Source organism: Pseudomonas sp. D4002 (genome assembly GCF_013385665.1).
GTDB lineage: Bacteria > Pseudomonadota > Gammaproteobacteria > Pseudomonadales > Pseudomonadaceae > Aquipseudomonas.
On record NZ_JACAPN010000009.1, the window covers coordinates 170,281 to 226,441 of the forward strand.

At 61.2% G+C, this 56,161-nt stretch carries 53 protein-coding genes (2 of these 53 running past the window's edge); 30 read left to right on the forward strand and 23 right to left on the reverse strand.

Annotation, left to right across the window (positions count from 1 at the left end):
* From HX824_RS03325 to HX824_RS03340, 4 genes are all read right to left on the reverse strand, one after another.
* Nucleotides 1-70 carry the 5' end (the start) of a DUF1653 domain-containing protein gene (locus HX824_RS03325; RefSeq protein WP_008437597.1) on the reverse strand. The gene continues 167 nt to the left of window position 1, outside the view, so the window shows 70 of its 237 coding nt (coding positions 1-70); it begins with the start codon at nt 68-70; its stop codon lies beyond the left edge, outside the window.
* Between the two features lie 98 nt (nt 71-168).
* A complete protein-coding gene (fadA, locus tag HX824_RS03330) occupies nt 169-1,344 on the reverse strand; it encodes an acetyl-CoA C-acyltransferase FadA (protein ID WP_003218978.1) in 1,176 nt (391 codons plus the stop codon).
* Nucleotides 1,345-1,373: 29 nt separating this feature from the next.
* Nucleotides 1,374-3,521, reverse strand: coding sequence for a fatty acid oxidation complex subunit alpha FadB (fadB, locus tag HX824_RS03335; protein WP_003218979.1), 2,148 nt, complete (start codon nt 3,519-3,521; stop codon nt 1,374-1,376).
* Nucleotides 3,522-3,973: 452 nt separating this feature from the next.
* On the reverse strand, nt 3,974-4,411 hold the full coding sequence (locus HX824_RS03340) for a hypothetical protein (protein ID WP_003218981.1): 438 nt from the start codon (nt 4,409-4,411) through the stop codon (nt 3,974-3,976).
* 103 nt (nt 4,412-4,514) lie between these two features.
* Between HX824_RS03340 and HX824_RS03345 the strand changes: the two genes are divergently transcribed.
* Nucleotides 4,515-4,952 (forward strand): universal stress protein, encoded by a 438-nt coding sequence (locus HX824_RS03345; protein WP_003218985.1) that lies wholly within the window; start codon nt 4,515-4,517, stop codon nt 4,950-4,952.
* Nucleotides 4,953-5,150: 198 nt separating this feature from the next.
* On the opposite strand, the gene HX824_RS03350 is transcribed toward HX824_RS03345, so the two are convergent.
* Nucleotides 5,151-7,070: an ATP-binding cassette domain-containing protein gene (locus HX824_RS03350; RefSeq protein ID WP_003218986.1), complete on the reverse strand. Its 1,920-nt coding sequence runs from the start codon at nt 7,068-7,070 to the stop codon at nt 5,151-5,153.
* Nucleotides 7,071-7,282: 212 nt separating this feature from the next.
* Between HX824_RS03350 and HX824_RS03355 the strand changes: the two genes are divergently transcribed.
* Nucleotides 7,283-9,211, forward strand: coding sequence for a transglycosylase SLT domain-containing protein (locus HX824_RS03355; protein WP_008437594.1), 1,929 nt, complete (start codon nt 7,283-7,285; stop codon nt 9,209-9,211).
* A 63-nt stretch (nt 9,212-9,274) separates the two neighbouring features.
* On the opposite strand, the gene HX824_RS03360 is transcribed toward HX824_RS03355, so the two are convergent.
* On the reverse strand, nt 9,275-11,083 hold the full coding sequence (locus HX824_RS03360; protein ID WP_177054129.1) for an ABC transporter transmembrane domain-containing protein: 1,809 nt from the start codon (nt 11,081-11,083) through the stop codon (nt 9,275-9,277).
* A 216-nt stretch (nt 11,084-11,299) separates the two neighbouring features.
* On the opposite strand from HX824_RS03360, the gene HX824_RS03365 reads away from it, so the two are divergent.
* Nucleotides 11,300-11,473, forward strand: a complete 174-nt coding sequence (locus HX824_RS03365) for a PA1571 family protein (RefSeq protein WP_003218992.1) — start codon at nt 11,300-11,302, stop codon at nt 11,471-11,473.
* A gap of 51 nt (nt 11,474-11,524) precedes the next feature.
* Here the strand turns inward: HX824_RS03365 and pdxB are convergent, their stop codons facing one another.
* Entirely contained in the window at nt 11,525-12,667 is a 1,143-nt protein-coding gene (pdxB, locus tag HX824_RS03370) for a 4-phosphoerythronate dehydrogenase PdxB (protein ID WP_177054130.1), read from the reverse strand.
* Between the two features lie 308 nt (nt 12,668-12,975).
* On the opposite strand from pdxB, the gene HX824_RS03375 reads away from it, so the two are divergent.
* Nucleotides 12,976-14,364 (forward strand): MATE family efflux transporter, encoded by a 1,389-nt coding sequence (locus tag HX824_RS03375; protein WP_177054131.1) that lies wholly within the window; start codon nt 12,976-12,978, stop codon nt 14,362-14,364.
* On the opposite strand, the gene tusA is transcribed toward HX824_RS03375, so the two are convergent.
* The gene (gene tusA / locus HX824_RS03380) at nt 14,361-14,612 is read right to left on the reverse strand and encodes a sulfurtransferase TusA (RefSeq protein WP_003218998.1); all 252 of its coding nucleotides are present in this window, start codon (nt 14,610-14,612) and stop codon (nt 14,361-14,363) included. The genes HX824_RS03375 and tusA overlap by 4 nt on opposite strands.
* A gap of 108 nt (nt 14,613-14,720) precedes the next feature.
* Nucleotides 14,721-15,794: a 23S rRNA (cytidine(2498)-2'-O)-methyltransferase RlmM gene (rlmM, locus tag HX824_RS03385; RefSeq protein WP_003219000.1), complete on the reverse strand. Its 1,074-nt coding sequence runs from the start codon at nt 15,792-15,794 to the stop codon at nt 14,721-14,723.
* A 191-nt stretch (nt 15,795-15,985) separates the two neighbouring features.
* Between rlmM and acnA the strand changes: the two genes are divergently transcribed.
* From acnA to HX824_RS03400, 3 genes are all read left to right on the forward strand, one after another.
* Nucleotides 15,986-18,727, forward strand: a complete 2,742-nt coding sequence (acnA, locus tag HX824_RS03390) for an aconitate hydratase AcnA (RefSeq protein ID WP_008437584.1) — start codon at nt 15,986-15,988, stop codon at nt 18,725-18,727.
* Nucleotides 18,728-18,838: 111 nt separating this feature from the next.
* Nucleotides 18,839-19,630: a CPBP family intramembrane glutamic endopeptidase gene (locus HX824_RS03395; RefSeq protein ID WP_177054132.1), complete on the forward strand. Its 792-nt coding sequence runs from the start codon at nt 18,839-18,841 to the stop codon at nt 19,628-19,630.
* 85 nt (nt 19,631-19,715) lie between these two features.
* Nucleotides 19,716-21,281 carry a PAS domain-containing methyl-accepting chemotaxis protein gene (locus HX824_RS03400; RefSeq protein WP_003219005.1) on the forward strand — a complete coding sequence of 522 codons (1,566 nt, stop codon included), beginning with the start codon at nt 19,716-19,718 and terminating at the stop codon, nt 21,279-21,281.
* Between the two features lie 81 nt (nt 21,282-21,362).
* Here HX824_RS03400 and HX824_RS03405 read toward each other — a convergent pair whose 3' ends face one another.
* Nucleotides 21,363-22,052 (reverse strand): alpha/beta family hydrolase, encoded by a 690-nt coding sequence (locus HX824_RS03405; RefSeq protein WP_177054133.1) that lies wholly within the window; start codon nt 22,050-22,052, stop codon nt 21,363-21,365.
* Nucleotides 22,053-22,131: 79 nt separating this feature from the next.
* Here HX824_RS03405 and ccoN (HX824_RS03410) point away from each other — a divergent pair, with 79 nt between their 5' ends.
* From ccoN (HX824_RS03410) to ccoP (HX824_RS03445), 8 genes are all read left to right on the forward strand, one after another.
* Nucleotides 22,132-23,556, forward strand: coding sequence for a cytochrome-c oxidase, cbb3-type subunit I (gene ccoN / locus HX824_RS03410; RefSeq protein WP_003219009.1), 1,425 nt, complete (start codon nt 22,132-22,134; stop codon nt 23,554-23,556).
* A gap of 10 nt (nt 23,557-23,566) precedes the next feature.
* On the forward strand, nt 23,567-24,175 hold the full coding sequence (ccoO, locus tag HX824_RS03415; protein WP_003219010.1) for a cytochrome-c oxidase, cbb3-type subunit II: 609 nt from the start codon (nt 23,567-23,569) through the stop codon (nt 24,173-24,175).
* A gap of 3 nt (nt 24,176-24,178) precedes the next feature.
* Complete coding sequence (locus tag HX824_RS03420; RefSeq protein ID WP_008437576.1) at nt 24,179-24,385, forward strand: cbb3-type cytochrome c oxidase subunit 3; 207 nt, start codon at nt 24,179-24,181, stop codon at nt 24,383-24,385.
* Nucleotides 24,382-25,329, forward strand: coding sequence for a cytochrome-c oxidase, cbb3-type subunit III (gene ccoP, locus HX824_RS03425; protein WP_003219014.1), 948 nt, complete (start codon nt 24,382-24,384; stop codon nt 25,327-25,329). Before HX824_RS03420 ends, ccoP (HX824_RS03425) begins: the two co-directional genes overlap by 4 nt.
* Nucleotides 25,330-25,801: 472 nt before the next feature.
* A complete protein-coding gene (ccoN, locus tag HX824_RS03430) occupies nt 25,802-27,244 on the forward strand; it encodes a cytochrome-c oxidase, cbb3-type subunit I (RefSeq protein WP_003219015.1) in 1,443 nt (480 codons plus the stop codon).
* The gene (ccoO, locus tag HX824_RS03435) at nt 27,244-27,852 is read left to right on the forward strand and encodes a cytochrome-c oxidase, cbb3-type subunit II (protein ID WP_003193167.1); all 609 of its coding nucleotides are present in this window, start codon (nt 27,244-27,246) and stop codon (nt 27,850-27,852) included. Before ccoN (HX824_RS03430) ends, ccoO (HX824_RS03435) begins: the two co-directional genes overlap by 1 nt.
* 5 nt (nt 27,853-27,857) lie before the next feature.
* Nucleotides 27,858-28,043, forward strand: a complete 186-nt coding sequence (locus HX824_RS03440) for a CcoQ/FixQ family Cbb3-type cytochrome c oxidase assembly chaperone (protein WP_008437575.1) — start codon at nt 27,858-27,860, stop codon at nt 28,041-28,043.
* The gene (ccoP, locus tag HX824_RS03445; protein ID WP_177054134.1) at nt 28,040-29,017 is read left to right on the forward strand and encodes a cytochrome-c oxidase, cbb3-type subunit III; all 978 of its coding nucleotides are present in this window, start codon (nt 28,040-28,042) and stop codon (nt 29,015-29,017) included. Before HX824_RS03440 ends, ccoP (HX824_RS03445) begins: the two co-directional genes overlap by 4 nt.
* A gap of 111 nt (nt 29,018-29,128) precedes the next feature.
* Here the strand turns inward: ccoP (HX824_RS03445) and HX824_RS03450 are convergent, their stop codons facing one another.
* Nucleotides 29,129-29,791: a hypothetical protein gene (locus HX824_RS03450; RefSeq protein WP_177054135.1), complete on the reverse strand. Its 663-nt coding sequence runs from the start codon at nt 29,789-29,791 to the stop codon at nt 29,129-29,131.
* Between the two features lie 634 nt (nt 29,792-30,425).
* On the opposite strand from HX824_RS03450, the gene HX824_RS03455 reads away from it, so the two are divergent.
* From HX824_RS03455 to hemN, 8 genes are all read left to right on the forward strand, one after another.
* Nucleotides 30,426-30,680: a type II toxin-antitoxin system Phd/YefM family antitoxin gene (locus HX824_RS03455; RefSeq protein WP_003219024.1), complete on the forward strand. Its 255-nt coding sequence runs from the start codon at nt 30,426-30,428 to the stop codon at nt 30,678-30,680.
* A complete protein-coding gene (locus HX824_RS03460) occupies nt 30,680-31,090 on the forward strand; it encodes a type II toxin-antitoxin system VapC family toxin (protein ID WP_087694843.1) in 411 nt (136 codons plus the stop codon). The genes HX824_RS03455 and HX824_RS03460 overlap by 1 nt, the downstream gene beginning before the upstream one ends.
* 207 nt (nt 31,091-31,297) lie before the next feature.
* The gene (gene ccoG / locus HX824_RS03465) at nt 31,298-32,713 is read left to right on the forward strand and encodes a cytochrome c oxidase accessory protein CcoG (RefSeq protein WP_003219028.1); all 1,416 of its coding nucleotides are present in this window, start codon (nt 31,298-31,300) and stop codon (nt 32,711-32,713) included.
* Between the two features lie 14 nt (nt 32,714-32,727).
* On the forward strand, nt 32,728-33,267 hold the full coding sequence (locus tag HX824_RS03470; RefSeq protein ID WP_008437568.1) for a FixH family protein: 540 nt from the start codon (nt 32,728-32,730) through the stop codon (nt 33,265-33,267).
* Nucleotides 33,268-33,402: 135 nt separating this feature from the next.
* On the forward strand, nt 33,403-35,853 hold the full coding sequence (locus tag HX824_RS03475) for a heavy metal translocating P-type ATPase (protein ID WP_177054136.1): 2,451 nt from the start codon (nt 33,403-33,405) through the stop codon (nt 35,851-35,853).
* A gap of 22 nt (nt 35,854-35,875) precedes the next feature.
* Nucleotides 35,876-36,094: a cbb3-type cytochrome oxidase assembly protein CcoS gene (gene ccoS / locus HX824_RS03480; RefSeq protein WP_003219033.1), complete on the forward strand. Its 219-nt coding sequence runs from the start codon at nt 35,876-35,878 to the stop codon at nt 36,092-36,094.
* Entirely contained in the window at nt 36,087-36,770 is a 684-nt protein-coding gene (locus HX824_RS03485; RefSeq protein WP_008437566.1) for a sulfite exporter TauE/SafE family protein, read from the forward strand. Before ccoS ends, HX824_RS03485 begins: the two co-directional genes overlap by 8 nt.
* Before the next feature lie 103 nt (nt 36,771-36,873).
* On the forward strand, nt 36,874-38,256 hold the full coding sequence (gene hemN, locus HX824_RS03490) for an oxygen-independent coproporphyrinogen III oxidase (RefSeq protein WP_003219038.1): 1,383 nt from the start codon (nt 36,874-36,876) through the stop codon (nt 38,254-38,256).
* Nucleotides 38,257-38,263: 7 nt separating this feature from the next.
* Here hemN and HX824_RS03495 read toward each other — a convergent pair whose 3' ends face one another.
* On the reverse strand, nt 38,264-38,740 hold the full coding sequence (locus HX824_RS03495; RefSeq protein ID WP_102368378.1) for a hypothetical protein: 477 nt from the start codon (nt 38,738-38,740) through the stop codon (nt 38,264-38,266).
* 154 nt (nt 38,741-38,894) lie between these two features.
* Between HX824_RS03495 and fnr the strand changes: the two genes are divergently transcribed.
* Both fnr and HX824_RS03505 read left to right on the forward strand, forming a co-directional pair.
* A complete protein-coding gene (gene fnr, locus HX824_RS03500; protein ID WP_003219044.1) occupies nt 38,895-39,629 on the forward strand; it encodes a fumarate/nitrate reduction transcriptional regulator Fnr in 735 nt (244 codons plus the stop codon).
* Between the two features lie 80 nt (nt 39,630-39,709).
* On the forward strand, nt 39,710-40,258 hold the full coding sequence (locus HX824_RS03505; RefSeq protein WP_177008129.1) for an adenine phosphoribosyltransferase: 549 nt from the start codon (nt 39,710-39,712) through the stop codon (nt 40,256-40,258).
* Between the two features lie 164 nt (nt 40,259-40,422).
* Here the strand turns inward: HX824_RS03505 and HX824_RS03510 are convergent, their stop codons facing one another.
* The 5 genes from HX824_RS03510 to dnaX all read right to left on the reverse strand — a co-directional run bounded on the left by HX824_RS03510 (nt 40,423) and on the right by dnaX (nt 46,203).
* Nucleotides 40,423-41,571 carry an acyl-CoA dehydrogenase family protein gene (locus HX824_RS03510; RefSeq protein ID WP_177049214.1) on the reverse strand — a complete coding sequence of 383 codons (1,149 nt, stop codon included), beginning with the start codon at nt 41,569-41,571 and terminating at the stop codon, nt 40,423-40,425.
* Between the two features lie 200 nt (nt 41,572-41,771).
* On the reverse strand, nt 41,772-42,374 hold the full coding sequence (gene recR / locus HX824_RS03515; protein ID WP_003219049.1) for a recombination mediator RecR: 603 nt from the start codon (nt 42,372-42,374) through the stop codon (nt 41,772-41,774).
* A gap of 65 nt (nt 42,375-42,439) precedes the next feature.
* Nucleotides 42,440-43,474, reverse strand: a complete 1,035-nt coding sequence (locus HX824_RS03520) for an NADP-dependent oxidoreductase (RefSeq protein ID WP_003219050.1) — start codon at nt 43,472-43,474, stop codon at nt 42,440-42,442.
* Nucleotides 43,475-43,745: 271 nt separating this feature from the next.
* Nucleotides 43,746-44,084, reverse strand: a complete 339-nt coding sequence (locus tag HX824_RS03525) for a YbaB/EbfC family nucleoid-associated protein (RefSeq protein ID WP_003193199.1) — start codon at nt 44,082-44,084, stop codon at nt 43,746-43,748.
* A 43-nt stretch (nt 44,085-44,127) separates the two neighbouring features.
* Nucleotides 44,128-46,203 (reverse strand): DNA polymerase III subunit gamma/tau, encoded by a 2,076-nt coding sequence (gene dnaX / locus HX824_RS03530; protein ID WP_177054137.1) that lies wholly within the window; start codon nt 46,201-46,203, stop codon nt 44,128-44,130.
* A gap of 133 nt (nt 46,204-46,336) precedes the next feature.
* Here dnaX and HX824_RS03535 point away from each other — a divergent pair, with 133 nt between their 5' ends.
* Nucleotides 46,337-47,086: an ABC transporter substrate-binding protein gene (locus HX824_RS03535; RefSeq protein WP_087694838.1), complete on the forward strand. Its 750-nt coding sequence runs from the start codon at nt 46,337-46,339 to the stop codon at nt 47,084-47,086.
* A gap of 173 nt (nt 47,087-47,259) precedes the next feature.
* Here HX824_RS03535 and HX824_RS03540 read toward each other — a convergent pair whose 3' ends face one another.
* From HX824_RS03540 to HX824_RS03550, 3 genes are read right to left on the reverse strand one after another with little or no spacing between them, the layout of a single operon-like run.
* On the reverse strand, nt 47,260-48,951 hold the full coding sequence (locus HX824_RS03540; protein ID WP_177054138.1) for a bifunctional diguanylate cyclase/phosphodiesterase: 1,692 nt from the start codon (nt 48,949-48,951) through the stop codon (nt 47,260-47,262).
* An 18-nt stretch (nt 48,952-48,969) separates the two neighbouring features.
* Nucleotides 48,970-50,535 (reverse strand): PAS domain-containing methyl-accepting chemotaxis protein, encoded by a 1,566-nt coding sequence (locus tag HX824_RS03545; protein ID WP_102605046.1) that lies wholly within the window; start codon nt 50,533-50,535, stop codon nt 48,970-48,972.
* Between the two features lies 1 nt (nt 50,536).
* Complete coding sequence (locus HX824_RS03550) at nt 50,537-50,689, reverse strand: hypothetical protein (RefSeq protein ID WP_157222851.1); 153 nt, start codon at nt 50,687-50,689, stop codon at nt 50,537-50,539.
* A gap of 306 nt (nt 50,690-50,995) precedes the next feature.
* On the opposite strand from HX824_RS03550, the gene HX824_RS03555 reads away from it, so the two are divergent.
* Nucleotides 50,996-51,310 carry a helix-turn-helix domain-containing protein gene (locus HX824_RS03555; RefSeq protein ID WP_003219061.1) on the forward strand — a complete coding sequence of 105 codons (315 nt, stop codon included), beginning with the start codon at nt 50,996-50,998 and terminating at the stop codon, nt 51,308-51,310.
* A gap of 151 nt (nt 51,311-51,461) precedes the next feature.
* A complete protein-coding gene (locus HX824_RS03560) occupies nt 51,462-51,833 on the forward strand; it encodes a VOC family protein (RefSeq protein WP_003219063.1) in 372 nt (123 codons plus the stop codon).
* On the opposite strand, the gene HX824_RS03565 is transcribed toward HX824_RS03560, so the two are convergent.
* The gene (locus HX824_RS03565; RefSeq protein WP_177049220.1) at nt 51,747-52,715 is read right to left on the reverse strand and encodes a DMT family transporter; all 969 of its coding nucleotides are present in this window, start codon (nt 52,713-52,715) and stop codon (nt 51,747-51,749) included. The genes HX824_RS03560 and HX824_RS03565 overlap by 87 nt on opposite strands.
* A 97-nt stretch (nt 52,716-52,812) precedes the next feature.
* Between HX824_RS03565 and HX824_RS03570 the strand changes: the two genes are divergently transcribed.
* On the forward strand, nt 52,813-53,676 hold the full coding sequence (locus HX824_RS03570) for a LysR family transcriptional regulator (RefSeq protein ID WP_003219067.1): 864 nt from the start codon (nt 52,813-52,815) through the stop codon (nt 53,674-53,676).
* Nucleotides 53,677-53,715: 39 nt separating this feature from the next.
* On the opposite strand, the gene HX824_RS03575 is transcribed toward HX824_RS03570, so the two are convergent.
* Both HX824_RS03575 and HX824_RS03580 read right to left on the reverse strand, forming a co-directional pair.
* Nucleotides 53,716-54,330 (reverse strand): hypothetical protein, encoded by a 615-nt coding sequence (locus HX824_RS03575; protein ID WP_177054139.1) that lies wholly within the window; start codon nt 54,328-54,330, stop codon nt 53,716-53,718.
* A gap of 1 nt (nt 54,331) precedes the next feature.
* Complete coding sequence (locus tag HX824_RS03580) at nt 54,332-55,378, reverse strand: N-acetylmuramidase family protein (protein WP_177054140.1); 1,047 nt, start codon at nt 55,376-55,378, stop codon at nt 54,332-54,334.
* 284 nt (nt 55,379-55,662) lie between these two features.
* On the opposite strand from HX824_RS03580, the gene HX824_RS03585 reads away from it, so the two are divergent.
* On the forward strand, nt 55,663-56,161 hold the 5' portion of the coding sequence (locus HX824_RS03585; RefSeq protein ID WP_177054141.1) for a hypothetical protein. 35 nt of this gene lie beyond the right edge of the window; only the first 499 of its 534 coding nucleotides appear in the window; it begins with the start codon at nt 55,663-55,665; its stop codon lies beyond the right edge, outside the window.

Below are 56,161 nucleotides of genomic sequence, written 5' to 3' on the forward strand. Positions count from 1 at the left end.
GCCGCGCCACATTAAAAACGCGGTACTGCGGACCTTTATAATGCTGGTAGAGCCCTGGTTCGACTTTCATGCTCTGGCCCTCTTACAAAATTTGTTAAAAAAAAAATATAAAAAATTCCAAAAAACAAAAACCGGGGCACTGGGCCCCGGCTTCCGTCAACGAAACGTTTAGATACGTTCGAAGACGGTGGAGATGCCTTGGCCGAGGCCAATGCACATGGTTGCAACCCCAAGGTTGCCGCCATTTTGCTTCATCACGTTAAGCAACGTGCCGGAGATACGAGCGCCGGAACACCCAAACGGGTGACCCAAGGCAATCGCGCCGCCGTGCAGGTTAACCTTCTCGTTCATCTTGTCGAGCACTTTCAAATCTTTCAGCACTGGCAGGGCCTGGGCGGCGAAAGCTTCGTTGAGCTCGAAGAAGTCGATGTCGGAGATAGTCAGGCCTGCGCGCTTCAATGCTTTTTGTGTGGCCGGTACTGGACCATAGCCCATGATTGCCGGGTCCACACCTGCGACTGCCATCGAACGAATCACGGCCATCGGCTGGATACCCAGGTCCTGGGCACGCTGGGCCGACATCACGATCATGCACGAAGCACCGTCAGTGATCTGCGACGAAGTACCGGCTGTCACGGTGCCGCCCTTTGGATTGAAGGCCGGCTTCAGGGCCGCCAGGCTTTCCAGGGTGGTGTCCGGACGAATGGTTTCGTCGTAGTCGAACAGTTTCAGGAAACCGTTCTCGTCGTAGCCGTTCATCGGGATGATTTCATCCTTGAACTTGCCTTCCACGGTTGCCTTGTGGGCCAACTGGTGGGAACGCAGGCCGAATGCATCCTGGGCTTCGCGGGTAATGCCGTGCATTTTGCCGAGCATTTCAGCGGTGAGGCCCATCATGCCCGAGGCTTTCGCCGCGTACAGGGACATGTGCGGGTTCGGATCCACACCGTGCATCATGCTGACGTGGCCCATGTGCTCCACGCCGCCAACCACGAACACATCACCGTTACCGGTCATGATCGCTTGGGCAGCGGTGTGCAGCGCGCTCATGGACGAGCCACACAGGCGGCTGACGGTCTGGCCGGCAGCGGTGTGCGGGATCTGCGTCATCAAGGAAGCCATGCGGGCGATGTTCCAGCCCTGCTCCAGGGTCTGGTTGACGCAGCCCCAGATCACGTCTTCGACTTCGTTCGGGTCGACCTTGACGTTGCGTTCCAGCAATTTGCTGATCAGGTGCGCCGACATGTCTTCGGCACGGGTGTTGCGGTGCATGCCGCCCTTGGAGCGGCCCATCGGAGTACGACCGAAGTCGACAATCACGACGTCTCTTGGATTCAAGCTCATAAATATTCTCGCTCTAGTCGTCTGGGCACTTAACCGAAGAAGCTCTGGCCGTTCTTGGCCATCTCGCGCAGCTTCGCAGTCGGGTGGTACAGCGGGCCCAGATCAGCGTATTGATCAGCCAGGGCAACGAACTCGGCCACACCGATGGAATCGATGTAACGCAGCGCACCACCACGGAATGGAGGGAAACCAATACCGTAGACCAGGCCCATGTCGGCCTCGGCTGCGGTTTCAACGATGCCGTCTTCCAGGCAACGCACGGTTTCCAGGCACAGGGCGATCATCATCCAGTTGACGATGTCCTCGTCGGACACTTCACGCTGTTCGTAGATGACCGGCGCGAGTACTTCGTGAACCGATGGGTCGGCCACTTTCTTCTGCTTGCCCTTCTTGTCGGTCTCGTAGGCGTAGAAGCCCTTGCCATTCTTCTGGCCCAGGCGCTTGGCTTCGTAGAGCGCGTCGATCGCCGAGCGGCGGTCGTCTTTCATGCGGTCCGGGAAGCCTTCAGCCATTACGTCGCGACCGTGGTGGCCGGTGTCGATGCCGACCACGTCCATCAGGTACGCCGGGCCCATTGGCCAGCCGAATTTTTCCATGACCTTGTCGATGCGCACGAAGTCCACACCGGCGCTGACCAGCTTGGCGAAACCGCCGAAGTACGGAAACAGTACGCGGTTGACCAGGAAGCCCGGGCAGTCATTGACGACGATCGGGTTCTTGCCCATTTTCTTGGCGTAGGCAACGGTGGTGGCAACGGCCAGCTCGCTGGACTTCTCGCCACGGATCACTTCCACCAGCGGCATCATGTGCACCGGGTTGAAGAAGTGCATGCCGACGAAGTTTTCCGGACGCTTGAGCGCCTTGGCCAGCAAGGTGATGGAAATGGTCGAGGTGTTGGACGCCAGGATCGTGTCTTCTTTCACCTGGGCTTCAACTTCAGCCAGTACCGCCTGCTTGACCTTCGGGTTCTCGACAACCGCTTCGACCACCAGGTCGACGTGGCCGAAATCACCGTAGGACAGGGTCGGACGAATGCCGTTAAGCACTTCAGCCATTTTCGCTGCAGTCATGCGGCCTTTATCAACGCGGCCTACCAGCAGCTTCGCGGCTTCTGCCAGACCCTGCTCGATGCCGTGCTCGTTGATGTCTTTCATCAGGATCGGCGTGCCTTTGGACGCCGACTGATAGGCGATACCGCCGCCCATGATACCGGCGCCGAGTACGGCAGCCTGTTTAACGTCGCGAGCGATTTCGTCGTAGGCCTTGGCCTTTTTCTTCAGTTCCTGATCGTTCAGGAACAGACCGATCAAGCTCTGCGCGGCAGAGGTCTTGGCCAGTTTGACGAAGCCGGCAGCTTCGACTTCCAGGGCTTTGTCGCGACCGAAGTTCGCGGCCTTCTGGATGGTCTTGATCGCTTCAACCGGCGCCGGGTAGTTCGGGCCGGCCTGGCCAGCCACGAAACCCTTGGCGGTTTCGAACGACATCATCTGTTCGATGGCGTTGAGCTTGAGTTTTTCCAGCTTTGGCTGACGCTTGGCCTTGTAGTCAAATTCGCCGCTGATGGCGCCCTTGATCAGGTTCAGCGCGGCTTCGGCCAGCTTGTCGGGAGCCACCACAGCATCCACGGCGCCGACTTTCAGCGCGTCTTCAGCACGGTTTTCCTTGCCGGCGGCAATCCACTCGATGGCATTGTCGGCACCGATGATGCGCGGCAGGCGCACGGTACCGCCGAAGCCTGGGTAGATGCCCAGCTTGACTTCCGGCAGGCCGATTTTCGCGGTGGCAGACATCACGCGGAAGTCGGCGGCCAGGCACATTTCCAGACCGCCGCCCAGGGCGATGCCATTGATCGCGGCAACGGTCGGCACGTTGAGGTCTTCGAAATCGCTGAAAATCTTGTTGGCTTCGAGGTTGCCAGCCACAAGCTCGGCATCGGGCAGCTTGAAGTTGTCGACGAATTCGGTGATGTCAGCGCCGACGATGAACACGTCCTTGCCGCTGGAGACGATCACGCCCTTGACCGAAGCATCTGCTTTGATGGTGTCTACGGCCTGACGCAATTCATTCAGGGTTAGACGGTTGAACTTGTTGACGGACTCACCCTTGAGGTCGAATTTCAATTCGACGATGCCACTTTCAAGAGCCTTAACCGTGATGGCTTTACCTTCGTAAATCATCAACTGATCTCCACGATATGGAAGCTGAACAGTACACGTCGGACGCAGGATTCAGCGTAGGCACTGACGTTACCGTCGATGCTAACGCCAAGTTGCCAGGCACACCCGCCAACGCGATAGTCGGGATTCTGTACGAACGGTCTGAAAGACAAACGATCAATTCATACGCCCGTTTGATTTGGGTACGTCACCTTCAGCCAAATCCGATGAATTGTCAATCGCTCGAAAGGGCCGCAAAAACGCGACTTTTCAGTCATTTCAGAACCAGGGGCAGCCGGCATCGCCCCGCCAATGTTTAATCATTCGCGAAATCAATAATGTGAATTTTGATTTAAAGGGCTGTACAGAACCGAATATGCGGCTAGGCTAGCGGCACGTAAAACGAATTACCGGCCTGCCTGGCCAACTCCAGCCCGATGATGCTTTCGGGCTTTTTAATGCCCGCAGGAATCTCAGGCCAGCGCCTTGAGCACCGCGTCAATGTCCTGCAACACGCTCAACTCGCCCTTCTCGCCCCAGTACAGGGTGATCATTTGCTTGTCGGCTTCGACTTTGTAGACGTTCGCCGGCAGCGTCGCAAAATGTGGCAACAACTTTTCATCGACGCAGGTTTCCTGCCACTGATTGACCCAAACCCCTGGCTCCAACTGCCAGTAACTCCAGGTCACCCGCGTGGTGCCACGCCGTGGCCGGTGATACTGGGCACACGGGCTTGGCGGCTCGTGCTTGAGCCAGTGTGGCCATTCCTGGGGCGTCAGTTGCATGGCCAGGCCAATGCGCCGCGCCTCCATGCGCAAAGCCATGCGCCCGCTCGAATGGCGCGAAGGACGCAGCCACGCCAGGGGGCTTAAAACCAGCGCAAGGATTGACACCACTATCCAGACCGTCATATGTGTACTCCCGAATTTCTTGATGAGCGGATTTGACTGACGCAACCCCATCCGCTTGAAACCAGCCATACTGAACTTATCGCTTTCCCTTGGAGGACTCCTCATGCCCTACGAACATATTCTGGTCGCCGTGGACCTGACCGAAGAATGCGACCCCGTGATCAAGCGGGCCGTAGGCCTTGCAGGCGACTCGGTGAAGCTGTCCCTGGTGCATATCGTCGAACCGATGGCCATGGCCTTTGGCGGCGATGTGCCGATGGACCTTTCCCAACTGCAACAGCAGCAGTTCGACCAGGCCAAGGAACGCCTTGACCGGCTGATCAACAAGTACCCTGCCCTGAAAAAAGACCAGAGCCACCTGACCTACGGCCAGCCGCGCCAGGAAATCCACCACTTGGCCAAGGAGCAAGGTTGCGACCTGATCGTGGTCGGCAGCCACGGCCGTCACGGCCTGGCCTTGCTGCTGGGCTCCACCGCCAATGACGTGCTGCACGGCGCACCTTGCGATGTGCTGGCCGTGAAACTGGTCAAGAGCTCGTAAGACCAACGGCAATCCAATGTGGGAACGGGCTTGTGTGGGAGCGGGCTTGCTCGCGAAAGTGGTGGATCAGTCGACAAATATATGGACTGACACACCGCATTCGCGAGCAAGCCCGCTCCCACATCTGAACCGCGTTTCATACAAAAAACCCGGCGCTCATACAAATGAGCGCCGGGTTTTTTATTGCGCTTGAATCACTCAGGCATCCAGCTCGGCCCAGCGTTCAACCAGGGCTTCAAGCTCGCTGTTAAGCTGCTCGAGGGATGCAATCACCTTGGCGGTTTCTGCAGCCGGACGCAGGTAGAAACCCGCGTCAGCCATTTCAGCTTCAACGGCAGCAATCTGCTGTTCCTTGGCGTCGATATCACCCGGCAGTGCTTCCAGCTCACGTTGCAGCTTGTAGCTGAGCTTCTTCTTCGCAGCAGGTGCTTCCTGGGCTGGTGCCGGAGCAGCAGCCACTGGAGCAACCACGGCCGAGGTCAAGTCAGCCTTGCCGGACTTGCTCTCGGTCACGCCCAGCAGGCGCGGCGAGCCGCCCTGGCGCAGCCAGTCCTGATAACCACCGACGTATTCACGCACCTTGCCTTCACCTTCGAAGACCAGGGTGCTGGTGACCACGTTATCGAGGAATGCCCGGTCGTGACTGACCATCAGCACGGTGCCGTTGAAGGTCAGCAGGACCTCTTCCAGCAGTTCCAGGGTTTCCACGTCGAGGTCGTTGGTCGGTTCGTCGAGTACCAGCAGGTTGGCTGGCTTGCTGAACAACTTGGCCAGCAGCAGGCGCGCACGCTCACCACCGGACAAGGCCTTGACCGGCGTACGTGCACGCTGCGGGCTGAACAGGAAGTCGCCCAGGTAGCTCAGCACGTGGCGGCTCTGGCCGTCGATGTCGATAAAGTCGCGACCTTCGGCGACGTTGTCGATCACGGTTTTTTCCAGGTCCAACTGGTGGCGCAACTGGTCGAAGTAGGCCACGTCGATGCGCGTGCCCTCTTCCACGGTACCGCTGGTGGGTTGCAGGCCGTTGAGCATCAGCTTGAGCAAGGTGGTCTTGCCGGTACCGTTGGCGCCGAGCAGGCCGATACGGTCGCCGCGCTGCAGGACCATGGAGAAGTCCTTGATCAGGAACGGGCCGTCCGGGTGATGGAAGCTGACGTTTTCCAGCACCATCACTTGCTTGCCCGACTTGTCGGCGGTGTCCAGCTGGATATTGGCCTTGCCGGTGCGTTCACGGCGCTCGCTGCGCTCGACACGCAGGGCTTTCAGGGCACGTACGCGGCCTTCGTTACGGGTGCGGCGGGCCTTGATGCCCTGGCGGATCCAGACTTCTTCCTGGGCCAGCTTCTTATCGAACAGGGCATTGGCGGTTTCTTCCGCAGACAGCGCGGCTTCCTTGTGCACCAGGAAACTGGCGTAGTCGCCGTTCCAGTCGATCAGGCCGCCACGGTCCAGTTCGAGGATGCGGGTTGCCAGGTTCTGCAGGAAGGAACGGTCGTGCGTGATGAACAGCACGGCGCCCTGGAAATCCTTGAGGGCTTCTTCAAGCCAGGCGATTGCGCCGATGTCCAGGTGGTTGGTCGGTTCGTCGAGCAGCAACAGATCCGGTTCGGAAACCAGGGCCTGGGCCAGCAGGACGCGGCGACGCCAGCCGCCGGACAATTCGGCGAGGGTCTTGTCGGCGGGCAGTTGCAGGCGGCTCAGGGTGCTGTCGACCAATTGCTGCAAGCGCCAGCCGTCGCGGGCTTCGAGGTCTTGCTGGACGTGCATCAGCTTGTCCAGGTCGGCTTCGGTGACGCAGTTCTGCGCCAGGTGATGGTATTCGGCGAGCAGTGCGCCCACGCCGTCGAGGCCTTCGGCAACCACGTCGAACACTGTCCGTCCGTCGGCCACCGGCAATTCTTGCGGCAATTCGCCAATCTTGAGGCCCGGGGCGCGCCAGACAGAGCCGTCATCGGGCTTCTGGTCGCCTTTTACCAGCTTCATCATGCTGGACTTGCCGGTGCCGTTGCGGCCGATGATGCACACCCGCTCACCACGGGCGATCTGCCAGGACACCTTGTCCAACAACGGCATAGCGCCGAAAGCAAGGGACACATCGCTGAATTTGAGCAGGGTCATACGCTTCTCCAAAAACTGGGCGCGCATTCTACCTGACTTAGGGCTCGAGGCGGCCGGCATTTTCGCCGCTGACACGTTCTGTTGGACATTTCAGATGAACTTGAACGAAGCGACCGGCAAAGCTTTCACCGGTTGCGGGCAAAAGGCTAAGCTAGGGGCAATCAGTGTCGGCGACGTCGGCACTAGTCCAGATTCCTCTGCACGGACGTCTCATGCGCAGTCGCCTTTTCAGCTTTTTATCTTGTCTGCTTCTTTCTGCCACCGCCGTTCAATCCGCCCAGGCCGTGGACCTCACCACCCAACGTCAATATTACGATGAAGCCAAACGAGCCCTCGCCAAAGGCGACAGCGGCCCGTATTTCCAATACAGCCAGGCCCTGGCCGACTACCCGTTGACGCCGTACCTCGCCTACGACGAGCTCACGGCGCGACTGAAAACCGCCAGCAACGAGGAGATCGAACAATTCCTCGCCAAGAACGGCGACCTGCCCCAGGCCAACTGGATGAAACTGCGCTGGTTGCGCTGGCTGGCCGACCGTGGCGACTGGCAAACCTTTGAAAAGTACTACGACGCCAAACTCAATTTCGTCGAACTGGACTGCCTCCATGGCCAATTCCAGCTGACCCACAACCAAAAAGCCGAAGGTTATAAAACCACCGAGAAGCTGTGGCTGACCGGTAAATCCCAGCCTGCGGCCTGTGATGCCACCTTTGGCCAGTGGGCCGCCGACGGCCAACTGACCGAACAGAAGATATGGGACCGCGCCAAGCTGGCCGCCGAAGCCCGCAACTATCCGTTGGCCAACAGCCTGGTGAAGACCCTGCCGACCCTCGGCGCCCAGGGCCGCCTGATGGTGGACGTGGCGCAGAAGCCCGACATGCTCGGCGACCCATCGCGCTTCCTGCCGGCCAACGAAGCCATGTCCGATGCCGTAGGCCTGGGCCTGCGCCGCCTGGCACGCCAGGACCCGGACAAGGCCATGGCCCTGCTCGACGGTTATGCCAGCAGCATGCACTTCTCTCGTGACGAAAAAGTGTCGATCGCCCGGGAAATCGGCCTGACCCTGGCGCGTCGCTACGACCCGCGCGCCCTCGACGTGATGACCAAATACGATCCGGAACTGCGGGACAACACCGTTTCCGAATGGCGCCTGCGCCTGCTGTTGCGCCTGGCCCGCTGGGAAGACGCCTACCAGTTGACCCGCAAGCTGCCCCAGGACCTGGCCACCACCAACCGCTGGCGCTACTGGCAGGCCCGCAGCCTGGAACTGGCAGAGCCGAAGAACCCGCAAGCCCTGGTGATGTACAAGGGCCTGGCCAAGGAACGAGACTTTTACGGTTTCCTGGCGGCGGATCGCTCCCAGTCCCCGTACCAACTGAACAACAAGCCACTGGTGATGAGCCAGGCGCTGATGAACAAGGTACGCAACACACCGGGCGTGCGCCGCGCCCTGGAGTTCTACGCCCGTGGCCAGATCGTTGATGGCCGCCGCGAGTGGTACCACGTCAGCCGGCATTTCAACCGCGACGAAATGGTCGCCCAGGCCAAGCTGGCCTATGACATGAAGTGGTACTTCCCGGCGATCCGCACCATCAGCCAGGCGCAGTACTGGGACGACCTGGACATCCGCTTCCCGATGGCCCACCGCGACACCCTGGTGCGCGAAGCCAAGGTCCGCGGCGTGCATTCCAGCTGGGTATTTGCGATCACCCGCCAGGAAAGCGCCTTCATGGACGACGCACGCTCCGGCGTCGGCGCCACCGGCCTGATGCAACTGATGCCCGGCACCGCCAAGGAGACTGCGCGCAAGTTCAGCATCCCGCTGGCTTCGCAACAGCAGGTGCTCGACCCGGACAAGAACATCCAGCTCGGCGCCGCCTACCTGAGCCAGGTCCACGCCCAGTTCAACGGCAACCGCGTGCTCGCCACCGCCGCCTACAACGCCGGCCCGGGCCGTGTGCGTCAATGGCTGCGCGGCGCCGATCACCTGAGTTTCGATGTGTGGGTGGAAAGCATTCCGTTCGACGAAACCCGCCAGTATGTGCAGAACGTGCTGTCTTATTCGGTGATCTACGGGCAGAAGCTCAATGCACCGCAGCCGCTGGTGGATTGGCATGAGCGGTATTTTGATGATCAGTAAGTAACGCTGTCCCATAAAAAATGCCCGCATTGAGAGATGCGGGCATTTTTTGTGGGCGGTGAATCAGTGGGTGGTCGACTCACCATCACTGAACTGCAACGCCGCCAGCCGTGCATACAGCGGATTGCTGGCGATCAGTTGCTGATGCGTCCCCACCGCCACCAGCTTGCCCTGGTCCATCACGGCAATCCGGTCGGCATTCTTCACGGTGGCCAGCCGGTGGGCTATGACCAGGGTGGTGCGCCCTTCCATCAACTGCGGCAGCGCCTGCTGGATCAGGTGTTCGCTCTGGGCGTCCAGCGCGCTGGTGGCTTCGTCCAGCAACAGGATCGGTGCATCCACCAACAAGGCCCGGGCGATGGCCAGGCGTTGGCGCTGGCCGCCGGAGAGGCCCATGCCGCCGTCGCCCAGGTGGGTCTGGTAGCCGTCGGGCATTTGCAAAATGAAGTCGTGGGCGTGGGCGATGCGCGCCGCCTCCTCGACCTGGGCAAAGGTGGCCGTCGGATTGCCGTAGCGGATGTTCTCCTCAACGCTGCCGAAAAACAGCGCCGGGCTCTGGGACACCAGGGCGAAACAGCAGCGCAGGTCCAGCGGATCCAGCTCGGTCAGCGGGTGGCCTTCAAGCAGGATGCGGCCTTGCTGGGGATCGTAGAAACGCAGCAACAGATCGAACATCGTCGATTTACCCGCACCGGACGGACCGACCAGGGCCAGGGTTTCGCCGGCATTGATGCTCAGGCTCAAGCCGTCGATGGCAAAACGATCCGGACGCGACGGATAGGAGAAGCGCAAATCCTGGATTTCCAGGCGGCCACTGACCCGCTCCGGCAACTTGATCACGTTGGCTTCGGGCGCCTTGATCTCATTGCTCGACTGCAGCAATTCGCCAATCCGCTCCGCCGCACCGGCGGCGCGCTGCAACTCGCCCAACACTTCACTCAAGGTACCGACGGCACTGCCGACGATCAGGCTGTAGAACACGAACGCCGCCAGCTCACCACCGGAAATGCGCCCGCCGATCACGTCCATGCCGCCGACCCAGAGCATCACGCCCACGGCGCCCAGCACCAGCATGATCACCAGGGTAATCAGCCAGGCGCGCTGCACGATGCGTTTGCGGGCGGTGGTGAAGGCCTCTTCCACCGTCAGCGCGAAGCGCTGTTCGTCCTGGACCTGGTGGTTGTAGGCCTGCACGGTCTTGATCTGGCCGAGGGTTTCGGACACATAGCTGCCGACATCGGCGATGCGATCCTGGCTCTGGCGCGACAGGCTGCGCACCCGGCGGCCGAAGATCAGGATCGGCGCCAGCACCAGTGGCAGCGCTATCACGACGATGCTGGTGAGCTTGGGGTTGGTGACAAACAGCAGCACGATCCCGCCGATCACCATCAAGGCGTTGCGCAGGAACAGCGACAGCGAGGAGCCGATCACCGATTGCAGCAAGGTGGTGTCGGTGGTCAGCCGGGACTGGATTTCCGAGCTGCGGTTGTTTTCGTAGAAGCCCGGATGCAGGTAGATCAAGTGGTTGAACACCTGCCGCCGGATGTCCGCCACCACCCGCTCGCCGATCCACGACACCAGGTAAAACCGCGCAAAGGTGCCCACCGCCAGGCCCAGCACCAGGATCATGAACAGACCGATGGATTGGTTGAGCAGGTGCGGCGACTGGGTCATGAACCCCTGGTCCACCAGCAGGCGAATACCCTGGCCCATGGACAAGGTAATGCCGGCGGTGACGATCAGCGCCAACAAGGCGCCCAGGGCCTGCCAGCGGTAGGGAGCGACGAAGCGACTGGCCAGGCGAATCGCGCGGCGTTGACGGGCTGAGAGCATGGAGGGTTTCACCTGAAGGTTGGAGACGGGAACCTGCATAGCTACATGGGGGGAACTTGAGCGAATCACAATGAGTCAGGTTAATTATGCTCACCGAACCTAGGCCCTAGAGGCTATCGGTCTAAGGACCGGCTGGAAATTTGTATCGGTTTCTGCTGGACTGGGCATTCGATCTGCGGGCCGCGCAAGGAGTTGTAACAACGCGGTCACGCGGGGGTTTTAAAGTAGGTACACAACCTGATGAGGAGACGGGCCATGTCCTTGCAAAACAGCAGCAACGCCAAAATTCAAGTGATCCGCCAACCGCAGCAATTGCCTTGCTCGTACATCGACGCTCAGGGCCGCGAAGTGCAAATCACCGAAGAAATGATCCAGAGCGCGTGCGCCGAACTGGAACAGAAATTGGTCAAGCCTGCCAAGCGAGGCTGATTCGCCCACGCTCTCTTAAACCCGGCCTTGATGGCCGGGTTTTTTATGCCTTCAGATTGCCTGTGCGCCCAATGCTGCCACGATGCTCGACAAGGCGGCAGACTCGCCGTTGATCCGCACTTTCAAGCCGTCAATCTCACGCCGCTCGGGGTAGTGCTTGCGCAATAGGTCGAAGGCCTTGCGCTGCTCATCCACTGTGCCTACCAGGCTGCGGCGGAAATCCGCGTCATCACGGCGCGGGTCGTACACGCTGCGGCACAGGGTCGCCAGGGCCCAGGCCGGATCGGTATTGGCATTGAGGCTGACTTCGGCCAGCCACGGCTCCGGCAGCAAGTCGCTCAATTGAATCGTCGGGTCCTGACCAAGATGCCGGCAAAACGCCTGATAGATCTGCGCCGTGCCGCGCTGCTTGCCGTCCAGGCTGTAGCCGGCGATATGCGGGGTGGCCAGCACACACAGGTCGGCCAGGTCGACGTCCACCTGCGGCTCGCCTTCCCACACATCCAGCACGGCCTGCAGGTCTTCGCGCTCCAGCAGCACCTCCTTGAGGGCGGCGTTGTCCACCACCGGGCCGCGGCTGGCGTTGATCAGCCAGGCACCGGGCTTGAGCTGGTTGAGGCGCTCGCGGTCGAACAAGTGCCAGGTGGAGCCGTTACCGGATTTGTTCAGCGGCGTGTGCAGACTGATCACATCGCACTGCTCGACGATCTGCTCCAGGCTGACGTAATCACCGTCCTCGGCGATCTGCCGGGGCGGGTCGCACACCAGCACGTTCCAGCCCAACGCCTTGAGCACCTTGACCAGACGCCCGCCGACTTCACCGGCACCCACCACACCGTAGGTGCGCTGGGCCAGGTCGGCGCCTTCGATCTCGGCCAGGGTCAGCAGGCTGCCCAGCACATAGTCGACAACGCCACGGGCATTGCAGCCGGGGGCGCTGGACCACTGGATGCCGGCGCGCTGGAAGTAATCGAGGTCGAGGTGATCAGTGCCGATGGTGCAGGTGCCGACAAACCGCACCGGCGTGCCTTCGAGCAAGGCACGGGTGACGTTGGTCACTGAACGCACCAGCAGCACATCGGCCTGCTCGATCGTCGCGCGGTCAATGGACCGGCCCGGAACCCGGCGAATCTCGCCGAATCCTTCGAAGAATGCATCGAGCAGCGGGATATTTTCGTCGGCAACAATCAGCATGGCAGGCTCCTTTCGCGGATCAGCAGTGTACAGCGGTTTTCCTTGTGGCGATGGAGCTTGCTCCCGCTGGAGTGCGCAGCGCTCCCAAATGCAGCACCGTGTTTTTTCAGGTACACATCGGTTGCCCGTTATGGGGCTGCTGCGCAGCCCAGCGGGAGCAAGCTCCCTCACCACAGCAAGCGCCCTCGCCACAAAACGCTGCATTTGCGCGGGGATGTGTTTACAAATCCACAACACAGGTTTTTTCCTGACCAACACGTCAAGGCGTAGAATGCGCCGTCCTGCGCTCCCCTATCGGACATCTGTACGTGAACACTGCCACAACCACCACCGCCCTTTCTCGCCCCGCCCGCGTCAGCCTTGAAGTGCGCAACCTGCTGGCCCTGGCGCTGCCGATCATGATCGGGCAACTGGCGACCACCGCCATGGGGTTCGTCGATGCCGTGATGGCCGGGCGTGTCAGCTCCCGAGACCTGGCGGCGGTTGCCCTGGGCAACTCCATCTGGATCCCGGTGTACCTGCTGATGACCGGCACCCTGTTGGCCACCACGCCGAAAGTCGCCCAGCGCTTTGGCGCCGGCACCCACGGTGAAATCGGCCCGCTGGTGCGCCAGTCGATGTGGCTGGCACTGGTGGTGGGAATTACAGCGCTGCTGTTGCTGATCAGCGCCGAACCGATCCTGCACCTGATGAAGGTCGATCCCGAGTTGATCAAGCCCTGCATGGGCTACCTGCACGGCATCGCTTCGGGCATGCCGGCCATTGCGTTGTATTACGTGCTGCGCTGCTTCAGCGACGGGCTGGGCCGAACGCGGCCGAGCATGGTCATGGGCCTGTGCGGGCTGGCGCTGAATATTCCGCTGAACTATGTGTTTATCTACGGCCACTTCGGCGTGCCGGCCATGGGCGGCATCGGTTGCGGCTGGGCCACGGCGATCGTGATGTGGGTGATGATGCTTGGCCTGGCCGCCTGGACCCGCTGGGCACCGGTGTATCAGAGCAGCGAGCTGTTCAAGCGCTTTGACTGGCCGCAATGGTCGGTAATCAAGCGTGTGTTGAGCATTGGCTTGCCCATCGGGATCGCGGTGTTTGCCGAGTCGAGCATTTTTGCGGTGATCGCGCTGCTGATCGGCAGCCTCGGCGCCACGGTGGTGGCCGGGCACCAGATCGCGCTGAACTTCAGTTCGCTGGTGTTCATGATTCCCTATTCCCTGAGCATGGCGGTCACCGTGCGCGTGGGCCAGGCCCTGGGCCGAGGAGAACCCCGTGAGGCGCGCTTTGCCGCAGGTGTCGGAATGGGCACCGCGCTGGTGTATGCCTGCCTGTCCTGCAGCCTGATGCTGCTGTTTCGCGAACAGATCGCCACCATCTACACCCAGGACCCGCTGGTGATCCAGGTGGCGGCGATGCTGATTGTGTTTGCGGCGCTGTTTCAGTTCTCGGACGCGATCCAGGTCACGGCCGCCGGCGCACTACGTGGTTACCAGGACACTCGGGTGACCATGGTGCTGACGTTGTTTGCGTATTGGGGCGTGGGCTTGCCGGTGGGCTACGCGCTGGGGCTGACCGAGTGGCTGGGCCAGGCCCGAGGCCCGAGCGGCTTGTGGCAGGGGCTGATCGTGGGCCTGAGCTGTGCCGCGGCGATGTTGGTGATCCGCCTGGTGCGCAGCGCACGCAAGCGGATTCGCCGGGTTTAAGCCGATTTCTTGCGGATCCAGTATAGGTAGGTACCGGCCTGCTCCTGCTGGTCCACCAGTTCATGGTCGAGAAACACGCAGAACTTGGGGATGTCGCGACGGGTCGACGGATCGGTCGCGATCACCTTGAGCAAGCCACCGGGCGCCAGGTCGCGGATGTGCTGGTGCAGCATCATCACCGGTTCCGGACAGTTGAGGCCGGTGGCGTCGAGGACGGCATCGACGGGTAAATCAGGGGTCAGGCTCATGGTTTACTCCTAAACAGGCCGGCATTTTAACGGTAACGCGGGGCGCCAGGTAGCCAGCGGCGCCCTCGGTTTTTTCGCGAGCAAGCTCGCTCCTACATTGAGCAGCGTTTACCGGGCCTTTGGCTTCTTCACATCCAACCGGCGCAAATGGCAGGTCACTTCTTCACGGTCGTGGTACAGCTGCTTGCAGCCGATCTCCACCCGGATGCCACGCTCCTTGAAGCCTTCCGCGATGCGTTCAAGCAGGCGCTTCACTTCGGCATAACGCTGCTTCATCGGCAACTTCAGGTTGACCACTGCTTCGCGGCAGTGTCCCTCGCCAATCCAGGTTTCCAGCAAAGCTGCGTTGCGCGCCGGTTTCTCGACGATGTCGCACACCATCCAGTCCACCGGCTGCTTGGGGGTGTAGATGAAGCCGTCGGCCATCAAGTGCTGCACCAGCCCGGTATCCATCAGGCTTTCGGCCATCGGGCCGTTGTCGATGGCGGTCACCAGCATGCCGCGGTTGACCAGTTGCCAGGTCCAGCCGCCAGGCGCTGCGCCGAGGTCGACGCCGGTCATGTCGCTGTGCAGGCGCTCGTCCCACTGATCACGGGGGATAAAGTGGTGCCAGGCCTCTTCCAGCTTCAAGGTCGAGCGGCTTGGCGCGTCCCGCGGGAATTTGAGGCGCGGGATGCCCATCGGCCACATGGCCGAGTTGTTCGACTCGGCCAGGCCCATGAACACTTCGCGGCCGCTCTTGAAGGTCAACAGCAGGCGCGGCTTGCTGGCGTCTTCCACCAGTTTGCCGGCGGCCATCAGCGCCTTGCGCAAGTGAACTTCGAATTTCTTGCAGAAGTTCGACAGCTCCTTGCCGTCATTGGTGTCGACCATTTCCAGCCACAGGCTGCCGCACACCGGGAAATCCCGCAGGTGCGCGAGGATCACGCTGATACGGTCGGTTTCCGGCAAGTCGATGAACACCCCGCGCGCCCACTGCCTCGGGAAGATCAGCTCGGCAAAGCGTTGGCCGCGCATCAGGCGCTGGGCGCCGTCTTCTTCGGTGCAGACAAATTCGGCGCAGGCGCTGCCGGTCTTGGCCTTGGCATAGCCCGAAACGTTCAGGCGTGCGGCGTGTTCCGCGATCTCGGAACAGACTTCGCCTTCAAAACCCGGGCGGCAGTGCATAAAAAGGGTGTTCATCAACTCTCCTGGATCACGGGCTTGCTATAGCGCAATGCCTGTCATGAAAACGCGCGCATGATAGCCGAGTTCGGAACCTTGGACTTATTGATAGAGTCCAGTAATTAGCCAGCTACTTAAAACAGGGCTAATTTGTAAGCTCTGTTCGTCCCGTCAGGTCCGTAGCCGTGCGGACCATAAGGAGTCATGTAATGTCATCCCTTGATAGTCTGAGAACCCTTAAAACCTTACAGATCGACGACAAGACCTATCACTACTTCAGCCTGCCCGAAGCCGCCAAGAGCCTGGGTGATCTGGACAAGCTGCCGATGTCCCTCAAGGTGCTGCTGGAAAACCTGCTGCGCTGGGAGGACGAAAAGACCGTCACCGGCGCCGACCTCAAGGCCATTGCCGCCTGGCTCAAGGAGCGCCGCTCCGACCGCGAGATCCAGTACCGCCCCGCCCGGGTGCTGATGCAAGACTTTACCGGCGTGCCCGCCGTGGTCGACCTGGCCGCCATGCGCGCCGCCGTGGCCAAGGCCGGCGGTGACCCGCAACGCATCAACCCGCTGTCACCGGTGGACCTGGTGATCGACCACTCGGTGATGGTCGACAAGTTCGCCACCACCGGCGCCTTCCAGGAAAACGTCGACATCGAAATGCAGCGCAACGGCGAACGCTACGCCTTCCTGCGCTGGGGCCAGAGCGCCTTCGACAACTTCAGCGTAGTGCCACCGGGCACCGGCATCTGCCACCAGGTCAACCTGGAATACCTCGGCCGCACCGTGTGGACCAAGGATGAAGACGGCCGCACCTACGCCTTCCCCGACACATTGGTAGGCACCGACTCCCACACCACCATGATCAACGGCCTTGGCGTACTGGGCTGGGGCGTGGGCGGGATCGAAGCAGAAGCCGCGATGCTCGGGCAGCCGGTGTCGATGCTGATCCCGGAAGTGATCGGCTTCAAGCTCACCGGCAAGCTGAAAGAAGGCATCACCGCCACCGACCTGGTGCTGACCGTCACCCAGATGCTGCGTAAAAAGGGCGTGGTCGGCAAATTCGTCGAGTTCTATGGCGACGGCCTGGCCGACCTGCCTTTGGCCGACCGCGCGACCATCGCCAACATGGCCCCGGAGTACGGCGCCACCTGTGGCTTCTTCCCGGTGGATGAAGTAACCCTGGACTACCTGCGCCTGTCGGGCCGTCCTGCAGAAACCGTCAAACTGGTGGAGGCCTACACCAAGGCCCAGGGCCTGTGGCGCAATGCAGGTCAGGAGCCGATCTTTACCGACAGCCTGGCGCTGGACATGGCCAGCGTCGAAGCCAGCCTGGCCGGGCCTAAACGTCCGCAAGACCGTGTCTCACTGCCTAACGTCGGCCAGGCCTTCAGCGATTTCCTCGACCTGCAATTCAAACCCACCAACAAGGAAGAGGGCCGCCTGGAGAGCGAAGGCGGCGGCGGTGTTGCGGTGGGCAACGCCGACCTGATCGGTGAAGCCGACTACGACTTCGAAGGCCAGACCTATCGCCTGAAAAACGGCGCGGTGGTGATCGCGGCGATTACCTCCTGCACCAACACCTCCAACCCCAGCGTGATGATGGCGGCGGGCCTGGTGGCGAAAAAGGCGGTAGAGAAAGGATTGAAGAGCAAGCCATGGGTGAAAACGTCCCTGGCACCCGGCTCCAAGGTGGTCACCGACTACTACAAAGCGGCGGGGCTGACCCAATACCTCGACAAGCTGGGGTTCGACCTGGTGGGTTATGGCTGCACCACCTGCATCGGCAACTCCGGGCCGCTGCCCGAACCGATCGAAAAAGCCATCCAGAAAGCCGACCTCGCGGTAGCCTCGGTGCTTTCAGGCAACCGTAACTTCGAAGGCCGGGTGCACCCATTGGTGAAAACCAACTGGCTGGCCTCCCCGCCTCTCGTCGTTGCCTATGCCCTGGCCGGCACCGTGCGCATGGACATCAGCAGCGAACCACTGGGCACCGGCTCTGACGGAAAACCGGTGTACCTGCGGGACATCTGGCCCAGCAGCAAGGAAATCGCCGACGCCGTTGCGCAAGTCAGCACCCAGATGTTCCACAAGGAATACGCCGAGGTGTTTGCCGGTGATGAACAGTGGCAGGCCATTGAAGTGCCGCAGGCTGCAACCTACGTGTGGCAGAAGGACTCCACCTACATCCAGCACCCACCGTTCTTCGACGACATCGGCGGCCCGCTGCCGGTGATCGAAGACGTCAAGGGCGCCAACGTGCTGGCATTGCTGGGGGACTCGGTGACCACCGACCACATCTCTCCCGCCGGTAACATCAAGACCGACAGCCCGGCCGGCAAATACCTGCGCGAGCAAGGCGTCGAACCGCGGGACTTCAACTCCTACGGCTCGCGTCGCGGCAACCATGAAGTGATGATGCGCGGCACCTTCGCCAACATCCGCATCCGCAACGAAATGCTCGGCGGCGAGGAAGGCGGCAATACGATCTACATCCCTACCGGCGAGAAAATGCCGATCTACGACGCCGCCATGAAATACCAGGCCTCGGGCACCCCGCTGGTGGTGATCGCCGGCCAGGAATACGGCACCGGCTCAAGCCGTGACTGGGCGGCCAAGGGCACCAACCTGCTGGGGGTCAAGGCGGTGATTGCCGAGAGTTTCGAGCGGATTCACCGTTCCAACCTGGTGGGCATGGGCGTGCTGCCCCTGCAGTTCAAGCTGGACCAGAACCGCAAGGCACTCAAGCTGACAGGCAAGGAGAAGATCGACATCCTCGGGCTGACCAACGCCGAGATCGAGCCACGCATGAACCTGACGCTGGTGATCACCCGTGAGGATGGCAGCAGCGAGAAGGTCGAAGTGCTGTGCCGCATCGACACCCTCAATGAGGTCGAGTACTTCAAGGCCGGCGGGATCCTGCACTACGTGTTGCGGCAGTTGATTGCCTCGTAACTGACACGCGCTACCCAAAACACCGCCTTCCCTGGCGGTGTTTTCATTTTTACCGTCGGTGACGCTCGGTATACTGCCGCCCTCAGATTTTGACTGTCACAAGGATTCCCCATGCTTGCATTGCCATGGCTGTACCTGGCGCTTCTTTCCATCGGCTATGTACTTGCCTTGAGCTACGGGCAATTGGGGTTAATGGCGGCGCTTTCCGTCGCCATGCTGCTGTTGGCCGGGTTTGCCGTGCGGCAACAGCGAAACCCGTGGGTACGCTATCTGGGCCACGGGCTGTTTATCGTGCTGGCGCTGGGGCTGGCGATGCATTGGCTGCCGGGGTTCTACAACGGTCGCGGGATCGCCCCGCAGCGCTTTTCGGACGACGCCGTGCCTTTCTCGATGTACCTGAACCAGGACAAACCGCTGATTGGCTTCTGGCTGCTGCTGGCCTGCCCGTGGATTGTTGCGCGCCGGTCCCTGCGCCTGTCGATCTACGCCACCGCCCTGGCGTTGACACTGACGGCGATTGCCGCCCTGGGCGGCGCTGCGTTGCTGTGCGTCATCAGTTGGGCCCCGAAGTGGCCGGAGCAGGCTTGGCTGTGGGTGTTGAATAACCTGCTGCTGGTGACCCTGGTGGAGGAAGCGCTGTTCCGCGGTTATATCCAGGGCGGCCTGAGCCGACGGTTCAAGCAATTGCCCTATGGTGAAAACCTCGCATTGCTGTTGGCCGCCCTGCTGTTCGGCCTGGTACACCTGGGCGCAGGCTGGCAGTGGACCCTGCTGGCGACCATCGCAGGCCTGGGCTACGGCCTGGCGTATCGCTTTGGCGGGTTGGGCGCGGCGATCGTTACGCACTTCGGGCTGAACCTGCTGCATTTCGGGTTGTTTACCTATCCGATGCTGGCCGGCTGAGGCTGTGCCGATTGTTGCAAAAAATAAGTTAAATAAAACCCCGCGACGGTCGACAACCTGTCAAAGCCTTGCGGATTGAACAATCATGCGTAATAACCAACCCGTTACCCAGCGCGAACGTACCTTCCCCGCTCAGCAACGGTTGATCTCCACCACGGATGCCAAAGGCGTGATCACCTACTGCAACGACGCCTTCGTCGAGATCAGTGGGTTTTCCCATGACGAACTGCTGCGTGCCCCGCACAACCTGGTTCGTCATCCGGATGTGCCGGCGGCAGTGTTCGCACACATGTGGTCCACGCTCAAACAAGGCTTGCCATGGATGGGCATCGTCAAGAACCGCTGCAAGAGCGGTGATCACTATTGGGTCAACGCCTATGTGACACCGGTCTTCGACGGCAACCAGGTGATCGGCTACGAGTCGGTGCGGGTCAAGCCCACCGCCGAGCAGATCCGCCGTGCCGAAGCGCTTTACCAGCGCATCAACCAGGGCAAGCCGGCCATCCCGCGCCGCGACAAGTGGCTGCCGGTGTTGCAGGACTGGCTGCCGTTTATCCTGGTCAGCCAGTTGAGCTTCCTGATTGGCGTGTGGCTCAATTCCCACTGGGGCTTTGCCCTGGCAGCGGCGCTGTCGGTACCGCTGGGCCTGTTGGGCCTGAGCTGGCAACAACGCGGGCTCAAGCGCTTGCTGCGCCTGGCCGAACAGACCACCTCAGACCCGCTGATCGCGCAGATGTACACCGACAGCCGCGGCGCCCAGGCGCGCCTGGAAATGTCGATCCTCAGCCAGGAGGCGCGCCTGAAGACGTGTCTTACCCGTTTGCAGGACACGGCTGAACACCTCAACTCCCAGGCGGCGCAGTCCAATACCCTGGCGCATAACAGCTCCAGCGGTCTTGAACGCCAGCGCGTGGAAACCGAACAGGTGGCCACCGCGGTCAACCAGATGGCCGCGACGACTCAGGAAGTCGCCAGCCATGTGCAACGCACCGCCGATGCCACCCAGGAAGCCAATCGCCTGACCGGGCGTGGCCGTGATATCGCCGGCGAAACCCGCGAAGCGATTCAGCGCCTGTCGGTGGCCGTGGGCGAGACCGGCGTGACCGTGACCCAACTGGCCAAGGACAGTGACGAAATCGGTGGCGTGGTGGATGTGATCAAAGGCATCGCCGACCAGACCAACCTGCTGGCGCTGAACGCGGCCATCGAAGCGGCCCGTGCCGGGGAGATGGGTCGCGGCTTTGCGGTGGTGGCCGACGAAGTGCGGCAACTGGCCCAGCGCACCAGCGAGTCCACCGGGCAGATTCATGCGCTGATCGCCAAGCTGCAACAGACCGCCAGCGCGGCCGTACAAACCATGGACGCCGGGCATCGCCAGGCGGAAGAAGGTGTGGCACGGGTGATGGAAGCGGATCAGGCGCTGATCGGGATCAGCGAGGCGGTGGCGCACATCACTGATATGACGGCGCAGATTGCGGCGGCGACCGAAGAGCAGAGCTCGGTGGCGGAAGAGATCAGCCGTAACATCAGCACCATTGCGTTGCTGGCGGACCAGACGTCGGAACAGGCGTTGAATTCGGCGCAGTTGAGTGAAGAGCTGACGCATACCGCCAATACTCAGTATTCGCTGGTAGAACGCTTTAACCGGTAAACCGCTTTCGCGAGCAAGCCCGCTCCCACATTTGGAATGCATTTCAAATGTGGGAGCGGGCTTGCTCGCGAAAGGGCCCTATCAGGCGCCGAGAAACCCGGCCACCTTCACCGCCGCAGCCTCCAGATGCTGCTCATGACTGAACCCCGAAGCCTTCAACGGCTTCAAATCATGATCCCCCGCCACCAGCCACATCACCTCGATGCTCGGCGACAACACATACCCCTCCACCGCCGCCCGATTGCCCAGCGCATCCCGCTCGCCCTGCACAATCAACGTCGGCGTCTTCAGTCCGGCCAGATGCTCGGTCCGGGGTTTCTCCGGCTTGCCCACCGCATAAAACGGATAACCCAGGCACACCAGCGCATCCGCGCCCAGTTCATCCGCCAGTAAACTGGCCATCCGCCCGCCCATGGACTTGCCGCCCACCGCCAGTTTCCCAGCGACATGACGTCGCACCTCGGCATACACCTCACGCCAGCATTCCAGCAGTTTCGGGGCTGGATTGGGTGGGCGTTTGCCCCCGTCCACACGGCGCTGGGCCATGTAGGGAAACTCGAAGCGCAACACGTTCACGCCATGCCCGGCAAGGCGTGCAGCCATGTCGTTCATGAAGCCCGAGTCCATCGGCGCACCCGCGCCGTGGGCCAGGATCAACGTCGTGGGCGTACGCGCGATAGACCCTGTGGCGACATCCCACAACCAGCCGTGTTCCCGCACACACTGCGCCCATTGATCCCCGTCAATACTGGCCTTGTGCTCTTTGCCCATGCTTGCCTCGCTTTTTAGTCTGCCTATAACTCCAGCCCAAGTGCCGCATTTGCTTGGGTTGAACCGTGGATGGGGAACCATGAACACTACTTTAAGTACCGCCTATAACTACAAGGTGGTCCGCCAATTCGCCATTATGACGGTGGTGTGGGGCATCGTCGGCATGGGGCTCGGGGTTTTTCTCGCTGCCCAGTTGGTATGGCCCGAACTCAACTTCAATTTGCCCTGGACCAGTTTCGGCCGCTTGCGCCCGCTGCACACCAACGCGGTGATCTTTGCCTTTGGCGGTTGCGCGCTGTTTGCCAGCTCCTTCTACTCGGTGCAACGCACCTGCCAGACCCAATTGTTCGCGCCAAAGATCGCGCAGTTCTGCTTCTGGGGCTGGCAGCTGGTGATTGTGCTGGCCGCGATCACCTTGCCGCTGGGCTACACCAGCTCCAAGGAATACGCCGAGCTGGAATGGCCGATCGACATCCTGATCACCATCGTCTGGGTGGCCTATGCCATCGTGTTCTTCGGCACGGTGATGAAGCGCAACACCAAGCACATCTACGTCGGTAACTGGTTCTTCGGTGCGTTCATCATCACCGTGGCCATCCTGCATATCGTCAACAACCTGGAAATTCCGGTCAGCCTGACCAAGTCCTACTCGCTGTACGGCGGTGCGACGGATGCCATGGTGCAGTGGTGGTATGGGCATAACGCGGTAGGCTTTTTCCTCACCGCCGGCTTCCTGGGGATGATGTACTACTTCGTGCCGAAACAGGCCGAACGCCCGGTGTATTCCTATCGCCTGTCCATCGTGCACTTCTGGGCACTGATCACCCTGTACATCTGGGCCGGCCCGCACCACTTGCACTACACCGCGCTGCCGGACTGGGCACAGTCCCTGGGCATGGTGATGTCGCTGGTACTGCTGGCACCGAGCTGGGGCGGGATGATCAACGGGATGATGACCCTGTCGGGCGCCTGGCATAAGTTGCGCAGCGACCCGATCCTGCGATTCCTGGTGGTTTCCCTGGCCTTCTACGGCATGTCGACCTTCGAAGGGCCGATGATGGCGATCAAGACGGTCAATGCCCTCTCCCACTACACCGACTGGACCATCGGCCACGTACACGCCGGGGCGCTGGGTTGGGTAGCGATGATCTCCATCGGCGCGCTGTATCACATGATCCCGAAAATCTTCGGTCGCGAGCAGATGTACAGCCTCGGCCTGATCAACGCGCACTTCTGGCTGGCCACCATCGGCACCGTGCTCTACATCGCCTCGATGTGGGTCAACGGCATCGCCCAGGGCCTGATGTGGCGTGCGGTCAACGAAGACGGCACCTTGACCTACTCCTTCGTCGAAACCCTGGTGGCCAGCCACCCAGGCTTCATCGTGCGACTGGTGGGCGGGGCGATCTTCCTCAGCGGCATGTTCCTGATGGCTTACAACACTTGGCGCACCGTGCGTTCGGCACAACCCGCCGAAGTCGCCGCTGCGGCGCAGATGGCCTGAGGAGTCGATGATGAAACACGAAACCATTGAAAAGAACGTCGGCCTGCTGATGCTGCTGATGGTGCTCGCCGTGAGCATCGGCGGCCTGACCCAGATTGTGCCGCTGTTCTTCCAGGATGTGACCAACAAGCCGGTGGAAGGCATGAAGCCCTACACCGCGCTGCAACTGGAAGGCCGCGACATCTATATCCGCGAAGGCTGCGTACAGTGCCATTCGCAGATGATCCGCCCGTTCCGCGCCGAAACAGAGCGTTATGGCCACTACTCGGTGGCCGGTGAAAGCGTGTGGGATCACCCGTTCCTGTGGGGCTCCAAGCGTACCGGGCCGGACCTGGCCCGCGTCGGCGCGCGCTACTCGGACGACTGGCACCGCGCGCACTTGTACAACCCGCGCAACGTGGTACCGGAATCGAAGATGCCGGCGTACCCATGGCTGGTCACCGCCCCGGTCGACAGCAGCCACACCGAGACCAAGCTCAAGGTGATGCGCACCCTCGGCGTGCCGTACACCGACGACGACATCGCCGGTGCCGTGGCCTCCCTCAAGGGCAAGACCGAGATGGACGCGCTGGTTTCGTACCTGCAAGTGCTCGGCACTGCCATCAAGAGCAAGAGGTGAGCCATGGGATTTGATTTCGATGCTGGAACCATCCGCGGGCTTGGCACGCTGGTCGTGGCCATCGCCTTCATCGGCTTGTCGCTGTGGGTGTTCAACTCCCGGCGCAATTCGGAGTTCGCCGAGGCGTGCCTGCTGCCGTTTGCCGATGAACCGCTACCGCCAACCCCCGACGCTCAAGAAGAGCCTGCAACAAGGAGCAACCGGCCATGACTACCTTCTGGAGTACATGGATCTGTGTACTGACCCTCGGCAGCCTGATCGGCCTGACCTGGCTGTTGATCGGCACCCGCAAGGGCGAGACCAAGGGCAGCGTGGACCAGACCATGGGCCACGCCTTCGACGGGATCGAGGAGTACGACAACCCGCTGCCGCAATGGTGGTTCATGCTGTTCGCCGGCACCCTGGTGTTTGCCGTCGGCTACCTGATCCTCTACCCGGGCCTGGGCAACTGGAAAGGCGTATTGCCGGGCTATGAAGATGGCTGGACCCAGACCAAGGAATGGGACAAGGAGATGGCCAAGGCCGACGCCAAATTCGGGCCGATCTTCGCCAAATTCGCGGCCATGCCGGTGGAAGAAGTCGCCAAGGACCCGCAGGCGCTGAAAATGGGCGGCCGCCTGTTCGCCTCCAACTGCGCGGTGTGCCATGGCTCGGACGCCAAGGGCGCCTACGGCTTCCCGAACCTGGCAGACAACATCTGGCGCTGGGGCGGTTCGGCGGATGCAATCAAGATGACCATCATGAATGGCCGTCATGCCGCGATGCCTGCCTGGGGTGAAGTGCTGGGTGAGGACGGTGTGAAGAACGTCGCAGCCTATGTGCGTCATGAATTGGCGGGCCTGCCGCTGCCGGCTGACAGCACTGCGGATGTCGCCGCGGGCCAGGTGGCATTCAGCACCACCTGTGTCGCCTGCCACGGGCCGGAAGGCCATGGCGTGGAAGCCATGGGCGCGCCGAACCTGACGCAGCCAGGCGGCTTTATCTACGGCACCAGCCTGGCGCAGTTGCAGCAGACCATTCGCCACGGCCGCCAGGGCCAGATGCCTGCGCAGGAAGTACTGCAAGGCAATGACAAGGTGCACCTGCTGGCCGCCTATGTTTACAGCCTGTCCCACAATGCTGATGGCGCAACGCCTGACAGCCAACCCGAGTAATCCTGCACCACCCAAAAGCCGCGCCTGATTCAGGCGCGGCTTTTTTGCGACCCATTGTCGCACCCTTCCGATCGCTGACTTTCCCCTCCTGCCATTCGGGTCTACGCTTGTTTGCACAGTGGACTGGCATTGGCCGGTCGACGGCCGACTTGCACTCGATGGGTTGAAACATTTCTGCTCGATGACAGGCGCAAAGGCTGGTACCTACCGGCTGTCGTGCCACTGGCCATTCGTCACCCGAGCTGCTTGTTTACACACACTCGGTTACAAGTACCTTCGACCCGTTTAAAATCCTGTCCAAGTCGTCAGCTTTTAACCCTGAATTTTGTCCTTACGCCAAACATGGAAAGGGCGCAGAATCTGGTTTGGAACGCATTGACGCAGGTCACCTTGCGTTGCAATGGAATCTTGCTTTCTCCATACTTGCGACCGATTTTTACCCTATAAAAAAACTAAACCGTGGAACCTTAGAATGAGCACAGCAATCAGTCCGACTGCTTATAACTATAAGGTAGTCCGCCAGTTCGCCATCATGACGGTGGTCTGGGGGATCCTTGGCATGGGGCTCGGCGTTTTCATTGCCTCGCAACTGGTTTGGCCAGAGTTGAATTTTGGCCTGCCATGGACGACATTTGGACGCCTGCGCCCGTTGCACACCAACCTGGTGATTTTCGCCTTCGGTGGATGTGCACTGTTTGCCACTTCTTACTACGTCGTGCAGCGAACCTGCCAAACGCGACTGATTTCCGATGCACTGGCGGCCTTTACCTTCTGGGGTTGGCAAGCGGTCATCGTGGGCGCGATCGTCACCCTGCCGCTGGGCTACACCACCACCAAGGAATACGCCGAGCTGGAATGGCCGATCGCCATTTTGCTGGCGATTGTCTGGGTGACCTACGCAGTGGTGTTCTTCGGCACCATCGTCAAGCGCAAGACCAAGCACATCTATGTCGGCAACTGGTTCTACGGGGCGTTTATCCTGGTGACGGCGATGCTGCATATCGTCAACCATGCGTCCTTGCCGGTCAGCTTCTTCAAGTCCTACTCGGCCTACGCCGGTGCGACGGACGCAATGATCCAGTGGTGGTACGGCCACAACGCCGTAGGTTTCTTCCTCACCACCGGCTTCCTGGGGATGATGTACTACTTCGTGCCGAAACAGGCCGAGCGTCCGATCTACTCCTATCGCCTGTCCATCGTGCACTTCTGGGCCCTGATCACCCTGTACATCTGGGCCGGTCCGCACCACCTGCACTACACCGCATTGCCGGACTGGGCCCAGTCCCTGGGCATGGCGATGTCGATCATCCTGCTCGCGCCAAGCTGGGGCGGCATGATCAACGGCATGATGACCCTGTCGGGCGCCTGGCATAAATTGCGCACCGACCCGATCCTGCGGTTCCTGGTGGTCTCCCTGGCGTTCTACGGCATGTCGACCTTCGAAGGCCCGATGATGGCCATCAAGACGGTCAACTCGCTGTCCCACTACACCGACTGGACCATCGGCCACGTACACGCCGGCGCCCTCGGTTGGGTAGCGATGATTTCCATCGGCGCGCTGTACCACATGATCCCGAAACTGTTCGGCCGTGCGCAGATGCACAGCGTCAGCCTGATCAACACGCACTTCTGGCTGGCCACCATCGGTACCGTGCTCTACATCGCCTCGATGTGGGTCAACGGCATCACCCAGGGCCTGATGTGGCGTGCAATCAACGATGACGGCACCCTCACCTACTCCTTCGTCGAAGGGCTGCAAGCCAGCCATCCGGGTTACATCGTGCGCGCCCTCGGCGGTGCGATCTTTGCCAGCGGCATGCTGTTCATGGCCTACAACGTGTGGCGCACCGTGCGTGCCTCCGACCCTGTAGAAGCCGAAGCCGCTACCAAGATCGCCGTTGTGGGAGCTCACTGATGAAGCATGAAGTAGTCGAGAAGAATATCGGCCTGCTGGCCTTCTTCATGGTCATCGCCGTGAGTATCGGCGGCCTGACCCAGATCGTTCCGCTGTTTTTCCAGGACGTGACCAACAAGCCGGTGGAAGGCATGAAGCCGCGCACCGCCCTTGAACTGGAAGGCCGCGACGTCTACATCGCCAACGGTTGTGTCGGCTGCCACTCGCAGATGATCCGCCCGTTCCGTGCCGAAACCGAACGCTACGGCCACTACTCGGTCGCCGGTGAAAGCGTGTGGGACCACCCATTCCTGTGGGGTTCCAAGCGTACCGGCCCGGACCTGGCCCGGGTCGGCGGTCGTTACTCCGATGACTGGCAGCGTGCGCACTTGTACAACCCGCGCAACGTGGTGCCCGAATCGAAAATGCCGGCGTACCCGTTCCTGGTCGAAAACAAACTCGACGGCAAGGACACCGCCAAGAAGATGGAAGTCTTGCGCACCCTGGGCGTGCCCTACACCGACGAAGACATCGCCGGCGCGGCAGCGGCCGTGAAGGGCAAGACCGAAATGGACGCACTGGTGGCCTACTTGCAAGGCCTTGGCACCATCATCAAAAGCAAACGGTGATCTGGATGGATATCGGGATGATTCGAGGCCTGGGCACCGTTGTCGTGATGGTGGCCTTTATCGGCCTGGCCTTGTGGGTGTTCAGCCCCAAGCGCAAGTCGGAGTTTGAAGACGCGACGTTGCTGCCCTTCGCGGATGATCCCGAAGCCATCAAGCACGTCGTGGAAGCGTCTAGGAGTAACAAAGAATGACTACGTTCTGGAGTCTGTACGTCACAGTCCTCAGTCTGGGTACCATTTTCGCCCTGACCTGGCTGCTGCTGTCGACCCGCAAGGGCCAGCGCGCCGAGCAAACCGATGAAACCGTCGGCCACTCGTTCGACGGCATCGAGGAGTACGACAACCCGCTGCCCAAATGGTGGTTCATGCTGTTCGTCGGCACCATCATCTTCGCCCTCGGTTACCTGGCGCTGTACCCTGGCCTGGGCAACTGGAAAGGCCTGCTGCCGGGCTACAACTACCTCGACAACGACAAGCAAACCCCATTTGCCAATGGCCAGACCGGCTGGACCGGCGTGCACGAATGGGAAAAGGAAATGGCCAAGTCGGACGCCCGGTTCGGGCCGATCTTCGCCAAGTTCGCCGCCATGCCGATCGAAGAAGTGGCCAAGGACCCGCAAGCCTTGAAGATGGGTGGCCGCCTGTTCGCCTCCAACTGCTCGGTGTGCCACGGTTCCGACGCCAAGGGTGCCTACGGCTTCCCCAACCTGACCGACGCCGACTGGCGCTGGGGCGGCGACCCGGCCACCATCAAGGAAACCATCATGAAGGGCCGCCACGCGGTGATGCCGGCGTGGGCCGAAGTCATTGGCGAGCAAGGCGTGGCCGATGTGGCCGGCTTCGTGGTGACCAATCTCGATGGCCGCAAACTGCCGGAAGGCGCGAAGGCAGACGTGGCCAACGGCGAGAAACTCTTCGCCGCCAACTGCGTGGCGTGCCACGGTCCCGCCGGTAAAGGTACACCCGCCATGGGCGCGCCTGACCTGACCCACCCTGGCGCGTTCATCTACGGTTCGAGCTTCGCGCAACTGCAGCAGACCATCCGTTATGGCCGTCAAGGCCAGATGCCTGCGCAGGAGCAGTTGCAGGGCAATGACAAGGTGCACTTGCTGGCGGCCTATGTTTACAGCCTGTCCCATGGAGACAAGGCAGTTGAGGAGCAGTAAGCATTAAAACCAAAAAGCCCCGCGCAGCCAATGCTGCGCGGGGCTTTGGTAATGGGGCATTGGTGGAACTCAACTTACCCCGAGGACGAGGCGTTACCGTTCTTCATGCACTTAGTCCATTCTTTTAATAGCAGCGTTGATCGCCCCCCGATCAGCCGATTTAGACCAATCCGTCAGTCCTAACTGTGCCACTAACTCAGGACGACTCAAGATTTCCCGCGCGACCATCGCTTCATCTGGGCCGCGATCATGACGCGTCCCATCCGCGATGTTCTTCAGTGAAGCGTAAGTCACACCCTCCCTGCGATCAATTCCACCCCAACCGCGCTCCGGGTAATAGGTGTCATATTCATTCAGGAGCTTTTGCGCCAGTTCTTTATCACTCATCGTGGCCAGGGGAAACCCCATATTCTGACCCACGGTTATGATACTTTCACGATCGATTTTGCCATCGTGCTTATGCTTTCCGTACCCATCGAGTTTCTCCATGAGTACAGGATTTTCCAGCAGCGAACGGGCAAAATTCATGTCGTCACTGCTGTAGCCACTCTGCGCAGAGGCATACGCAACCTGTCGTAGAGAGTCGCGGGTGATGTAGTCTGGTTGCGCAGGGTCGGCATACTTATCAAAGTTTCTGAGTAGACGGTCGGCCACCCGATAATCATTCCAACTACTGAATTGCTCTACGCTGATGCCAGAGGATACTGGCAGCGTCGAAGCCGATGGTGGAACGGCTCCAACATTATGCGTGTCATTAGCACGTTGAATGGTCATTGGTTTCCTCGATTTGAATAACGTCAAAACAAAATAAATTTATCGGCGCGCAAGAGGCCTAGGCATAACGCTCAACAATTGCTCATCAAAGGTTTCATCGTGGTAACGCTGCGCGCTGCTACAAAACATTGCCGAACACTGATCCAGACTTGATCTCAACGTCGGCATTTCCTGCGTGGCAATAACGCGATCAGCGTTCCTACAACAAACGTTTCATTCTGTGTAAACAAAGGCTCGTTTGGGCCTAAGAACTGATATCGCAGAAGCGTCAGCTTCCTAACCAATCGTTGTAGGTTATTTAACAGCGCAAAAAGCAGGTATAAAAACGCCACCACACCGGCCCGTAGACCTCTCCTGATTTACTTACTCAACACCAGGAAGTCGCAAGGGAAACGGCAAGGTGCACTTGCTGGCGGCGTATGTTTCGGACTGTCCCATGGGAACAAGCCGCCAGACGCCGTGTGAGGAAAAGCGGTGAAAAAAAACGGCCCCGCCAGTGGAGATTGGCGGGGCCGTTTTGTTTTCAAGTCGAAAAAGTCGTCACCGCCAGCAACGCATCTACATTTGAGATTGATCAAGAAAACCGCAGGTAGTAACGTGACTACATTCGTACTCCATACGGAGGTTAGCCCCCATGACCATCACCACCATTTCCAGCCGTGAATTCAATCAAGACACAAGCGGTGCCAAAAAAGCCGCCCGCCAAGGCCCGGTTTTTATCACTGACCGGGGCAAGCCTGCCCATGTACTGCTAAGCATTGAGGACTACCAAAAACTGACAGGCCTCAATGCCGACATCGTTGACCTGTTGGTGATGCCAGAAGCGGCAGATATCGAGTTCGAAACCGAACGCGCCGTGATCACTCATCGACCCGTGGACTTCACTTGATGTATCTACTCGACACCAACGTCATCTCTGAACTGCGCAAACCCCAGGCCGATGCCAAGGTCGTCGCCTGGGCCAAAAGTGTCATCGCGCCACGGATGTATATTTCGGCCATTACCTTGAAGGAACTGGAAACAGGAGTCCTGCGAATGGAGCGGCGTGATCCCGCCCAGGGGAAGGTTTTGCGCACATGGCTCAAGCGCCATGTCATGCCGGCGTTTGATGCCAGAATCCTGCCGATTGATGCAGCAGTTGCCCTGCGCTGTGCCAGCTTGCATGTGCCAGACCAAGCCAACGAAAGTGACGCGCTGATCGCTGCAACCGCGCTGGTTCATGGGCTGACAGTGGTCACGCGCAACACTGGCGACTTTCAATCCAGCGGCGTCGCGCTGATCAATCCATGGGACGAATGACCGGTAAGGCTGCGAAAACCGTCCATACTTCACAAGTCAATTGACCCAGATCACGTACACCATCAATTGATTTCCCCCAACGCGACCAAAGGTCGCACCCGTCGAAGGGTATCAGGGGCGTATCATTAGGCCACTGCAACACCCCTATTTTGACCCCGGCCGGCACGTACTGGCCGAGGCAAATCTCCACTGCCGTGGGATGCAATGATGAGCAACCAGATTCCGGTACATGACGTTACTCCGCCTGCCAAAAATTCGAATAACACCGTCGATCTCTACGCATCGCGGGAGAAAATCTACACCCGTGCCTTCACCGGCTTGTTCCGCAATCTGCGGATGCTCGGGGGTGCCGGTTTGTTCCTGCTCTACTTCGGCACCGTGTGGCTGAACTGGGGTGGCCACCAGGCTGTCTGGTGGAACCTGCCGGAGCGTAAATTCTTCATTTTTGGCGCGACTTTCTGGCCCCAGGATTTCATCCTGCTGTCGGGCATCCTGATCGTGGCGGCGTTTGGCCTGTTCTTCATCACCGTGTATGCCGGCCGCGTCTGGTGCGGCTACACCTGCCCGCAAAGCGTGTGGACCTGGATCTTCATGTGGTGCGAAAAGGTCACCGAAGGCGACCGCAACCAGCGCATCAAGCTGGACAAGGCGCCGATGAGCGCCAACAAGTTCCTGCGCAAGTTCGGCAAGCACAGCCTGTGGCTGATCATCGGCTTCGTCACCGGCATGACCTTTGTCGGCTACTTCTCGCCGATCCGTGAACTGGTGTTCGATTTCTTCACCGGCCAGGCGGATGGCTGGTCGTATTTCTGGGTCGGCTTCTTCACCCTCGCCACCTACGGCAACGCCGGCTGGCTGCGCGAGCAGGTGTGCATCTACATGTGCCCGTATGCGCGTTTCCAGAGCGTGATGTTCGACAAGGACACGATGATCGTTTCCTACGACCCGCGCCGTGGCGAAGTCCGTGGGCCGCGCAAAAAAGGTATCGACTACAAGGCCCAGGGCTTGGGGGACTGCATCGATTGCACGATGTGCGTGCAGGTGTGCCCTACCGGCATCGACATCCGTGACGGCCTGCAGATTGAATGCATCGGCTGCGCGGCCTGCATCGACGCCTGCGACAACATCATGGACAAGATGGAATACCCGCGCGGGCTGATCAGCTACACCACCGAGCACAACCTGTCCGGGCAGAAAACCCATAAGCTGCGCCCGCGCCTGATCGGTTATGCCCTGGTGCTGCTGGCGATGATCAGCCTGTTGGTGGCCGCCTTCTTCGTGCGCTCGCTGGTGGGTTTCGACGTCAGCAAGGACCGCGTGCTGTACCGCGAAAACGCCGAGGGCCGGATCGAAAACGTCTACAGCCTGAAGATCATGAACAAGGACCAGCGCGACCACACCTACGTGCTTGACGCCGCAGGCCTGCCAGACCTCAAGCTGCAAGGCCGGCGCGAGATCAAGGTAGCGGCCGGGGAAATCTTCAGCATGCCGGTGGAGTTGTCGAGCGCACCGGAACAACTGCCGTCGAGCACCAACGAGGTGAAATTCATCCTCAGGGATGCCGATGACGACAGCGTCCACATTGAAGCCAAGAGCCGATTCATCGGCCCACAAGTCCGTTAATAGAGAGCCGAACAATGCCCGCAGCTACTGCCGCAAGCCCCTGGTACAAGCACCTCTGGCCCTGGATCATCATTGGGATCCTGACCTGCTCGGTGACGTTGACCTTGTCCATGGTGACCATCGCGGTGAACAACCCCGACAACCTGGTCAACGACAACTATTACGAGGCCGGCAAAGGCATCAACCGTTCCCTGGACCGCGAACTGCTGGCCCAGACTCTGCAACTGCGGGCCAAGGTGCACCTGGACGAGTTGACCGGCGAAGTCGAATTGCACCTGACCGGCAACAGCGGGCCCGGCACCCTGGAGCTGAACCTGATTTCGCCAACCCAGCCGGAGAAGGATCGCAAGATCATCCTGACCCGCAGCGACAGCGAGCCCGGCCGCTACATCGGCCAGGTGACCGACAAGGTCGAAGGCCGCCGCTTCGTCGAGCTGCTGGGGGTGGAAGGCGACCGGACCTGGCGTATGTTTGAAGAAGAACAGGTCAGCCATGACAAGGACTTGCTGCTGGGCGACGAACCGCTGCAGGGTGCTGAAGACCTGAAAAAATAGAGCGTCACCTGTTTGATCGTTCCCACGCTCTGCGTGGGAATGCATCCCGTGACGCTCCGCGTCACAAGAGCGGACGCGGAGCGTCCAGCGAAGCGTTCCCACGCAGAGAGTGGGAACGCTCATCGGAACTGAGCCATGACCACCCCAATCCCCTGCTACCACTGCGCCCTGCCCGTGCCGCCCGGCAGCCGGTTCACTGCCGTGATCCTCGGCGAGCCCCGCGAGCTGTGCTGCCCGGGCTGCCAGGCGGTGGCCGAGGCAATTGTCGCCGGTGGCCTGGAAAGCTATTACCAGCACCGCAGCGAAGCCTCGGCCAACCCCGAGGCGCTGCCGGTGCAACTGGTGGACGAGCTGGCGCTGTATGACCGTGCCGATGTGCAAAAGCCTTTCGTGCGCCACGACGGTGACCTGTCGCAAGCCACACTGTTGATGGAAGGCATCAGTTGCGCCGCCTGTGGCTGGCTGATCGAAAAACACCTGCGCAGCCTGCCCGCCGTGGCCGAGGCACGCCTGAACCTGTCCAACCACCGCCTGCACGTGCGCTGGGCCGACGGGCAATTGCCCCTGAGCCAACTGCTCGGCGAGTTGCGCCACATCGGCTACGCCGCCCACCCGTATCAAGCCGACCGTGCCGCTGAACAACTGGCCAGCGAAAACCGCCTGGCCCTGCGTCAACTGGGGGTGGCCGGGCTGCTGTGGTTCCAGGCGATGATGGCGACGATGGCCACCTGGCCGGAATTCAATATCGACCTGAGCCCGGAGCTGCACGTGATCCTGCGCTGGGTCGCGATGTTTCTGACAACGCCCATCGTGTTCTACAGCTGCGCGCCGTTTTTCAAGGGGGCGATGCGCGACCTGCGCACCCGCCACCTGACCATGGATGTTTCGGTGTCCCTGGCCATTGGCGGTGCCTACCTGGCCGGAATCTGGACCGCCATCACCGGCACCGGCGAACTGTATTTCGATGCAGTCGGCATGTTTGCCCTGTTCCTGCTGGCTGGGCGCTACCTGGAGCGTCGCGCCCGGGAACGTACGGCGGCAGCCACCGCGCAGTTGGTCAACCTGTTGCCAGCCTCGTGCCTGCGCATGAGTGCCGACGGGCAAAGTGAACGGATCCTGCTCAGCGAACTGGCCCTGGGCGACCGGGTACTGGTGCATCCGGGGGCGGTGCTGCCGGCAGACGGCATCATCCTCGACGGCCAGTCGAGCATCGACGAATCGCTGCTGACCGGCGAGTACCTGCCGCAACCACGCCAGGTCGGCGATGCCGTCACTGCCGGCACCCTCAACGTCGAAGGTGCGCTGACCGTCGAAGTCCGCGCCCTGGGCCACGACACGCGCCTGTCGGCCATCGTGCGCCTGCTGGAGCGGGCCCAGGCGGAGAAACCCCGGCTGGCGGAGATCGCCGACCGCGCCGCCCAATGGTTCCTGTTGTGCTCGTTGGTCGCCGCTGCGGTCATCGGCCTGGTGTGGTGGGAGCTGGATTCGTCACGGGCGTTCTGGATCGTCCTGGCGATGCTGGTTGCGACCTGCCCTTGCGCCCTCTCACTGGCAACACCCACCGCCCTGACGGCAGCCACCGGCACCCTGCACAAACTCGGGCTGCTGCTGACCCGCGGCCACGTGCTGGAAGGCCTGAACCAGATCGACACGGTGATTTTCGACAAGACCGGCACCCTTACCGAAGGTCGCCTGGCGTTGCGCGCGATCCGCCCGTTGAGCCTGCTGGGCAGCGACGAGTGCCTGAGCCTCGCGGCGGCGCTGGAGCAACGTTCGGAACATCCTATCGCCCGCGCATTCGGCCGCGCGCCGTTGGCGGCGGATGAAGTGCTCAGCACGCCGGGCCTGGGCCTGGAAGGCCGCGTCGGTGACCGCCGGTTGCGCATTGGCCAGCCGGGTTTTGTTTGCGAACTGAGCGGCTGCGCCCTCCCCGCCTCGCCGAAGGAAGCCGGCCAATGGCTGCTGCTGGGCGACACCGACGGCGCCCTGGCCTGGTTTGTCCTGGATGACCGCCTGCGCAGCGACGCGCCCGCCTTGCTCGCCGCCTGCAAGGCACGCGGCTGGCGCACGTTGCTGCTGTCGGGAGACAGCTCGCCGATGGTTGCCAGTGTCGCCGCCGAGCTGGGCATCGACGAAGCCCATGGCGGCCTGCGCCCCGATGACAAGCTGCAAATGCTGCAACAGCTGCACAAGGAAGGCCGCAAGGTGCTGATGCTCGGCGATGGCGTCAACGATGTGCCGGTGCTGGCCGCCGCCGATATCAGCGTGGCCATGGGCTCGGCCACCGACCTGGCCAAGACCAGCGCCGACGCGGTGTTGCTGTCGAACCGCCTCAACGCCCTGGTGCAAGCCTTTACCCTGGCCCGGCGCACCCGCCGGGTAATCATTGAAAACCTGCTGTGGGCCGGGCTGTACAATGGCCTGATGTTGCCGTTTGCCGCCCTCGGCTGGATCACTCCCATCTGGGCGGCGATCGGCATGTCCCTCAGTTCGTTGACCGTGGTGCTCAATGCCCTGCGCCTGACTCGCATGCCGAGCACGCCAGCCGTGAGCCCCGCCCCCGTAACCCGCCCGCTGCCGGCTTGAGCCGCGCGGGCATGGAGTGCAGATGCCAGCTCTTTACGTGATGATCCCGGCGGCGCTGTTGATCGTGGCCATCGCCATTTACATCTTCTTCTGGGCGGTGGACAGCGGCCAGTACGACGACCTCGATGGCCCGGCCCACAGCGTGCTGTTCGATGACCAGGACCCGAACCACCTGGCGGCCGTCGATGAAGCCAACGGCCCTGAACAACCGCCCAAGCCGAAAGATCCGCCCCATGCTTGAACTGGCGCCCCTGCTGGTCTCGGCAGTGATCCTCGGCCTGCTGGGCGGCGGCCATTGCCTGGGTATGTGTGGCGGCCTGATGGGCGCGCTGACCCTGGCGATTCCCAAGGAGCAACGCAGTCGGCGCTTTCGCCTGCTGCTGGCCTACAACCTGGGGCGCATCCTCAGCTACGCCACCGCCGGCTTGCTGATCGGCCTGGCCGGCTGGGCCGTGGCCAACAGTCCGGCAGCGATGTTCATGCGCATCCTCGCCGGGCTGTTGCTGATCTGCATGGGCTTGTACCTGGCCGGCTGGTGGAGCGGCCTGACCCGTATCGAAAGCCTCGGGCGCGGCCTGTGGCGGCATATCCAGCCGGTTGCCAACCGTTTGCTGCCGGTGTCCAGCCTGCCCCGGGCGTTGCTGCTGGGTGCGCTCTGGGGCTGGTTGCCGTGCGGGTTGGTCTACAGCACGTTGCTGTGGGCGGCCAGCCAGGGCAATGCGCTGGACAGTGCGGTGCTGATGCTCGCGTTCGGCCTTGGCACCTGGCCGGTACTGCTGGCCACGGGCTTAGCCGCTGATCGAGTCACCGCGTTATTGCGCAAACGCAGCGTGCGGATGGCCGGTGGCCTGCTGGTCATCCTGTTCGGCATCTGGACCTTGCCCGGGCCGCACCAGCACTGGCTGATGGGCCACTAGATCGCCATGTGGCATAGCGCCGCTCCCCGTTGATGCAAATCAAGATGGCTTCCCCACCCAGCCCCTAGACTCGGCCCACTAGCCTATCCGGGGGAACGCCCGCATGCTCGACGCCATTCGTTGGGACACTGATCTGATTCACCGCTACGACCTGGCGGGGCCACGCTATACCTCGTACCCCACCGCCGTACAATTCGACAGCCAGGTCGGCACCTTCGACCTGCTCCACGCCCTGCGCGACAGCCGCAAGGCCGTACGGCCCCTGTCGCTGTATGTGCATGTGCCGTTTTGCGCCAACATTTGCTACTACTGCGCCTGCAACAAGGTCATCACCAAGGATCGCGGCCGGGCTCACGCCTATCTGCAACGCCTGGAGCAGGAAATCCAGTTGGTGGCGTGCCACCTCGACCCCAAACAGCCGGTGGAGCAGCTGCACTTCGGCGGCGGCACCCCGACCTTTCTCAGCCATGACGAGCTGCGTCAGGTCATGGGCCGCCTGCGCCAGCACTTCAACCTGCTGGACGATGACTCCGGCGACTACGGGATTGAAATCGACCCACGGGAAGCCGACTGGGCGACCATGGGCCTGCTGCGTGAACTGGGGTTCAACCGCGTCAGTATCGGCCTGCAGGACCTGGACCCCGAAGTGCAGCGTGCGGTGAACCGCCTGCAAAGCCTGGAAGAAACCCGCGCAGTAATTGACGCAGCGCGCACCCTGCAGTTTCGTTCGATCAATATCGACCTGATCTACGGTTTGCCCAAGCAGACACCGCTGAATTTCGCCCGCACCGTGGAAGAAGTCATCAGCCTGCAACCGGACCGCCTCTCGGTGTTCAACTATGCACACCTGCCGGAACGGTTCATGCCCCAGCGACGGATCAACACCGACGACCTGCCCTCCCCGGCGGAAAAACTGCTGATGCTGCAAACCACCATCGAGCAGTTGACCCGGGCGGGCTACCGCTACATCGGCATGGACCACTTTGCCCTGCCGGACGACGAATTGGCCGTCGCCCAGGAAGAAGGCACGCTGCAACGCAACTTCCAGGGCTACACCACCCATGGGCATTGCGATTTGATCGGGCTTGGGGTGTCGGCGATCAGCCAGATCGGCGACCTGTACTGCCAGAACAGCAGCGACCTGAACCACTACCAGAACGCCCTCGCCGGCGCGCAACTGGCCACCAGCCGTGGGTTGTTATGCACCACGGATGACCGGTTGCGACGGGAAGTGATCCAGCAGCTGATCTGCACGTTCAGCCTGAATTTCGAGAAGATCGAACAGGCCTTCAACATCGATTTTCGCGGCTATTTCGACGAGCTCTGGCCGCAACTGGAGGCGATGACCGAGGACGGACTGATCGAACTCGACCCACAGGGCATCCGCGTATTGCCGGCGGGGCGCCTGCTGGTACGCTCGGTGTGCATGGTGTTCGATGCCTATCTGGAGCACCAGAATCGGCAACGATTTTCGCGGGTAATCTGAACCTGTCCTACTTCGCCAGCAGGGCCATCGCTTCCAGCTGCGACTCGGGAGACTCGTCCTTCAAGGCCTTGGTCAACTGCGATTGGGCCGTCATCAAGCCGGCCTGCAATGTCGCGATATCACTCTGCAAGGCGGCCACTCTGGCCTGCCTTGCCTGCGGGGTCTTTGAGGCGTCGGACATGGCAGCTGAGAGCTGAGCCATCTTCTCGGCGAGCTGTTTTCTCATCTCGCGAATCATTTTCAACAGCTGCTTGATGTTGTCTTTCAGGTTGCTGTCGTCAATGTCCTTGTTGGAGTTGGTGCTGGCCTTGGAGGCTTTCAGCCCCGCCCCCGAGATATCCACCACCAGTCCTTGGGGCTTGGTGTCAGTGGCCCGATTGGTCGAAGACGCTTGGTCTTTATCGTCTGCAGCGGGGTCTTTTTTCGCATCAGGCACGGTTAGCGAAGAAACAATGGCAGGGTTGGTTGCGCCAATGGAAAGCATGATCTGAGCCTCCAGCTCTAGGAGTGACAATCTTGTATCGACCTCGATACAAAATTCTTTATACCGCTGCTGCTTTTTTGTACACGCTGGCCTGATCGTCCCCCAGTGCGGTACCCTTACGTCTTATGTGTGTTTTCCCACAAGGATTTAAGAAATGTCCGAGCCAGTTAAACTGCGCGCTCATAGCCAGGCTCATTGCAAGGATTGCAGCCTGGCCCCCCTGTGCCTGCCACTTTCGTTGAATCTGGAAGACATGGAAGCGCTGGACGAGATCGTTAAACGCGGTCGCCCACTGAAAAAAGGCGAGTTCCTGTTTCGCCAGGGCGACAAGTTTGACTCCGTTTATGCAGTACGTTCTGGCGCGCTGAAAACCTTCAGCCTGAGCGATGGCGGCGAAGAACAGATCACCGGCTTCCACCTGCCGAGCGAACTGGTCGGACTGTCGGGCATGGACACTGAGATTCACCCCGTGTCGGCCCAGGCCCTGGAAACCACATCGGTGTGTGAAATCCCGTTCGAACGCCTGGATGAACTGGCCCTGCAGCTGCCGCAATTGCGTCGCCAGCTGATGCGCGTGATGAGCCGGGAAATCCGCGACGACCAACAGATGATGCTGTTGTTGTCGAAGAAAACCGCCGACGAGCGTATTGCCACTTTCCTGGTCAACCTTTCCGCACGTTTCCGCGCGCGGGGTTTCTCGGCCAACCAGTTCCGCCTGAGCATGTCGCGCAACGAAATCGGCAACTACCTGGGCCTGGCGGTGGAAACCGTGTCCCGGGTATTCACCCGCTTCCAGCAGAACGAGTTGATTGCGGCCGAAGGCAAGGAAGTGCATATCCTCGACCCGATCCAGCTCTGCGCATTGGCTGGCGGTTCGCTCGACGGTTGATCCAGACGCTTGCGGCCGAGCCAATCGGCTGGGCCGCAGGTATACTTCGAGTCCGCTTTCCTCCCCAGGACTCCTCGACGATGGTCTTCGATTCGTTCGACATCAAATCCCTGATTCGCCCAGTCATCGACTTCCCCAAGCCTGGGGTGATCTTTCGCGATATCACGCCGCTGTTCCAGTCGCCCAAGGCCTTGCGCCTGGTGGCCGACACCTTCGTACACCGCTACGTCGAAGCCGACTTCACCCACATCGGCGCGATGGATGCCCGAGGCTTCTTGATCGGTTCGATCATTGCCTATCAGTTGAACAAACCGCTGATCCTGTTCCGCAAGCAAGGCAAATTGCCGGCTGACGTGCTGGCCGAGAGTTACCAGACCGAATACGGCGAAGCCTTCCTGGAAGTGCACGCCGACAGCCTGTGTGAAGGTGATTCGGTACTGATGTTCGATGACCTGATCGCCACCGGCGGCACGCTGATCGCAGCGGCCAACCTGGCGCGGCGCATGGGCGCACGGATTTTCGAAGCGGCGGCGATCATCGATCTGCCGGAGCTGGGTGGTTCCCAGCGCCTGGAAGACATGGGCATTGCGACGTTCTGCCTGACGCAGTTTGCACTGACAGAGCAATAACCCCGGGACTCGTGTGGCGAGTGAGCTTGTGTGGCAGGGAGCTTGTGCGGCGAGGGAGCTTGCTCCCGCTGGAGTGCGCAGCGCTCCCAAAGATCTTGGGGCCGCTACGCAGCCCAGCGGGAGCAAGCTCCCTCGCCACAGCTCCCTCGCCACAAAAGCGCTTTCTACAAGCCCATCTGCTTGCTGATGATTTCGTTCATCACTTCCCGAGTCCCGCCGCCGATGGACAGGATGCGGTTGTCGCGATACAGCCGCTCCACCAGGTTGCCGCGCATGTAGCCCTGGCCGCCGAGGATCTGCACGGCATCAAAGGTCACGCGGTCGGCGGTGTCGGTGGCGAGGTTCTTGGCCATCGAGATCTCCTTGATCACACTCTTGCCCGCGGCCATCTTGGCGGCCTGGCGGTAGGTGAATTCCCGCGAGACCTCCACCGCCGTGGCCATTTCCGCCAGGCGATGCTTGAGCACCTGGAACTTGCCGATGGGTTTGCCGAAGGCCTCGCGCTGGGCCGCCCACTTCAGGCTTTCCTCCAGGGCCATCTGCGCAGTCATATTGGCCATCAGGGCCAGGGCCAGGCGCTCGCTCTGGAAGTTGCCCATGATGCAGGCGAAACCCATGTTCTCGGCGCCGATCAGATTGCCTACGGGTACGCGGCAATCATCGAAGAATAATTCGGCAGTGTCCGACGCCCACCAGCCCATTTTCTTCAGCGGTGTACCGGTGGTGAAACCAGGCGTGCCCTTTTCGATCAACAACAGGCTGATACCGCCAAACCCCGGCCCACCGGTACGCACGGCGACGGTGTAGAAGTCGGCGCGCTGGCCGCTGGTGATAAAGGTTTTGCTGCCGCTGACCCGGTAATGGTCGCCGTCGCGCACAGCACGGGTCTGCAGGCTGGCGACATCGGAGCCGCCACCGGGCTCGGTGACGGCCAGGGCGGCGATCTTCTCGCCGGATAACACCTGCGGCGCCACACGATCGCGCACCTCGGGCCGGGCCCATTTGACGATGGGCGGCAAGCCGATATCCAGCGAGCCCAACCCTGCCACTACCCCGCCGGAGCCGCAGCGCATCAGTTCTTCGCTGGCCGCGACTTTGGCGAACAGGTCACCTTCGTGGCTGCCTCCAAGGGCTTCGGGGTAACCGATGCCCAGGATCCCCGCCGCACCGGCCTTGAGGTACAGCTCCCGGGGGAAGCTTTCCGCTTCCTCCCACTGCTCGATGCCCGGCAACATCTCGCGCTCGACGAAACGACGCACGCTGTCGCGGACCAATTGGTGGCTGGGGTCGAAGTATTCCTGATAGGCAGACATCGGCAAGCTCCACGGGACGGTAGAGCGAACTTACCAAGCGCTTGCTTGGTTATCAAGCAAGAGGAAAGACTCGTGAACGCCACAAAACAAATGTGGGAGCGGGCTTGCTCGCGAATGCGGTGGTTCAGTCAATGCATCTGGCGACTGATACACCGCATTCGCGAGCAAGCCCGCTCCCACATTTTGTTCTGCGGTGTTTGTTATAGGGCGATCGGCTTACGCCCGGCAAACGAATGCGCCAGGGTCCCGCCATCCACCAGTTCCAGCTCGCCACCCAGCGGCACGCCGTGGGCGATGCGCGAGGTAATCAGGCCTTTGTTGGTCAGCAGCTGGGCGATGTAATGGGCCGTCGCTTCGCCTTCCACCGTAGGGTTGGTGGCCAGGATCACCTCGACGAACGTGCCCTGCTCCTCGATTCGCGTCACCAGTTGCGGAATACCAATCGCCTCCGGCCCCAGCCCGTCCAGCGGCGACAGGTGGCCCTTGAGCACAAAGTAGCGCCCGCGGTAACCGGTCTGCTCCACCGCGTAGACATCCATCGGCCCTTCGACCACGCACAGCAGCGTGTCGTCGCGACGCGGGTCGGCGCATTGCGGGCACAGCTCTTCCTCGGTCAGGGTGCGGCACTGGCGGCAGTGGCCAACCCCTTCCATCGCCTGGCTCAGGGCCTGGGCCAGTCGGGAGCCGCCGCTGCGATCACGCTCCAGCAGTTGCAGCGCCATGCGCTGGGCGGTTTTCTGACCCACACCCGGCAAAGTGCGCAGGGCGTCGATCAGTTGACGAATCAGGGGGCTGAAGCTCATGGGGAAAGGTCCGACAAAACAACGAGACGCGGTTTATACCCGCGCCTCGGATTAGCGTCAAATGCTCAATCTTGTGCGACCCGCACCACCAACTTGCCGAAGTTGCGCCCCTCCAGCAAACCGATAAAGGCTTCAGGTGCCTGCTCCAGGCCTTCCACCACGTCCTCGCGGAACTTGATCTTGCCATCCCGCACCCACGGCGCCATGGCACTGAGGAATTCCGGTTGGCGGTCGCCATAGTCGTCGAACACGATAAAGCCCTGGATCCGCACACGCTTGGTCAGCAAGGTACGTTGCAACGCCGGCAGCCGGTCGGGACCGCTGGGCGCTTCGTGGGCGTTATAGCCGGCGATCAGGCCACACAAGGGAATGCGCGCCTTGGCATTCAGCAGCGGCACGACCGCGTCGAATACCTTGCCGCCGACGTTTTCAAAGTAGATATCGATGCCCTTGGGGCAGGCCTGGGCAAGCTCCTCGGCAAAGTTGTCGCTCTTGTGATCGACACAGGCATCAAAGCCCAGCTCGTCCACCACATAGCGGCACTTGTCGGCGCCACCCGCCACACCGACCACCCGCAGCCCCTTGATCTTCGCCACCTGGCCCACCACCGAGCCCACCGCACCGGAAGCGGCCGCCACCACCAGGGTTTCCCCGGACTTGGGCTGGCCGATATCGGTGAGGCCCATATAGGCGGTCATGCCGGGCATACCCAGCACACCCAGGGCCATGGACGGGCTGGCCAGTCCCTTCGGTACCGGGATCAGGTTGCGCCCATCGGAGATGCTGTGGCTCTGCCAGCCGGTGGAACCGACCACCAGGTCACCCACCTCGAACTTCGGATTGCGGGACTGTTCGATGCGGCTGACAGCGCCACCGGTCATCACTTCGTCGATTTCTACCGGCGCAGCGTAGGACGGCGCATCACTCATGCGCCCGCGCATGTAGGGATCCAGGGACAGGTAAAGGGTCTTCAGCAAAACCTGGCCGTCGGCCAGTTCCGGCAGCGCGACGCGCTCCAGGCGAAAGTTTTCCGGCACCGGTGCGCCGTGGGGGCGTGAGACCAGCACAATGCGCTGGTTGAGGGTCAATGCTTCGGACATCAGCGAGGCTCCTTCTATCGGTGATTGAATTCAACGGTATAGGGTGCAGACCCCAACACAGGGTCCAGGGTTCGACAAAACTCTCGCAGTAGCAGTTGTCGAGCGCCAGCGAGGCTACGTTAGCCGCACCGCTGCTTTCATGCCAGACGTGGGACCGAGTCGCTGCCGACGCAGCCTCGCTGGCGCTCGACAGCTGCTACGGGTATGGAAAATAGCCGGACAAAAAAATGCCAGGCGCGGGGCCTGGCATTTTCGGTGCTGCGCTTGCCGATCAGAACGGCAGCTTCATGCCCGGTGGCAGTTGCATGCCAGCGGTCACGCCAGACATCTTGTCCTGGCTGTTGGCTTCGATCTTGCGCACGGCGTCGTTGACGGCCGCGGCAAACAGCGCCTCGAGCATTTCCAGGTCGTCTTCGCCGACGCCCGGCAATACGCTTGGGTCGATGCTCACGCGCTTGATGTCGTGACGACCGGTCATCACCACGCTGACCATATCGCCACCGGCTTTACCGGTGACTTCGGCGTTGGCCAGTTCTTCCTGCATCTTGGCCATCTTTTCCTGCATCTGCTGCGCCTGCTTCATCAGGCCGGCCATGCCACCTTTCATCATGGGAATCACCTCAAAAGTACGTGGATCAATTATTGGCCCCGGGTTATGACGCTTGGGGTACCGGGGCTTCTACAGGTTCAATAGTATCGTGCCGCACCACCGCGCCAAACTGCTGCATCATCTGCTGGATGAGCGGATCACCGTGGATCGACTCTTCAGCCTCGCGCTGGCGGTTGACCCGGCGACGGGACGCCGCCTGGGCCGGGGTTTCCTGCTCGGGCTTGATCAGCTCGATGCTGATGGTCAGCGTGCGCCCGTGGAACTGGTTCAGGGCATCGTTGAGCCGGCGCTGCTGGGTCGCGTTGAACAGGGCGCTGTGGGCCGGGTCCAGGTGCAGCAGCCAGTGGTCGCCATCAACGGCAATCAGGGTGCAGTTGGCGGCGATGCTGCCGGTCATGCCGGAGATCGGCAGTTTCGGGAACAGCTCCAGCCATTGCAACGCCAGGCCGGTGGCCGGCATCGCGGCAGGTTCGGGTTCAGGCTCCGGGGCAGGCTCGGCGGTGTGTTCGCTGGCCAGGTCGTCCAGGTAGCTGTAGGCCGAATCCATGTCCGGCTCGATGTAATCTTCGTCCAGCGGCGGCTCGTCGTCGAGGTCGGTGCCCGGGGTGGCGGCGTCCACTTGCGCAACGGTCGGCTCCGGCACCGGGGCCGAACCCCACTCGGGGGCGTCCGGCACCACGCTGTCCGGGGTCGGCGCGGGCATGGGTGTCAGTTCAGGCTGCTCGCTGGTGGTTTCCAGCACCGGCTCGACGGCAGGCTGCAGCTCGACCTCGACCTCGACCTCGGCTTCGGCCTCTACCGGGTCGTTCCACGGCAGATCGACTTCAGGCACGGGCGCAGGCTCAACCACCGGCTCCGGCACCACCACAGGCGCCACGGGCTCGGCGACAACCGGGGCGGCGGCCTGTGCAACCGGCGCAGGCGGCGCAACCACTGGCGCGACAACAGCCGGGCCAGCCACTGGTTTGGCGGAATCAACTGTGGCCTGGCTGATCCCCACTGGCTTTAGCGGCTGTCTCGGCGCATCCGCCGTGTCGGCGGGCCTGAAGGCCAGCATCCGCAGCAGGACCATTTCGAAGCCGCCCCGCGGATCGGGTGCCAACGGCAGGTCACGTCGCCCAATCAGGCCCATCTGGTAGTAGAACTGTACGTCTTCGGCCGGCAACGCCTGGGCCAGGGCCAACACGCGGTCGCGGTCGCCGTGGCCGTTGTCGACACCTTCGGGCAGGGCCTGGGCGATGGCGACGCGGTGCAGCACATTGAGGATTTCCGACAGCACGCCATTCCAGTCCGGGCCTTGCTCGGACAGATGGCGCACGGCTTCGAGCAACGCCTTGGCGTCGCCTTCGATCAACGCGTGCAGCACGTCGAACACCTGGCCGTGGTCCAGGGTGCCGAGCATCGCCCGCACGTCGGCGGCCAGCACCTTGCCTTCACCGAAGGCGATGGCCTGGTCGGTAAGGCTCATGGCATCACGCATCGAGCCGTCGGCGGCACGCCCCAGCAACCACAGGGCGTCGTCTTCGAACGGTACGTTCTCGACACCCAGCACGTGGGTCAAATGCTCGACCACACGCTCCGGGGTCATGTTTTTCAGGGAGAACTGCAGGCACCGCGACAAAATCGTTGCAGGAAGTTTCTGCGGGTCGGTGGTGGCCAGGATGAATTTGACGTAGGGCGGCGGCTCTTCCAGGGTCTTCAACAAGGCGTTGAAGGAGTGGCTGGACAGCATGTGCACTTCGTCGATCAGGTAGACCTTGAAGCGGCCACGGCTCGGTGCGTACTGCACGTTGTCGAGCAGCTCGCGGGTGTCTTCGACCTTGGTGCGGCTCGCGGCGTCGATCTCGATCAGGTCGACAAAACGCCCTTCGTCGATTTCCCGGCACACCGAGCAGGTACCACACGGCGTCGAGGTGATGCCGGTTTCACAGTTCAGGCACTTGGCGATGATGCGGGCAATGGTGGTCTTGCCCACCCCGCGGGTACCGGTGAACAGGTAGGCGTGGTGCAGCCGCTGGCTGTCCAAGGCATTGATCAGAGCCTTGAGCACATGGGTCTGGCCGACCATTTCGCGGAACGAGCGCGGGCGCCATTTACGTGCAAGAACCTGATAACTCATCGAAAACCGTCGCAACTGGGAAGCGGAAGCGGGTAATGCTAGCGGAGCAAGGGGGAAATTGCATCCGGCACGCTCGTCTAATCTGACTAAGCTGGTCTGACCAAGCCTATAAAAGGCTGAACCCGGAGAATTTATGCGCGCAGTCCTGGGCGCCTTGTGGATGATTGCCACGGTCAGCCTGGCGGCACCCGCACCTCTGCGATTCTCCATTTCCGACAGCTGGACCATGCCCATGGTGCAACTCGACCAGGGCCAGCCGACCCAGGGGATTTTGTATGACCTGATGTTGAGCCTGGCCACCCAGGTCGGCCGTCCTGCGAAATTCCATGTGCTGCCGCGTGCGCGTATCGACACCGCCATGGAGCGCGGGGATGTGGACGTGCGCTGCTACGTGACACCGGCGTGGCTGAACAACCTGTCGGGGGACTACACCTGGAGCATCCCGCTGCTGGTCCAGCGCAATGTGCTGGCCGCCGGGCGCGTGCCATCAACGTCGGTGGCACTGGACAGCCTTGCGCCGCAACACATCGGCACGGTACTCGGCTACAGCTACCCGACCCTGGAGGCGCGCTTCGCCAGCGGCCAGTTCAGCCGCGACGACAGCCGCAGTGAAGAGCAAGTGCTGCAAAAACTGGTGGCCGGACGCTTCAACTATGCAGTGATCAACGAATGGATCCTTGACCGCTTCAATCAGCAATTACCGCCCACACAGCGCCTGCATACGGTGGCCGTGATCGAGGAGCAACGCCTGGGCTGCTATGTGCGCAACGACCCGCAGGTGCCGGGGCAGCAGATCCTGCGCACGTTGCTGCGGATGAAAATGTCCGGGGAGATTGATGAAATCATCCAGCTGTATATCGGGAACAGCGCCCCTGCCCCTTAAGATCACCTGATTGTCCTTGTGGCCAGGGAGCTTGCTGTGGCGAGGGAGCTTGCTCCCGCTGGAGTGCGCAGCGCTCCCAAAGATCTTGGGGCCGCTACGCAGCCCAGCGGGAGCAAGCTCCCTCGCCACAGCAACCTCCCTAGCCACCGTAAGCTCCCTCGCCACAATAAACATCACTCAAGCTTTTGCCACTGCGGCGGCGGTGCAAATTCCTCGACCCAACCCGGCACGTCTTCTGCAGGCATCGGCCGGGCGATGAAATAGCCTTGGGCCACTTCGCAGCCCATGCGCATCAACAGCTGGCCGTGCTCCAGGGTTTCCAGGCCTTCGGCAATCACTTCGCGGCCAAACGCACGGGCCAGGCCGATCACGGCCTTGGTCAGCGCCAGGTCGTCCTTGTCGTGCAGGATGTCGCGCACGAACGACTTGTCGATCTTGATGGTCTGGGTCGGCAGGCGCTTGAGGTAGCTCAGGGAGGAATAGCCGGTGCCAAAATCATCCAGGGAGAACTGCACGCCCAAGGCCTGGCAGGCCTCCAGGTGCTGGGTGACACGCTGGATATTGTCGATGGCCACCGACTCGGCGATCTCCAGGTCCAGCCGGTGCGGCTCCACCTGCGGGTATTGCGCCAGCAAGTCTTGCAGGCGCTCGACAAAATCCTCGCGCTGGAAGTGCCGCGCCGCGATGTTCACGCTCACCGACCACCAATGCCCATGCACCTGCCAGCGATGCATCTGGCCCAACACCTGGGCGATCACCCATTCGCCGATATCGACAATCAGGTCGGTCTGCTCGATCAGTGGCAGGAAATCCCCCGGCTTCACCAGGCCACGCTCGGGGTGCTGCCAGCGTAACAACGCTTCGAACCCCACCACCGTGCCGCAGCGCAAGTTGACCTTGGGCTGGTAATGCAGGCACAACTGGCGCGCCGCCAGGGCCTGGCGGATCTGCTCCACGGTCTGGTGGCTGGCCTTGACCTCCTGTTCCAGGGATACATCAAACAACTGGTAGCGGTTGCGCCCGCTCTGCTTGGCCACATACATCGCCTGGTCGGCATGGCGCAGCAAGGTGTCGGCGTCCTCGTCGTCCAGGGGGAACAGCGTGACGCCGATGCTGGCGAACACATTCAGCTCCGCCCCCTGGATCGAGTACGGCTCGGAAATCGCCTTGAGGATGCGCAGCAAGGCGCCGTTCAGCTCGTCGATATCGCGCACATAACGCAGGATCAGCACAAATTCGTCACCGGCGAGCCGGGCGACCACGTCCTCGCCGCGGATGATCTCCCGCAACCGAGTGGCCACTTCCACCAACAACAGATCCCCACAGGCATGCCCATACCCGTCGTTGACCGCCTTGAAGCCGTCCAGGTCGAGCATGCACAACGCCAACGGGATGTCTTCGCTGCGGGAGAACTCCAGGGACTGGTTAAGCAACTCGGACAGATAGGCGCGGTTCGGCAAGCCGGTCAGCACATCGTGGCCGACCCGCCATTGCAGGGTGTGCAACAGCTGGCGCTTTTCGCTGACATCAAAGCGGATCGACACGTACTTCTGCACGCGCCCGGTCTTCTCATCGAGCAGCGGCACCATGGTGCTGTCCACCCAATACAACGTCCCATCCTTGGCCCGGTTGCAGATTTCCCCACGCCACACCCGGCCTTCGCTGATGGCTTGCCACATGCCCTGGAAGAACCCCGCAGGGTGCAGTCCCGAGCTCAGAATGCGGTGATTTTGCCCCAGCAACTCGTCACGCCCGTAGCCGGACATGCCGCAGAACTGGTCATTGACGTAAGTGATGCAGCCCGCCAGGTCAGTCTCGGAGAAAATGGCGGCTGCATCCACGGCCCTGCGGTATTTCTCGTCCATGAGTCAGGCTCACTGTGGCTAGCGGTTGAACCGCTCGACCAGGGCGCGCAACCCGGAAGAGATGCTTTCGAGTTCCCGGCCACGGGTGACTGCAGCGTTGGCATTGCCCGCTGTCTTTTGCACCGTGGCGGCAACGTTATTGATCTGCTGTGAAACTTCCTCGGCGACGTGGGATTGTTCCTGTGAGGCAGCAGCCATTTGCTGACTCATATCGGTAATACGCTCCACCGCGTGGCGAATGCCTTGCAGCGCCTGCTGCGCCTCAAGTACTTGCTGCACGCCCTGCTCGGCCTCGTGAATGCCCAGGCTCGCGATCTCGACCGCCTCATCGGCGCCGGCCCGCAGGTTCTGGATGATGCCCTGGATCTGCTGGGTCGACTCCCGCGTCTTGCCCGCCAGGGCGCGCACCTCGTCGGCCACCACGGCAAAGCCACGGCCCTGCTCGCCGGCGCGGGCCGCTTCAATGGCCGCGTTGAGGGCCAGCAGGTTGGTCTGGTCGGCGATTGCCTGGATCATGCTCGCGGCCACCTGGATTTGCTGGGTCTGCCCGGCCAGGTTGCCCACCGCCTGGTTGATCTGGGTGACGGTGCCGGCCAGCAACTGGATCGCCTCGCGGGACGTGCCGGCCACCTGGCTGCCCTGCTCGGCGAGGGTGTTGGCGGTGTGAGCTTCGCTGGCGGTTTGCTGCACGTGCACCGCCACTTCGGCGATGGACGCAGCCATCTCGGTCATGGCGGCGGCGGTCATGTCGGTCTCGGCGCGCTGTTCCAGCAACGCCGATTCGGTGGTGCTCGACAACACGCTGGAATGGGCGGCTGCTTCGGCCATCTGGTTGGCCAGGTCGCTGAGGCGCGTCAGGGCGGTTTTAAGTCGCGCCTCTTCGCTGATCAGGATCATTTCGAGCTGCGCGGTCGGCCCCAGCGCGTCGCTGTAGGTCATGGCGCTGATGGGGTCGGAAAAGGTATTGGGCGTGTTCTGCACAATCTGCTTGAGCTGCAGCCCCAAGCGTTGATGCCCCCAGACGCCCAGGCCGAGAAACAAGCCGACAGTCAACGCCTGGGCCCATACACCCGGAACCCATTGGAAGGCGGCGACACTGGCAACGGCAGCCGCCAGTGGCAACGCCATGGCCCGGGACACAGACGCCACACGCCGCACCGGCGAGACCGCCGCACCACCTGCCTGCAACCGCGCGTACAGCGCCTCTGCGCGGCGCACCTGTTCGCGGGTGGGCTTGACCCGAACCGACTCGTAGCCCGTCAGCCGCCCGTCTTCGAGAATCGGCGTCACATAGGCGCTGACCCAATAATAGTTGCCGTTCTTGCAGCGGTTCTTCACCACGCCCATCCAGCTCTGCCCGGCCTTGAGGTAGCTCCACATCAGCTGGAACACGGCGGGCGGCATGTCCGGGTGGCGCACCAGGTTGTGGGTGCTGCCGATCAGCTCGGCCTGGGTAAAACCGCTCATGGCGGCAAACTCGGCGTTGCAGTAGGTAATATGGCTGTTGACGTCAGTTGCGGAAATTAGCCGTTGCTGCTCCCCAAAAGTCTGTTCAACAGCAGTGACCGGCAAATTGAGACGCACGTTAAAGCTCCATGGACAGCATTCGATCGCCCTCTCGACCACCGGGTAGGCAGGACAGGCGGATTCGTATTTCCAGTCGGGCTGCGCCGTCGATCGGCTGGTTGGCCGCAAAGGTACGCAAACCCACGATTTTGCACAGCAATTCATCATCCATTCAGTGATGATCAACTAGGCTTGAATTCGGGTATCCGGCACGTGAGGCGCAATGAAGCGTGGCACTGACGAGCGACATTTCAGTCCCTGCCAGGCGTCCGTTTTATGGGCACATTTATGAGAGTAAGGAGAGAGCAATGATTTCCTGTTTCATAAACCTGCCTTCTGAAACGAGACCACCAAATACTTGTCCTAGATGCCGATTCTACGAATTACATCACATTTTGCAAGAAAAGGTGATGGTACATGCGGTTGTCTAATTTTAAGATTTATCGTTAAGTTCTTGATTCTAAATGGGAATTGAGCGATGCACATTTCAAGTTTGGGTCCAGCCATCAGACGTTACCGCAAGGTCGCAGGGCTTACTCAGGCTGAACTAGGTGAAAAAACCGGTTTTGACCCTAAAACCATCAGCCGCTTCGAAACCGGCACCTATACACCCAGCGTCGAGGCACTGTTCTTGTTCGCAGAGGCGCTGGGAGTGAAGCTGAAAGTCTTTTTCGCAGACCTGGTCGACGAGGAGGAACAGCGCGCTTATCTGTTCGGTGTCATTCACAAAGCCACCCCGAAGGATCTGGGAAAGCTGATCGCAGCGGTAGACCAGGCCTTGTCCAAGCCTTAGAGCTCGCAACACACGTGCACGCAATAAAAAGAGCAGACAGCCAGATTGACTGTCTGCTCTTTGCTTGATGACTCCTGACATGAACTGACAGGACAGCCCCTTAGACTAGGGACTGAGCCGCGCCATTGCTGCGTCATTCCACGGAGTCATCATGAATAGCATTGCCCATTACTTTTTGTTGTACGTCGACAGCCCGGCCACCAGCGCCAACCTCTACAGCCGACTGCTGGACAAGCCGCCGGTGGAGCTGGGGCCGACCTTTGCGCTGTTCATCCTCGACAACGGGGTGAAACTCGGCCTGTGGTCGCGCCATACCGTGGAGCCTGCGGCCCAAGCCTCGGTTGGCGGTAGCGAGGCGGGTTTCTGCGTCGCTGATATCGCAACGGTCGACGATTTGCACACACGCTGGGTGCAACTCGGGATGAGCATCATCCAGTCACCGGTCGAGGCGGACTTCGGCTACACCTTTGTCGCCCAGGACCCCGACGGCCACCGCCTGCGGGTGTTCACCGTGAACCCGTAACGGCTTGCGGCGCCAGCGCCCTTCGAGGCTGATGGCGCCGACACTGGCCAGCACGATCAGGCCACCCAGCACCACGCGCAGCGAAACCTGCTCGCCCAGCAGCGTGGCGGCCATCACCATCGCCACCGGCGGCACCAGGTACAACGCCACTGACGCGCGACTGACCTCGACATGCCGCAACACATAGGCCCAGGCCAGGTACGCCAGGGCGCTGGGAAAGGCGCCGAGCAACAACACCGCCCAGTTGGCTTGGGTCGATGATTGCGACACCACCGCCGGCAAACCCGGCAAATAGACACACAACAGCAAGGTGCCCGACCACACGGTGTAGCACACCGTGGTCAGCGGGCTGTAGCGCCGGGAATAGTGTTTCTGGATGGTGAAATAAAGGCTCCACGACAACGCCGCCAGCAGGATCATCAGTCCACGGGGATCAATCTGCCCCAGGCCATGCTCGCCCCAGATCACCACCAGCACCCCGCTCAATCCCAGCAGCACGCAACCCCAGCGCCAGCCGGTAACTCGCTCCTTCAAGCCGAAAAACGCCACCAGCACCGTAAACAGCGGAACCGACTGCGCCAGCACACTGGAGGCCGCAGCCGTGACAAATTGCTGGCCGAAATTGATCGTCAGGTGATGCAGGAAAATCCCGAAGAAGCCCAGCACCAGCAACCACGGCAGGTCCCGCAGACGTGGCCGCTCGATCCTCATGACCAACGCCACGCCGGCCATCAATACTGAAGCAATCAGGAACCGTCCCAAGGCCAACTGGCCAGGGCTGTAGCTGTGCAAGGCCAGATGCACGCCAATCGGCGAATACGCCCAACAGAGGATGACGCTGGCAGTGACTAGCGTAAGCTTTACAGGTGAAGGGGCTTTCATGAACGGCGTCCAGCAGTGGGAATGCCGTCAGTCTTGGCCCCGGCAAGGCGCAGGACAATTAACCGTTTCTGACTTCTGTAATCACTGGAACTGAGCGATGGAACTGGCCCAACTGAAAATGGTGAAAGCCGTGGCACAAACCGGCAGCGTGGCCCAGGCCGCCCTGCAACTGCACTGCGTGCCGTCCAACATCACCACACGCATCAAGCAACTGGAAAGCGAGTTGGGTACCCCGCTGTTCATTCGCGCCGGGCGCGGGTTGGCGATCAGTGCCGCAGGGGAAGTGTTTCTCGACTACTGCGAGCGCATCCTCGCGCTGGTGGAAGAGTCCAAGCGTGCCGTCGACAGCAACGCGATTCCCCGCGGCAAGCTGCGCATCGGCGCAGTGGAATCCAGCGCCAGTGGCCGCCTGCCGCCGCTGCTGGCCGAATACCATCGACGTTATCCACAAGTGGAGCTGGAACTGGTGACCGGTGCCTGGGCGCAGTTACTCGATGACCTGCAACATCACCGCATCGACGCCGCGCTGGTGGCCGCCGGCGGCAAACGCCCGAAGCTCGAACAAAGCGTGGTCTACAGCGAGCGCCTGGTGCTGATTACCAGCGCCTCCAGCGCACCCATCGAGGACGCCCGGGACCTGGCCGGCCGCACGCTGCTGGTGTGGCCGCCCGGCTGCCCGTATCGCGCAGCCCTGGAGAACTGGCTCAAGCCCCACGACATCAAGCCTGCCATCGCAAGTTATGCCAGTTGGGGCACGATCATTGGCTGCGTCAGCGCGGGGATTGGCGTGGCACTGGCGCCGGAAGGCATCCTGGCGCGCTACGAGCAGGCCAACCAATTGACGTCCTACCGCTTCGACGAATTGGCGGCGGTGGATAACCTGCTGTTCTGGCACAAGGACACCCAACGCCATCTGGCGCGGGATGCCTTTGCGGGGCTGTTGCGGGAAACTTTCGGCTAACCGGTTTTCGCCCCGCTACGCGCGGGCGCAGCAGCATCTTCAGCCTTTTGCGGGGACCAGCCTGGCGTACTGGTCCTGGCTGATCCAGCCCTTGGAAGAGCGGCCTTCGCCATTGATGAACTCGACCTGGGCCCAGCCATCCTTGAACGCCAGTACCGCGACCACATCGTCCTTGACCACGTAGGCACGATGGCTGGCCTTGGCGTCCGGGGTCTTCTGCAGGAAGGCCTTGTCGGACGAAACGGTCACCAGGCCAATCCATTTCTTGGCAGCGGTTTGGGTCAGGTCCAGGCCGGTGGCAATTTCCGGCATCAACACGTTGATGCAGCCGGGATGTTCGCGGCCCTTCTCCACGGTCAGCATCACACCGTCCGAGGAGGCCGCGACGGTACCCGGATAGGCCTCATCCAGCCATGTCGACACCGATGCCTTCGCACCGTCGACCTTGCCCTCCAGGAAGAACGTGCACGAGCGGGTCACGCCCTCGCCCATTTCCTCGGCATAAAACCCCTCCACCTGATGCTCGGGCGTCACGGCCAGCATCAGCCCTTCGTACTTGCCCGAGTGCAGCGTAGCGGCAAACGCCGGCGCACCAGCAGCAACACACACGAAAGAGGCAACCAGCAATCGGGACACGCAACGTTTGAACGGCATTCTATTTTTTCCCTTCAAGTGCTTCGTAGGCTTTTTTGATGCGTTGGTCATAGTCGCCATAATCCTTGCCGTTATAGTTCAGCGCCATGGCGGCGTAATCCTTGTTCTTCATGGCCTTGACCAGGGCCGGGCTCTGGCTGCAAAAACCGAGGAAGGCCTTTAGTTGATGCCCGGCATTAATCTTCATGGCCACCACAAATTCAAACACCGTTTTATAACCGCATGCCGTGAAGTTGGAGCCCATAATCTGAAACATGCCCCAGGAGGCCGACTTCAAGGCCGCTTCCTGATCCAGCGCAAAGGCGGTGGCCATGGTTTCCCAGGCCTTGGTCTGGTCCTTGTTATTGGCCTTCCACTGGGGCCCGGCCTTCTTCACGTAGGGGTACGACAACAGCGGGTGGGTCTGGTCGTATTTACTCTTGGTGTACTTGCGAAAATGGTGCCCTTCAAAGGCGATCACCGGCAACTTGGCCGGGCCGAACCCGGAGCGCCCTCCCGACTCCACCGTGGCAAAGGCCTTGATGATATTGACGGAAATGCCGTTACCCAACTGCGTGGCAGCGTTCTGGAAGTCCGTATCCGTCAGCGTCGTGCCGCCGTCGCACGTGGCCTGGAGCATCATCTGCCGGTTGCGCCGCTCGGCCTCGATCATTGCCCGCATGCGGTCCAGATAGTGGTCGACCGTGGCCTGGACCATGTCCGCGCCGGTGTTGCCGAACACATTGAGAAACGTCGGAATACGCAGGGTCGGGTTCGGCTTGACCGGCACCTTCACCGCTTCTTCGATCAGGCTATTGAAGGTGCGCCCGGTGGGGTCGATAACACCATCGGGATGCGCGTATTTGAGGTGGCGGAACTGATACTGGCTGATGCACTGCACCAACTGGCCGTCGCATTTGCCATTTTCCGCCAGGGGGAAACTCAACTTGGGAATGATCAAGTTGAATAAATACTGGATGCATTGAACATCGGCGGGCAAGTTGCGGGCTTTGCCCGGCGCACCGACGGAAGCGCTGATGAGAGTGGGCAACCCTTGCAGGCTTTTCATTACTGACATCCTTGTTAGTTGGAGTAGATGAGCCATAAAGCGCCATCACTTTAATATCATCCATGTGCCACCGACATATTTAGAAATATGTCGCTGGCGCAAACTAACAAGGCGAATTTGGCTTGTCCAGCGCAAGGTTTTAAGGATGTGAGCAATCCCTCACTGACGTCGTCCCTGGGAATAATTTTTAAACGGACTGGGCACTTTGCCACTACCTGCGCTACTGTCTGTTTCGCAGGATGCATTGTCGTCCTGACATCTAACAATGACGTCCAGGGACTGACATGAAATCGACCTTTATTGCCTGTGCCATCAGCGGATTGCTCTTCGTCTCGCCAAACACCCACGCAGAAGATTTTGCGGGCTACTTGCTCAAGGCGGTAACGCCAAAAGGTCCGCAATGGCAAACCAAAAACGATGACGAGATGGCATCAGCGTTCGCGAATGCCGGGGTAAAACGATACAAGTGGTCTGCCGACACCGGAAAAGACGAGATCACCCTGTTTGTGTTGCCGGGCCAGAATCAACCGCCAAGCGCGGCCCGTGATTCCGATACCCGGGCCGCCGAGAAGAACTGCAAAACACATATCAGCCAGACTGACATGGGAGATACCAGCACCCCGTATATGGGCTGGTCGGTGATCTGCACACAGGCGAACGGCAACGTCATGACCTTGAGGCATTTTGCCTATCAATTGGGGGGCGACACGTACAAGGTTTCCAGGACCTGGAGAGAAATGCCTTCAGAACAAACCGTTGCACAATGGAGCGCAACGCTCGCCA

Bases quoted from the DNA above. Each gene is read 5' to 3' on its own strand.
- fadA (WP_003218978.1), bottom strand. From the start codon at position 1,344: ATGAGCTTGAATCCAAGAGACGTCGTGATTGTCGACTTCGGTCGTACT.
- fadB (WP_003218979.1), bottom strand. From the start codon at position 3,521: ATGATTTACGAAGGTAAAGCCATCACGGTTAAGGCTCTTGAAAGTGGC.
- HX824_RS03340 (WP_003218981.1), bottom strand. From the start codon at position 4,411: ATGACGGTCTGGATAGTGGTGTCAATCCTTGCGCTGGTTTTAAGCCCC.
- HX824_RS03345 (WP_003218985.1), top strand. From the start codon at position 4,515: ATGCCCTACGAACATATTCTGGTCGCCGTGGACCTGACCGAAGAATGC.
- HX824_RS03350 (WP_003218986.1), bottom strand. From the start codon at position 7,070: ATGACCCTGCTCAAATTCAGCGATGTGTCCCTTGCTTTCGGCGCTATG.
- HX824_RS03355 (WP_008437594.1), top strand. From the start codon at position 7,283: ATGCGCAGTCGCCTTTTCAGCTTTTTATCTTGTCTGCTTCTTTCTGCC.
- HX824_RS03360 (WP_177054129.1), bottom strand. From the start codon at position 11,083: ATGCAGGTTCCCGTCTCCAACCTTCAGGTGAAACCCTCCATGCTCTCA.
- HX824_RS03365 (WP_003218992.1), top strand. From the start codon at position 11,300: ATGTCCTTGCAAAACAGCAGCAACGCCAAAATTCAAGTGATCCGCCAA.
- pdxB (WP_177054130.1), bottom strand. From the start codon at position 12,667: ATGCTGATTGTTGCCGACGAAAATATCCCGCTGCTCGATGCATTCTTC.
- tusA (WP_003218998.1), bottom strand. From the start codon at position 14,612: ATGAGCCTGACCCCTGATTTACCCGTCGATGCCGTCCTCGACGCCACC.
- rlmM (WP_003219000.1), bottom strand. From the start codon at position 15,794: ATGAACACCCTTTTTATGCACTGCCGCCCGGGTTTTGAAGGCGAAGTC.
- acnA (WP_008437584.1), top strand. From the start codon at position 15,986: ATGTCATCCCTTGATAGTCTGAGAACCCTTAAAACCTTACAGATCGAC.
- HX824_RS03395 (WP_177054132.1), top strand. From the start codon at position 18,839: ATGCTTGCATTGCCATGGCTGTACCTGGCGCTTCTTTCCATCGGCTAT.
- HX824_RS03400 (WP_003219005.1), top strand. From the start codon at position 19,716: ATGCGTAATAACCAACCCGTTACCCAGCGCGAACGTACCTTCCCCGCT.
- HX824_RS03405 (WP_177054133.1), bottom strand. From the start codon at position 22,052: ATGGGCAAAGAGCACAAGGCCAGTATTGACGGGGATCAATGGGCGCAG.
- ccoN (WP_003219009.1), top strand. From the start codon at position 22,132: ATGAACACTACTTTAAGTACCGCCTATAACTACAAGGTGGTCCGCCAA.
- ccoO (WP_003219010.1), top strand. From the start codon at position 23,567: ATGAAACACGAAACCATTGAAAAGAACGTCGGCCTGCTGATGCTGCTG.
- HX824_RS03420 (WP_008437576.1), top strand. From the start codon at position 24,179: ATGGGATTTGATTTCGATGCTGGAACCATCCGCGGGCTTGGCACGCTG.
- ccoP (WP_003219014.1), top strand. From the start codon at position 24,382: ATGACTACCTTCTGGAGTACATGGATCTGTGTACTGACCCTCGGCAGC.
- ccoN (WP_003219015.1), top strand. From the start codon at position 25,802: ATGAGCACAGCAATCAGTCCGACTGCTTATAACTATAAGGTAGTCCGC.
- ccoO (WP_003193167.1), top strand. From the start codon at position 27,244: ATGAAGCATGAAGTAGTCGAGAAGAATATCGGCCTGCTGGCCTTCTTC.
- HX824_RS03440 (WP_008437575.1), top strand. From the start codon at position 27,858: ATGGATATCGGGATGATTCGAGGCCTGGGCACCGTTGTCGTGATGGTG.
- ccoP (WP_177054134.1), top strand. From the start codon at position 28,040: ATGACTACGTTCTGGAGTCTGTACGTCACAGTCCTCAGTCTGGGTACC.
- HX824_RS03450 (WP_177054135.1), bottom strand. From the start codon at position 29,791: ATGACCATTCAACGTGCTAATGACACGCATAATGTTGGAGCCGTTCCA.
- HX824_RS03455 (WP_003219024.1), top strand. From the start codon at position 30,426: ATGACCATCACCACCATTTCCAGCCGTGAATTCAATCAAGACACAAGC.
- HX824_RS03460 (WP_087694843.1), top strand. From the start codon at position 30,680: ATGTATCTACTCGACACCAACGTCATCTCTGAACTGCGCAAACCCCAG.
- ccoG (WP_003219028.1), top strand. From the start codon at position 31,298: ATGAGCAACCAGATTCCGGTACATGACGTTACTCCGCCTGCCAAAAAT.
- HX824_RS03470 (WP_008437568.1), top strand. From the start codon at position 32,728: ATGCCCGCAGCTACTGCCGCAAGCCCCTGGTACAAGCACCTCTGGCCC.
- HX824_RS03475 (WP_177054136.1), top strand. From the start codon at position 33,403: ATGACCACCCCAATCCCCTGCTACCACTGCGCCCTGCCCGTGCCGCCC.
- ccoS (WP_003219033.1), top strand. From the start codon at position 35,876: ATGCCAGCTCTTTACGTGATGATCCCGGCGGCGCTGTTGATCGTGGCC.
- HX824_RS03485 (WP_008437566.1), top strand. From the start codon at position 36,087: ATGCTTGAACTGGCGCCCCTGCTGGTCTCGGCAGTGATCCTCGGCCTG.
- hemN (WP_003219038.1), top strand. From the start codon at position 36,874: ATGCTCGACGCCATTCGTTGGGACACTGATCTGATTCACCGCTACGAC.
- HX824_RS03495 (WP_102368378.1), bottom strand. From the start codon at position 38,740: ATGCTTTCCATTGGCGCAACCAACCCTGCCATTGTTTCTTCGCTAACC.
- fnr (WP_003219044.1), top strand. From the start codon at position 38,895: ATGTCCGAGCCAGTTAAACTGCGCGCTCATAGCCAGGCTCATTGCAAG.
- HX824_RS03505 (WP_177008129.1), top strand. From the start codon at position 39,710: ATGGTCTTCGATTCGTTCGACATCAAATCCCTGATTCGCCCAGTCATC.
- HX824_RS03510 (WP_177049214.1), bottom strand. From the start codon at position 41,571: ATGTCTGCCTATCAGGAATACTTCGACCCCAGCCACCAATTGGTCCGC.
- recR (WP_003219049.1), bottom strand. From the start codon at position 42,374: ATGAGCTTCAGCCCCCTGATTCGTCAACTGATCGACGCCCTGCGCACT.
- HX824_RS03520 (WP_003219050.1), bottom strand. From the start codon at position 43,474: ATGTCCGAAGCATTGACCCTCAACCAGCGCATTGTGCTGGTCTCACGC.
- HX824_RS03525 (WP_003193199.1), bottom strand. From the start codon at position 44,084: ATGATGAAAGGTGGCATGGCCGGCCTGATGAAGCAGGCGCAGCAGATG.
- dnaX (WP_177054137.1), bottom strand. From the start codon at position 46,203: ATGAGTTATCAGGTTCTTGCACGTAAATGGCGCCCGCGCTCGTTCCGC.
- HX824_RS03535 (WP_087694838.1), top strand. From the start codon at position 46,337: ATGCGCGCAGTCCTGGGCGCCTTGTGGATGATTGCCACGGTCAGCCTG.
- HX824_RS03540 (WP_177054138.1), bottom strand. From the start codon at position 48,951: ATGGACGAGAAATACCGCAGGGCCGTGGATGCAGCCGCCATTTTCTCC.
- HX824_RS03550 (WP_157222851.1), bottom strand. From the start codon at position 50,689: ATGGATGATGAATTGCTGTGCAAAATCGTGGGTTTGCGTACCTTTGCG.
- HX824_RS03555 (WP_003219061.1), top strand. From the start codon at position 50,996: ATGCACATTTCAAGTTTGGGTCCAGCCATCAGACGTTACCGCAAGGTC.
- HX824_RS03560 (WP_003219063.1), top strand. From the start codon at position 51,462: ATGAATAGCATTGCCCATTACTTTTTGTTGTACGTCGACAGCCCGGCC.
- HX824_RS03565 (WP_177049220.1), bottom strand. From the start codon at position 52,715: ATGAAAGCCCCTTCACCTGTAAAGCTTACGCTAGTCACTGCCAGCGTC.
- HX824_RS03570 (WP_003219067.1), top strand. From the start codon at position 52,813: ATGGAACTGGCCCAACTGAAAATGGTGAAAGCCGTGGCACAAACCGGC.
- HX824_RS03575 (WP_177054139.1), bottom strand. From the start codon at position 54,330: ATGCCGTTCAAACGTTGCGTGTCCCGATTGCTGGTTGCCTCTTTCGTG.
- HX824_RS03580 (WP_177054140.1), bottom strand. From the start codon at position 55,378: ATGAAAAGCCTGCAAGGGTTGCCCACTCTCATCAGCGCTTCCGTCGGT.